This window comes from Bacillus nakamurai (assembly GCF_001584325.1).
Lineage (GTDB): Bacteria > Bacillota > Bacilli > Bacillales > Bacillaceae > Bacillus > Bacillus nakamurai.
In genome coordinates, this window is the sequence record NZ_LSAZ01000015.1 from 57,672 (window position 1) to 113,658 (window position 55,987).

63 protein-coding genes and 4 pseudogenes (2 of these 67 only partly in view) are annotated in these 55,987 nt (G+C 45.8%); 21 read left to right on the forward strand and 46 right to left on the reverse strand.

Going from position 1 to position 55,987, the window contains the following annotated elements:
- A protein-coding gene (gene budA, locus AXI59_RS08840; protein WP_061522606.1) for an acetolactate decarboxylase crosses the window boundary here: on the reverse strand, nt 1–282 show its 5' portion. It extends 486 nt beyond the left edge of the window; 282 of the gene's 768 nt are visible here — the first part of the coding sequence; it begins with the start codon at nt 280–282; its stop codon lies beyond the left edge, outside the window.
- Nucleotides 283–344: 62 nt separating this feature from the next.
- Entirely contained in the window at nt 345–2,057 is a 1,713-nt protein-coding gene (gene alsS, locus AXI59_RS08845) for an acetolactate synthase AlsS (RefSeq protein WP_061527976.1), read from the reverse strand.
- A gap of 156 nt (nt 2,058–2,213) precedes the next feature.
- Here alsS and alsR point away from each other — a divergent pair, with 156 nt between their 5' ends.
- Nucleotides 2,214–3,122 (forward strand): acetoin biosynthesis transcriptional regulator AlsR, encoded by a 909-nt coding sequence (gene alsR, locus AXI59_RS08850; protein WP_061522604.1) that lies wholly within the window; start codon nt 2,214–2,216, stop codon nt 3,120–3,122.
- A gap of 205 nt (nt 3,123–3,327) precedes the next feature.
- Nucleotides 3,328–4,653: an arsenic transporter gene (locus AXI59_RS08855; protein WP_061527977.1), complete on the forward strand. Its 1,326-nt coding sequence runs from the start codon at nt 3,328–3,330 to the stop codon at nt 4,651–4,653.
- 57 nt (nt 4,654–4,710) lie between these two features.
- Here the strand turns inward: AXI59_RS08855 and AXI59_RS08860 are convergent, their stop codons facing one another.
- From AXI59_RS08860 to AXI59_RS08870, 3 genes are all read right to left on the reverse strand, one after another.
- A complete protein-coding gene (locus tag AXI59_RS08860) occupies nt 4,711–5,385 on the reverse strand; it encodes a hypothetical protein (RefSeq protein ID WP_061522602.1) in 675 nt (224 codons plus the stop codon).
- 36 nt (nt 5,386–5,421) lie between these two features.
- Entirely contained in the window at nt 5,422–6,300 is an 879-nt protein-coding gene (locus AXI59_RS08865; RefSeq protein WP_061527978.1) for a hypothetical protein, read from the reverse strand.
- 119 nt (nt 6,301–6,419) lie between these two features.
- Nucleotides 6,420–7,514, reverse strand: a complete 1,095-nt coding sequence (locus AXI59_RS08870; RefSeq protein ID WP_061522600.1) for a CotH kinase family protein — start codon at nt 7,512–7,514, stop codon at nt 6,420–6,422.
- Between the two features lie 141 nt (nt 7,515–7,655).
- On the opposite strand from AXI59_RS08870, the gene AXI59_RS20365 reads away from it, so the two are divergent.
- Together AXI59_RS20365 and AXI59_RS08880 are read left to right on the forward strand one after the other, a co-directional pair.
- Complete coding sequence (locus AXI59_RS20365) at nt 7,656–8,345, forward strand: CotG/ExsB N-terminal domain-containing protein (protein WP_061527979.1); 690 nt, start codon at nt 7,656–7,658, stop codon at nt 8,343–8,345.
- A gap of 183 nt (nt 8,346–8,528) precedes the next feature.
- Nucleotides 8,529–9,149, forward strand: a complete 621-nt coding sequence (locus AXI59_RS08880) for a flavin reductase family protein (protein WP_061527980.1) — start codon at nt 8,529–8,531, stop codon at nt 9,147–9,149.
- Nucleotides 9,150–9,219: 70 nt separating this feature from the next.
- Here the strand turns inward: AXI59_RS08880 and AXI59_RS20855 are convergent, their stop codons facing one another.
- Together AXI59_RS20855 and AXI59_RS08890 are read right to left on the reverse strand one after the other, a co-directional pair.
- Nucleotides 9,220–9,414, reverse strand: coding sequence for a nitroreductase family protein (locus AXI59_RS20855; protein WP_156476249.1), 195 nt, complete (start codon nt 9,412–9,414; stop codon nt 9,220–9,222).
- 28 nt (nt 9,415–9,442) lie between these two features.
- A pseudogene (locus AXI59_RS08890) lies at nt 9,443–9,889 on the reverse strand (gamma-glutamyltransferase); the annotation flags it as partial.
- 212 nt (nt 9,890–10,101) lie between these two features.
- Between AXI59_RS08890 and AXI59_RS08895 the strand changes: the two are divergent.
- The 3 genes from AXI59_RS08895 to AXI59_RS08905 are packed head-to-tail and all read left to right on the forward strand — an operon-like array spanning nt 10,102 to nt 11,709.
- Nucleotides 10,102–10,578 carry a chromate efflux transcriptional regulator ChrS gene (locus AXI59_RS08895; protein ID WP_061527983.1) on the forward strand — a complete coding sequence of 159 codons (477 nt, stop codon included), beginning with the start codon at nt 10,102–10,104 and terminating at the stop codon, nt 10,576–10,578.
- Between the two features lie 13 nt (nt 10,579–10,591).
- Nucleotides 10,592–11,176, forward strand: coding sequence for a chromate efflux transporter ChrB (locus tag AXI59_RS08900; protein ID WP_061522593.1), 585 nt, complete (start codon nt 10,592–10,594; stop codon nt 11,174–11,176).
- The gene (locus AXI59_RS08905; protein WP_061522592.1) at nt 11,176–11,709 is read left to right on the forward strand and encodes a chromate efflux transporter ChrA; all 534 of its coding nucleotides are present in this window, start codon (nt 11,176–11,178) and stop codon (nt 11,707–11,709) included. The genes AXI59_RS08900 and AXI59_RS08905 overlap by 1 nt, the downstream gene beginning before the upstream one ends.
- Nucleotides 11,710–11,713: 4 nt before the next feature.
- Here the strand turns inward: AXI59_RS08905 and AXI59_RS08910 are convergent, their stop codons facing one another.
- The 5 genes from AXI59_RS08910 to AXI59_RS08930 all read right to left on the reverse strand — a co-directional run bounded on the left by AXI59_RS08910 (nt 11,714) and on the right by AXI59_RS08930 (nt 15,364).
- Nucleotides 11,714–11,923, reverse strand: a complete 210-nt coding sequence (locus tag AXI59_RS08910; RefSeq protein WP_061522591.1) for a hypothetical protein — start codon at nt 11,921–11,923, stop codon at nt 11,714–11,716.
- A gap of 200 nt (nt 11,924–12,123) precedes the next feature.
- Entirely contained in the window at nt 12,124–12,774 is a 651-nt protein-coding gene (locus AXI59_RS08915) for a hypothetical protein (RefSeq protein WP_061522590.1), read from the reverse strand.
- Nucleotides 12,775–12,781: 7 nt separating this feature from the next.
- Entirely contained in the window at nt 12,782–14,650 is a 1,869-nt protein-coding gene (locus AXI59_RS08920; RefSeq protein WP_061527984.1) for a ribonuclease YeeF family protein, read from the reverse strand.
- A gap of 19 nt (nt 14,651–14,669) precedes the next feature.
- Entirely contained in the window at nt 14,670–14,930 is a 261-nt protein-coding gene (locus tag AXI59_RS08925) for a YwqI/YxiC family protein (RefSeq protein WP_061522588.1), read from the reverse strand.
- The gene (locus AXI59_RS08930; protein ID WP_061527985.1) at nt 14,930–15,364 is read right to left on the reverse strand and encodes a DUF5082 family protein; all 435 of its coding nucleotides are present in this window, start codon (nt 15,362–15,364) and stop codon (nt 14,930–14,932) included. The genes AXI59_RS08925 and AXI59_RS08930 overlap by 1 nt, the downstream gene beginning before the upstream one ends.
- Nucleotides 15,365–15,651: 287 nt before the next feature.
- Here AXI59_RS08930 and AXI59_RS08935 point away from each other — a divergent pair, with 287 nt between their 5' ends.
- Entirely contained in the window at nt 15,652–15,903 is a 252-nt protein-coding gene (locus AXI59_RS08935; protein WP_061522586.1) for a hypothetical protein, read from the forward strand.
- Here the strand turns inward: AXI59_RS08935 and AXI59_RS08940 are convergent.
- From AXI59_RS08940 to AXI59_RS19750, 6 genes and pseudogenes are all read right to left on the reverse strand, one after another.
- Nucleotides 15,900–16,579 (reverse strand): annotated as a pseudogene (locus AXI59_RS08940) (YwqG family protein). The gene AXI59_RS08935 and the pseudogene AXI59_RS08940 sit on opposite strands and share 4 nt — an antisense overlap.
- A gap of 97 nt (nt 16,580–16,676) precedes the next feature.
- Complete coding sequence (locus tag AXI59_RS08945) at nt 16,677–17,990, reverse strand: UDP-glucose dehydrogenase family protein (protein WP_061528027.1); 1,314 nt, start codon at nt 17,988–17,990, stop codon at nt 16,677–16,679.
- Between the two features lie 227 nt (nt 17,991–18,217).
- Complete coding sequence (locus AXI59_RS08950; RefSeq protein WP_061522584.1) at nt 18,218–18,982, reverse strand: tyrosine-protein phosphatase; 765 nt, start codon at nt 18,980–18,982, stop codon at nt 18,218–18,220.
- 69 nt (nt 18,983–19,051) lie between these two features.
- Complete coding sequence (locus tag AXI59_RS08955; RefSeq protein ID WP_061527986.1) at nt 19,052–19,741, reverse strand: CpsD/CapB family tyrosine-protein kinase; 690 nt, start codon at nt 19,739–19,741, stop codon at nt 19,052–19,054.
- Nucleotides 19,728–20,474 carry a protein-tyrosine kinase activator TkmA gene (gene tkmA / locus AXI59_RS08960; RefSeq protein ID WP_061527987.1) on the reverse strand — a complete coding sequence of 249 codons (747 nt, stop codon included), beginning with the start codon at nt 20,472–20,474 and terminating at the stop codon, nt 19,728–19,730. The genes AXI59_RS08955 and tkmA overlap by 14 nt, the downstream gene beginning before the upstream one ends.
- Before the next feature lie 239 nt (nt 20,475–20,713).
- The gene (locus AXI59_RS19750; RefSeq protein WP_156476250.1) at nt 20,714–20,857 is read right to left on the reverse strand and encodes a YwzD family small protein; all 144 of its coding nucleotides are present in this window, start codon (nt 20,855–20,857) and stop codon (nt 20,714–20,716) included.
- 204 nt (nt 20,858–21,061) lie between these two features.
- Here AXI59_RS19750 and AXI59_RS08970 point away from each other — a divergent pair, with 204 nt between their 5' ends.
- Both AXI59_RS08970 and AXI59_RS08975 read left to right on the forward strand, forming a co-directional pair.
- Entirely contained in the window at nt 21,062–22,672 is a 1,611-nt protein-coding gene (locus AXI59_RS08970; protein ID WP_061527989.1) for an SWIM zinc finger family protein, read from the forward strand.
- Entirely contained in the window at nt 22,659–25,433 is a 2,775-nt protein-coding gene (locus AXI59_RS08975; protein WP_061522580.1) for a DEAD/DEAH box helicase, read from the forward strand. The genes AXI59_RS08970 and AXI59_RS08975 overlap by 14 nt, the downstream gene beginning before the upstream one ends.
- A 113-nt stretch (nt 25,434–25,546) precedes the next feature.
- Here the strand turns inward: AXI59_RS08975 and AXI59_RS08980 are convergent, their stop codons facing one another.
- The 4 genes from AXI59_RS08980 to AXI59_RS08995 form a co-directional block, all read right to left on the reverse strand.
- Nucleotides 25,547–26,404, reverse strand: a complete 858-nt coding sequence (locus AXI59_RS08980; RefSeq protein WP_061527990.1) for a Cof-type HAD-IIB family hydrolase — start codon at nt 26,402–26,404, stop codon at nt 25,547–25,549.
- Nucleotides 26,401–27,183, reverse strand: a complete 783-nt coding sequence (locus tag AXI59_RS08985) for a DeoR/GlpR family DNA-binding transcription regulator (protein ID WP_061527991.1) — start codon at nt 27,181–27,183, stop codon at nt 26,401–26,403. The genes AXI59_RS08980 and AXI59_RS08985 overlap by 4 nt, the downstream gene beginning before the upstream one ends.
- Before the next feature lie 205 nt (nt 27,184–27,388).
- Nucleotides 27,389–27,730, reverse strand: a complete 342-nt coding sequence (gene ssbB / locus AXI59_RS08990; RefSeq protein ID WP_061522577.1) for a single-stranded DNA-binding protein SsbB — start codon at nt 27,728–27,730, stop codon at nt 27,389–27,391.
- Between the two features lie 96 nt (nt 27,731–27,826).
- The gene (locus AXI59_RS08995) at nt 27,827–28,180 is read right to left on the reverse strand and encodes a hypothetical protein (protein ID WP_061522576.1); all 354 of its coding nucleotides are present in this window, start codon (nt 28,178–28,180) and stop codon (nt 27,827–27,829) included.
- A gap of 173 nt (nt 28,181–28,353) precedes the next feature.
- Here AXI59_RS08995 and AXI59_RS09000 point away from each other — a divergent pair, with 173 nt between their 5' ends.
- Nucleotides 28,354–28,764, forward strand: coding sequence for a YwpF-like family protein (locus AXI59_RS09000; RefSeq protein ID WP_061522575.1), 411 nt, complete (start codon nt 28,354–28,356; stop codon nt 28,762–28,764).
- Between the two features lie 45 nt (nt 28,765–28,809).
- Here AXI59_RS09000 and mscL read toward each other — a convergent pair whose 3' ends face one another.
- Nucleotides 28,810–29,211: a large conductance mechanosensitive channel protein MscL gene (mscL, locus tag AXI59_RS09005; protein WP_061527992.1), complete on the reverse strand. Its 402-nt coding sequence runs from the start codon at nt 29,209–29,211 to the stop codon at nt 28,810–28,812.
- 68 nt (nt 29,212–29,279) lie between these two features.
- A complete protein-coding gene (gene fabZ, locus AXI59_RS09010) occupies nt 29,280–29,705 on the reverse strand; it encodes a 3-hydroxyacyl-ACP dehydratase FabZ (protein ID WP_061527993.1) in 426 nt (141 codons plus the stop codon).
- Nucleotides 29,706–29,900: 195 nt separating this feature from the next.
- Here fabZ and AXI59_RS09015 point away from each other — a divergent pair, with 195 nt between their 5' ends.
- Nucleotides 29,901–30,965 carry a response regulator aspartate phosphatase gene (locus AXI59_RS09015; protein WP_061527994.1) on the forward strand — a complete coding sequence of 355 codons (1,065 nt, stop codon included), beginning with the start codon at nt 29,901–29,903 and terminating at the stop codon, nt 30,963–30,965.
- An 18-nt stretch (nt 30,966–30,983) separates the two neighbouring features.
- On the opposite strand, the gene AXI59_RS09020 is transcribed toward AXI59_RS09015, so the two are convergent.
- The 4 genes from AXI59_RS09020 to spoIIID form a co-directional block, all read right to left on the reverse strand.
- Complete coding sequence (locus tag AXI59_RS09020; protein WP_061528028.1) at nt 30,984–31,808, reverse strand: flagellar hook-basal body protein; 825 nt, start codon at nt 31,806–31,808, stop codon at nt 30,984–30,986.
- 24 nt (nt 31,809–31,832) lie between these two features.
- A complete protein-coding gene (locus AXI59_RS09025) occupies nt 31,833–32,630 on the reverse strand; it encodes a flagellar hook-basal body protein (protein WP_061527995.1) in 798 nt (265 codons plus the stop codon).
- Nucleotides 32,631–32,788: 158 nt separating this feature from the next.
- Entirely contained in the window at nt 32,789–33,790 is a 1,002-nt protein-coding gene (gene mbl, locus AXI59_RS09030) for a cell shape-determining protein Mbl (RefSeq protein WP_061527996.1), read from the reverse strand.
- Between the two features lie 179 nt (nt 33,791–33,969).
- Nucleotides 33,970–34,251: a sporulation transcriptional regulator SpoIIID gene (gene spoIIID, locus AXI59_RS09035; RefSeq protein ID WP_003151236.1), complete on the reverse strand. Its 282-nt coding sequence runs from the start codon at nt 34,249–34,251 to the stop codon at nt 33,970–33,972.
- Nucleotides 34,252–34,601: 350 nt separating this feature from the next.
- On the opposite strand from spoIIID, the gene AXI59_RS09040 reads away from it, so the two are divergent.
- Nucleotides 34,602–35,018 (forward strand): MarR family winged helix-turn-helix transcriptional regulator, encoded by a 417-nt coding sequence (locus AXI59_RS09040; protein ID WP_061522569.1) that lies wholly within the window; start codon nt 34,602–34,604, stop codon nt 35,016–35,018.
- 20 nt (nt 35,019–35,038) lie between these two features.
- Nucleotides 35,039–36,235 (forward strand): MFS transporter, encoded by a 1,197-nt coding sequence (locus tag AXI59_RS09045; RefSeq protein WP_061528029.1) that lies wholly within the window; start codon nt 35,039–35,041, stop codon nt 36,233–36,235.
- 36 nt (nt 36,236–36,271) lie between these two features.
- Here the strand turns inward: AXI59_RS09045 and AXI59_RS20860 are convergent, their stop codons facing one another.
- The 4 genes and pseudogenes from AXI59_RS20860 to AXI59_RS09065 form a co-directional block, all read right to left on the reverse strand.
- Complete coding sequence (locus tag AXI59_RS20860; protein WP_420806842.1) at nt 36,272–36,616, reverse strand: cytosine permease; 345 nt, start codon at nt 36,614–36,616, stop codon at nt 36,272–36,274.
- Nucleotides 36,504–36,903, reverse strand: a pseudogene (locus AXI59_RS20865) (cytosine permease); the annotation flags it as partial. The pseudogene AXI59_RS20865 and the gene AXI59_RS20860, both read right to left, overlap by 113 nt.
- Before the next feature lie 171 nt (nt 36,904–37,074).
- Nucleotides 37,075–38,439 carry an MFS transporter gene (locus tag AXI59_RS09060; RefSeq protein ID WP_061522568.1) on the reverse strand — a complete coding sequence of 455 codons (1,365 nt, stop codon included), beginning with the start codon at nt 38,437–38,439 and terminating at the stop codon, nt 37,075–37,077.
- Complete coding sequence (locus tag AXI59_RS09065) at nt 38,436–39,002, reverse strand: isochorismatase family protein (RefSeq protein WP_061527999.1); 567 nt, start codon at nt 39,000–39,002, stop codon at nt 38,436–38,438. Before AXI59_RS09065 ends, AXI59_RS09060 begins: the two co-directional genes overlap by 4 nt.
- 256 nt (nt 39,003–39,258) lie before the next feature.
- Between AXI59_RS09065 and AXI59_RS09070 the strand changes: the two genes are divergently transcribed.
- Together AXI59_RS09070 and AXI59_RS09075 are read left to right on the forward strand one after the other, a co-directional pair.
- Nucleotides 39,259–40,470: an ammonium transporter gene (locus AXI59_RS09070; RefSeq protein ID WP_061528000.1), complete on the forward strand. Its 1,212-nt coding sequence runs from the start codon at nt 39,259–39,261 to the stop codon at nt 40,468–40,470.
- A gap of 17 nt (nt 40,471–40,487) precedes the next feature.
- The gene (locus tag AXI59_RS09075; protein WP_061528001.1) at nt 40,488–40,838 is read left to right on the forward strand and encodes a P-II family nitrogen regulator; all 351 of its coding nucleotides are present in this window, start codon (nt 40,488–40,490) and stop codon (nt 40,836–40,838) included.
- A gap of 53 nt (nt 40,839–40,891) precedes the next feature.
- Here the strand turns inward: AXI59_RS09075 and ftsW are convergent, their stop codons facing one another.
- Nucleotides 40,892–42,046, reverse strand: a complete 1,155-nt coding sequence (ftsW, locus tag AXI59_RS09080; protein WP_061522564.1) for a putative lipid II flippase FtsW — start codon at nt 42,044–42,046, stop codon at nt 40,892–40,894.
- A 164-nt stretch (nt 42,047–42,210) separates the two neighbouring features.
- Between ftsW and AXI59_RS09085 the strand changes: the two genes are divergently transcribed.
- Entirely contained in the window at nt 42,211–42,786 is a 576-nt protein-coding gene (locus tag AXI59_RS09085) for an undecaprenyl-diphosphatase (RefSeq protein ID WP_061522563.1), read from the forward strand.
- 24 nt (nt 42,787–42,810) lie between these two features.
- Here the strand turns inward: AXI59_RS09085 and AXI59_RS09090 are convergent, their stop codons facing one another.
- Together AXI59_RS09090 and AXI59_RS09095 are read right to left on the reverse strand one after the other, a co-directional pair.
- Entirely contained in the window at nt 42,811–43,242 is a 432-nt protein-coding gene (locus tag AXI59_RS09090; RefSeq protein ID WP_061528002.1) for a VanZ family protein, read from the reverse strand.
- Nucleotides 43,243–43,352: 110 nt separating this feature from the next.
- Nucleotides 43,353–44,210 carry a stage II sporulation protein SpoIIQ gene (locus tag AXI59_RS09095; RefSeq protein ID WP_061522561.1) on the reverse strand — a complete coding sequence of 286 codons (858 nt, stop codon included), beginning with the start codon at nt 44,208–44,210 and terminating at the stop codon, nt 43,353–43,355.
- Nucleotides 44,211–44,349: 139 nt separating this feature from the next.
- Between AXI59_RS09095 and AXI59_RS09100 the strand changes: the two genes are divergently transcribed.
- Together AXI59_RS09100 and AXI59_RS09105 are read left to right on the forward strand one after the other, a co-directional pair.
- Nucleotides 44,350–44,841, forward strand: coding sequence for a GNAT family N-acetyltransferase (locus AXI59_RS09100; protein ID WP_156476252.1), 492 nt, complete (start codon nt 44,350–44,352; stop codon nt 44,839–44,841).
- Nucleotides 44,838–45,290 carry a DUF5362 family protein gene (locus AXI59_RS09105; protein WP_061522559.1) on the forward strand — a complete coding sequence of 151 codons (453 nt, stop codon included), beginning with the start codon at nt 44,838–44,840 and terminating at the stop codon, nt 45,288–45,290. Before AXI59_RS09100 ends, AXI59_RS09105 begins: the two co-directional genes overlap by 4 nt.
- 30 nt (nt 45,291–45,320) lie before the next feature.
- Here the strand turns inward: AXI59_RS09105 and AXI59_RS09110 are convergent, their stop codons facing one another.
- The gene (locus AXI59_RS09110) at nt 45,321–45,758 is read right to left on the reverse strand and encodes a DUF5392 family protein (RefSeq protein ID WP_061528003.1); all 438 of its coding nucleotides are present in this window, start codon (nt 45,756–45,758) and stop codon (nt 45,321–45,323) included.
- A 218-nt stretch (nt 45,759–45,976) separates the two neighbouring features.
- On the opposite strand from AXI59_RS09110, the gene cls reads away from it, so the two are divergent.
- Nucleotides 45,977–47,425, forward strand: coding sequence for a cardiolipin synthase (gene cls / locus AXI59_RS09115; RefSeq protein WP_061528004.1), 1,449 nt, complete (start codon nt 45,977–45,979; stop codon nt 47,423–47,425).
- A gap of 9 nt (nt 47,426–47,434) precedes the next feature.
- On the opposite strand, the pseudogene AXI59_RS09120 reads toward cls, so the two are convergent.
- Nucleotides 47,435–48,199, reverse strand: a pseudogene (locus tag AXI59_RS09120) (MerR family transcriptional regulator).
- A gap of 139 nt (nt 48,200–48,338) precedes the next feature.
- Here AXI59_RS09120 and AXI59_RS09125 point away from each other — a divergent pair.
- Nucleotides 48,339–48,725 carry a DUF5362 family protein gene (locus AXI59_RS09125; protein ID WP_061528006.1) on the forward strand — a complete coding sequence of 129 codons (387 nt, stop codon included), beginning with the start codon at nt 48,339–48,341 and terminating at the stop codon, nt 48,723–48,725.
- A 37-nt stretch (nt 48,726–48,762) separates the two neighbouring features.
- Here AXI59_RS09125 and AXI59_RS09130 read toward each other — a convergent pair whose 3' ends face one another.
- From AXI59_RS09130 to moaA, 9 genes are all read right to left on the reverse strand, one after another.
- Nucleotides 48,763–49,404, reverse strand: coding sequence for an NAD(P)-dependent oxidoreductase (locus tag AXI59_RS09130; RefSeq protein ID WP_061528007.1), 642 nt, complete (start codon nt 49,402–49,404; stop codon nt 48,763–48,765).
- Nucleotides 49,405–49,468: 64 nt separating this feature from the next.
- Nucleotides 49,469–49,873 (reverse strand): Rrf2 family transcriptional regulator, encoded by a 405-nt coding sequence (locus AXI59_RS09135; RefSeq protein WP_061522553.1) that lies wholly within the window; start codon nt 49,871–49,873, stop codon nt 49,469–49,471.
- Nucleotides 49,874–50,012: 139 nt separating this feature from the next.
- Complete coding sequence (ureC, locus tag AXI59_RS09140) at nt 50,013–51,722, reverse strand: urease subunit alpha (protein ID WP_061522552.1); 1,710 nt, start codon at nt 51,720–51,722, stop codon at nt 50,013–50,015.
- A complete protein-coding gene (gene ureB, locus AXI59_RS09145; RefSeq protein WP_061522551.1) occupies nt 51,719–52,093 on the reverse strand; it encodes an urease subunit beta in 375 nt (124 codons plus the stop codon). The genes ureC and ureB overlap by 4 nt, the downstream gene beginning before the upstream one ends.
- Complete coding sequence (gene ureA, locus AXI59_RS09150; RefSeq protein WP_061528008.1) at nt 52,090–52,407, reverse strand: urease subunit gamma; 318 nt, start codon at nt 52,405–52,407, stop codon at nt 52,090–52,092. The genes ureB and ureA overlap by 4 nt, the downstream gene beginning before the upstream one ends.
- A gap of 366 nt (nt 52,408–52,773) precedes the next feature.
- Nucleotides 52,774–52,962 (reverse strand): CsbD family protein, encoded by a 189-nt coding sequence (locus AXI59_RS09155; RefSeq protein ID WP_061522549.1) that lies wholly within the window; start codon nt 52,960–52,962, stop codon nt 52,774–52,776.
- Between the two features lie 70 nt (nt 52,963–53,032).
- Nucleotides 53,033–53,512 (reverse strand): hypothetical protein, encoded by a 480-nt coding sequence (locus tag AXI59_RS09160; RefSeq protein WP_061522548.1) that lies wholly within the window; start codon nt 53,510–53,512, stop codon nt 53,033–53,035.
- Nucleotides 53,513–53,639: 127 nt separating this feature from the next.
- The gene (locus AXI59_RS09165) at nt 53,640–54,770 is read right to left on the reverse strand and encodes a response regulator aspartate phosphatase (RefSeq protein WP_061528009.1); all 1,131 of its coding nucleotides are present in this window, start codon (nt 54,768–54,770) and stop codon (nt 53,640–53,642) included.
- A 192-nt stretch (nt 54,771–54,962) separates the two neighbouring features.
- A protein-coding gene (gene moaA / locus AXI59_RS09170) for a GTP 3',8-cyclase MoaA (RefSeq protein WP_061528010.1) crosses the window boundary here: on the reverse strand, nt 54,963–55,987 show its 3' portion. The gene runs 1 nt beyond the window's last position; 1,025 of the gene's 1,026 nt are visible here — the last part of the coding sequence; the start codon is cut by the window's right edge — 2 of its three bases fall inside, at nt 55,986–55,987; its stop codon occupies nt 54,963–54,965.

The following is a 55,987-nucleotide window of genomic DNA, read 5'->3' on the forward strand; positions in this document are numbered from 1 at the left end:
CGTAAATGAACAGAAAGGTGACAGGTCTCCGCTTTGCACGGGAGTTGCCGTTCCGTCGCCGCGAAGGCGGTAAAATTGTCCGTCAAATCCGATTAATTCGCCGTCCAGTTTGTTAAAAGTGCCGATTCCGAAATCACCGAATTTCGGAATGTCAGCCATATCAAAATCCCCGTCATATACTCCGTCCAACAGAGATGTCATCGTTGAAACTTGATAAATCTGATCCTCAGGCGAGCCTTTTCCTCCTCGGCTCAGCACTTGGATGTCACTTGCATTTTTCATATTCCCTTCACTCCTTTTAAATTAGGTCTGTTCATCAAAAACAGGTCGTGGTGCGCAGAGTGCTAGAGAGCTTTTACTTTCATTTTTTCTTCAAATTGCTTCGGAAGCATGTCGCTTGATAAATGGATGTTGTCGCTGTAATCGACCGGAATGTCGATGATAACAGGCCCCTCTGTATTTAAGCCTTTTTGCAGCACGTCTGCAAGCTGTTCCGGTGATTCGACACGCAATCCGGTAGCGCCGAAGCTTTCTGCATACTTTACGATGTCAATGTTTCCGAAATCTACGCATGATGTACGGTTATATTTTTTCATTTGCTGGAACGCAACCATGTCATATGTGCTGTCATTCCAGACAAGGTGAACGATCGGTGATTTCAGGCGGACCGCCGTTTCCAATTCCATTGCCGAGAACAGGAATCCGCCGTCTCCTGATACGGAAACCACTTTTTCGCCAGGGTTCACTAATGTTGCGGCAATTGCCCAAGGAAGCGCTACGCCCAATGTCTGCATTCCGTTGCTGATCAGAAGCTTCAGCGGCTCATAAGCACGGAAGTAGCGTGACATCCAGATGGCGTGAGAGCCGATATCACATGTAACCGTCACATTGTCATCGATTGCGCTGCGTAATTCCTGCACGATTTGCAATGGATGCACCCTGTCGGAATTATGTTCGGCGGGAGCCTTTTCACTTTCAAGAAGCATCTGTTTTAATTCGTCAAGCACTTCTTGTTTATGGCTGCACATATCAAATTTCACCGCATCATGTTCAATTTGTCTGACAGTGGCGGCGATATCACCTAACAATTCAAGTTCAGGCTGGTATGCATGGTCGATATCAGCTTGAATCTCGTCAAGGTGGATAATGGTACGGTCGCCTTTTACATTCCAGAACTTCGGATCGTACTCAATCGGATCATAACCGATCGTTAATACGACGTCCGCCTGCTCAAGCAGAAGATCGCCCGGCTGGTTGCGGAACAATCCGATCCGGCCGAAGTATTGGTCCTCCAGCTCTCTGGACAATGTGCCGGCCCCTTGATATGTTTCCACGAACGGCAGTTTCGTTTTAGCAAGCAATTCACGGATCGCTTTGACCGCTTCCGGTCTGCCGCCTTTCATACCGACTAACAGAACGGGAAGTTTCGCCGTCTGGATTTTTGCAATAGCGGCGCTGATTAATTCTTCCGGTGCCGGCCCTTGTTTTGGGGACGGCACGCTGCGCACGTTTTTAACACTTGTGATTTCATTCACAACATCTTGCGGAAAGCTCACAAAAGCCGCGCCTGCCTGACCTGCTGACGCTGCCCTGAAGGCGTTTGTTACCGCTTCTGGTATATTCCCTGTTTCCTGTACTTCTACACTGTATTTTGTAATCGGCTGAAATAACGCCGCGTTGTCCAATGATTGGTGTGTCCGTTTTAACCGGTCGGCCCGAATGACGTTTCCTGCCAGTGCCACTACCGGATCACCTTCTGTATTAGCCGTTAACAAGCCGGTTGCTAAATTGGATGCCCCCGGACCTGAAGTCACCAGGCATACACCCGGTTTTCCCGTTAGTCTTCCGACAGCCGCTGCCATAAACGCAGCGTTTTGTTCATGACGGCACAAAACCAGCTCAGGTCCTTTATCTTTTAACGCATCAAATACCGCATCGATTTTTGCACCCGGAATGCCAAAAACATGTGTGACACCTTGCTCCACTAAGCAATCAACAACAAGCTCCGCCCCGCGATTTTTACCAGAGGTTTTTAGTTCATTTGCTGCTTTTGCCAACACCCTCACTCCTTATTATGCATATTAAATATAAAATTTTAAGTAATTTGTGATATTATTCACTATACACTCTTTGGAAATTGACCTCCAATATCAATTCGCCGTATGATTAATATGTTTCACGAATAATTAACCAAAGGAAAGGAATGGTTAAGGATGGAGCTGCGCCACCTTCAATACTTTATTGCCGTTGCCGAAGAACTTCATTTCGGCAAAGCCGCGCTTCGGCTGAATATGACACAGCCGCCCCTAAGCCAGCAGATCAAACAGCTCGAAAAAGAAGTGGGCGTGACCTTATTGAAGCGGACGAAACGGGTTGTGGAGCTTTCTGCAGCCGGAGAAAGTTTTTTAAAACACAGCAGAAACGCCATCGAACAAATAGACAAAGCGATTGAAATGGCTCAGCGGACAGCCCGGGGAGAGCTCGGCCGCCTCGTCGTCGGCTTTGTCGGCTCGGCCACGTATGAATTTCTGCCGCCGATCATTCGGGAGTTTCGTGAATTATTCCCCTCCGTTAAGGTAGACCTGCGTGAAATATCTTCTTTCAGACAGCAAGAAGAGCTCTTAAAGGGGAATATTGATATCGGCATCCTTCATCCGCCTTTGCAGCACTCGGCATTACATATGGAAAAAGTGCAAAGCAGCCCATGCATTCTCGCTTTGCCGAAACAGCATCCGCTTGCCGCTAAGAAAACAATAGAGATTCAAGATTTAGAAAATGAACCGATTATCACCTTGGCCAAAGAAACATGGCCGACTTTATACCTTGAATTTGTAAATTTCTGTGAACAAGCAGGTTTTAAACCGAAAATCATTCAAGAAGCGACGGAATACCAAATGGTGATTGGGTTGGTAAGCGCGGGCATCGGCATTACCTTTGTGCCCTCTTCAGCCAAAAAGCTGTTCAACCTTGAAGTCGCCTACCGGAACATCAATCAAATTCAGCTTACCGCCGAATGGGTTATCGCCTATCGCAAGGATAATCAAAATCCGATTTTGAAGCATTTTCTCGATATTGTGAATAAACGCCAGGCTTTATTACAAGCGAACGTGACAAACACATAAAAAAGAGGCACGCCGAAGAGCAGCCTCTTTTTTTTTGTGGCTTTTATGGATTTTTATGAAATTAATAGAAACGCTCAGTACACCTTACAGCCGGTACTCGTATACATACAGTACAACTGATCAGCAGGGATAAAAATACTGGTGCGGCATTTACCCCGTTCAAAAGGAGGCAGGACACATTTCACATGCAAACATCATTTTCACCCTGATTTCATTTTTATTGACCATCATTCTTATATTTTGGAGGCCAAAAGGATTAAACGAAGCCGTGCCTGCAACACTGGGCGCCATTCTTGTTTTACTATGCGGAACCGTTTCCTTTCATGACTTGTGGGACATTGGGTCAAAAGTCACCGAAGCATCTATTACGATTATTTCCACGATGGTCATGGCTATTGCGTTAGAAAGCTTCGGTTTTTTTAATTGGGTGGCAGCTAAGCTGCTTCATCGCACAAAAGGATCAGGCATCCGGCTTTTTTGGTTAACGAATCTGCTTTGTTTTTCTATGACTCTTTTCCTGAATAACGACGGCAGTGTGTTAATCACCACCCCCATTTTGCTGTTGGTTTTAAAATATCTCGGACTGAAAAAACATCAAAAAACACCTTATTTGATAAGCGGCGTCTTAATTGCGACAGCAGCAAGCACGCCTATCGGTGTAAGTAATATCGTTAATTTAATTTCCCTTAAAATGATTGGAATGGATCTTTATTTGTATACCAATATGATGTTTGTCCCCGGTATATTGGGGCTTATATTTATGGCGTTTCTGCTGTTTGCTTTCTTTTACAAACGCCTGCCGAAACAGCTTCCAGAAATTCCGGCTTATTTTGATTCGCTGGAGCATAAAAGATACCATCCTCTTCAGCCCCGCCCTGAGCTGACAGAAGACAGGCGGACGAAAGTCATGTTTTGTGTCTTGCTGTTTGTTTTTTTAGTCAGAATCGGTTTGTTTGCAGCTTCGTATACCGGCATATCTGTTTCACTGGTGGCAGTTATCAGCTCTGTCATCCTGCTCAGCTGGAGATGGTGTTATTTAAGAATAGGCCCGAAAGATTTATTGTTAAAAGCGCCTTGGCATATTTTTGTTTTTGCCTTTACTATGTATATTGTCATCTACGGCCTTCATAATATCGGACTGACTGCATTGCTGGTTCAATATCTTGAGCCTTATGTATCGCAAAGCATCGCCCACGCTGCCTTTATTATGGGTCCGGCTACTTCTGTCCTCTCTAATCTATTTAACAACCATCCCGCCTTAATGATCAGCACCTTGACGTTAACAGAAATGACGATTGACCCATTGACCGCAAAAATCATTTATCTGACAAATATAATCGGAAGTGACATCGGCTCTTTGCTTTTGCCGATCGGAACATTGGCTACACTCATTTGGATGCACATTTTAAAACAGCACGGCGAAAAAGTCTCTTGGAAGGAATACGTGAAAACAACCATCATTGTTATTCCGCTCACCGTCATATTTACCTTGACTATTTTATATGTTTGGATCAGTTGGATTTATCTATAGAAATGGAACAGGCTCAATAAAAAAACTGCCTTCTGTATAAAGAGGCAGTTTTATCATTTATGGAAGATGCATGGTTTTCAAATGATTCAATTTCCAAAAAACCGTATGTCCGCTCGCATTGGTCAGTTCAAGGATATTATTTGAAACATCCTTCAACAGCCCCACTTTGTTCGGTATATCCCCTAAATCCAATATAATCAGCTGACCGATATATTTTTTTAATTGCTCCTCAAAATTTCGGACAAGCGGCACATTAGAAGGGACAACCGGCAGCTCTGAGCTTTTTAATGTGTACGGCGTTTGCTCAGTGGAGTAAGGAGTCAGCCATTTTAAATGATGCATTGAGATAAAAAGAGTCTTGTAAACCGGAGAGAAGAAAACGATATAGTCATTTAAAACACTGGTCACATAACCATGGATGGAACGGTCTCCGGTAACGAATACTTCTGTAAATTTGCCTTTTATATTGAGAAGCGTATTCCGGTAAGAAAATGAATTTTCCTGCGTTTCGGGATGCGGATTTTCTTTGTTTGTGTACGCACCTTCATTCAAATCGCCCGGAAGCGACTGATTCATCCGCTGGAGATGCAATAGCGGTATATATAGAAAATGCCGGCCGTCATAAATCACAATGATATCCTGCCCGATATCTAAAAGAGTCCCTGTGAAATTCGTATTTCCCGAAATCTCGATGTCTACTTGTTTATCCAGAAATCTGCTCAATCCAGCCATTTGTTTCCCCCCTCCGCCTTATTTGTCATTCATCGCTCATTTACGGCCGCGCTTCCACCGATAATCTACCGTTCTTAACACCTTTCCGTAATTGTATGAATCTTCTTTGCTTCTTTTTGAGGATTGATGTGATCTTGAAGATCTTGAAGATCTTGATGAGGTTCCAGTTCTTTTAGAAGACGTATGAGACACTTCTTCTGATTTCTCCTCGGCGGAATCCTTCTCATTTTGTTCCTCGTCTTGTTTAGCCGCACCTTTAGAACCCGCGCTTATGCTTTTGATATGAAAAGGATGGATCCGCAGAACTTCTTTATCTTTCACAAGGGTATAGTGGCCTTCCGAATTATCGACAAGTATACCTTCTACAGCTTCAGGGCCCCCGCGGTTGATGGAGACCCATTTGTGGGTCATGCTTTTAAATATACCGTGAAAGTCATCAGCCATTTCATAGTCCGCCGGCTCATCAGCTTCGTCATCTTCCGTATTTTCTGCGCTTACACTTTTAATATGGTCCGTGTTAAAGTACACAATTCCGTCATCCTCGGTTTCCAGCACAAGGAAATCGTCTCCGGCTTCGTGAAGCCTTCCCTTTTTTGATTCCGGACCTCCCTGGTTCAATTGAACAGTCCGGCTGATCATCTGGCGGATTAATTCATGAAAATCATCAGCCTCTTCACATTCAATTGCCTCAGCCGGAGATAAAGTATTATTCGTATCTTCAGTAACGCTTTTGACATGCTTCCATTGATAGTAAATGATTTTATTATCAACCTGAAGAGCGATATAATCCGATTTGATATCTGCTAATCTGCCGGTCTTAGACTCAGGGCCTCCGCGATAGACCGTAATGACCTTTCCTTCCATCGAGTTTAGAAAATTGTAATCAGAACGCTGCCGATTCGTATTGCGTCTCATCTATTGTCCTCCTAGTTATTTATACATATTGGCAAACCATAATGCATATATACGTATCCCGATTATTTTAGGAACTGGTTCACCAGCCTATTTGTATAAAATCCTTCTTTCTTCCCAATTCAGACATTCCACTGCCTTAATTCATTCGTAATAAAAGCTGACCGTTCTTTAATATATTCGCAGATCACATTGGGTTCCCGATCAAAGCGGTCAATCTCATCTTTTTTATAAGGGTCGTTCAGAACAAACGGCCTGATTTTCTCATAAAGCGACATGACTTTCGGTTTCATATGTTCGATTGTAAATTGCGTTTTGAGCGTCTCACCCAAAAGCCTTTGATACGCTTTGCGAAAATACGGTTCATCCAGAAGTCTTGCTGTCAAGGTATTAAACCCTTGGATTCTGACATAATCGGCATCCATCCGCTCTCCGTGAATGTCTCTTCCCCACGTGGCATCGTAGTCCCATGGGATGACTTCAAACAGGCCTGTTTCATGATTCCTGTACAAAGCGTAATTATGAACAAACCCGTCGTAGTTAGACGTAAATACGACGCCGGCAAGCCACCGCAAATATTTATCCACATGCAAGTGCTTCACAATTTCCGCCTTGAACTCTGACTTTGGCACGGTATTAATTTTGTAGATCATATCCTGTAGGCGGAAATCGTCTTCTTCCGTTCCCGTTTTCTTTTCATATCCCAGTTCAAGCGATGTTTTCGTATCCCGCTCAAGGTCGCTGACGAGTGAGAAGTTGGCGTCATCATCAACTGCGTAAAAGATAGCGCCTTTGGCCATGTTCCTTTTCGCCAGAAAGTATTCATCCACTGACTCAAGCTCAAGATAAATCCCTTCATTTTTACCATTGATTTGAATGGAAACGAAATTCGCCTTCGGTGACAGTGTCCCAAGCTCTGCGAAAAAATCCAGAGACAGTTTGTTCCGCATCATGGACGGGTCTTTGTACTCGGCATTTAAATGGATTTCTTTAGCCCCGCGAAACGTTTTTGGCTGATAAAAAGCGATGTGATACGATTTTTTCTTAAAATCCCTTATATGCGAGCCGCGATACGCCAGATCAATATCCAGCCGTTTTTGCTTGACTCTCAGCACAGCAGGCACCGGATCATCATCCCAGATGTCTTTTTTCAGCTCCCGCAAGTCTTTCGGGTGAACAAACAGCTGGTACAGAGGCAATGTTGATTGGTCTTTCACCTGTAAACCCCCTTGCACAATTTTAGGCTATTCCATTTTTACAAAACTCAGCAGAACACTTATACACTTTTCTCAGCACAGCGTACTATGTGTTAGTAAGGAGCGCATCCTTAAACCAAATTTCAAAGAGGAGGTTTCAAAATGGGCCACTATTCCCATTCTGATATCAAAGAAGCGGTAAGATCCGCAAAAAACGAGGGGTTAAAAAGTTATTTGTACCAAGAGCCGCGCAGCAGAAAAAGCAGTAAGAAAAAATTGCGCCGTTCTCACAAAAGATCTCGCAGCCACAAAAAGTCTTTCTGTTCTCACAAAAGATCTCGCAGCCATAAAAAATCTTTCTGTTCTCGCAAAAGATCTCGCAGCCATAAAAAATCTTTCTGTTCTCGCAAAAGATCACGCAGCCATAAAAAATCTTTCTGTTCTCACAAAAGATCTCGCAGCCATAAAAAATCTTTCTGTTCTCACAAAAGATCACGCAGCCATAAAAAATCTTTCTGTTCTCACAAAAGATCTCGCAGCCATAAAAAATCTTTCTGTTCTCACAAAAGATCTCGCAGCCGTAAAAGATCATGCCGTTCTCGCAAAAGATCACGCAGCCATAAAAGATCATGCCGTTCCAGAAAACGCACTCACAAAAGATCTTACCGTTCTCACAAAAGATCTCGCAGCCGCAAAAGATCATGCCGTTCTCGCAAAAAATCATGCAGCCATAAAAAATCCTACCGCTCTCAAAAGAAGAAAAAACGCAGCTGCAAAAAAGACGATTACTGCAGCAAAACAGAATATTGGAAAGACGGAAATGTATGGGTTGTAAAAAAATCCTACAAATAATCCGTGAAAAACCGAATATTATTTGTGTAAAGGCTGCCGGCTAACGGAAGCCTTTTTTTCCTCCGCTTTTTCCTATATAGTTATATGTCATGAGGTAAGATATGCAACCCGGTTTCTTTTGTTGTTTTTCCGGAATTTCTTTCGTATTAATCAATTCATACTCTCAGAAAGGCGGCCCATGTCATGCATACATTACGAGCGGAGGAACTTAACGCAAAGGACATTTACAAATTGCTTTCAGGCACCGTGGTTCCGCGGCCGATCGCATTTGTCACTATGCTTTCATCCATTAACGGTGCTGTAAACGCAGCGCCATTCAGTTTTTATAACGTTGTCAGTGCAGACCCGCCGCTTCTTGCCATCTCTGTCAGCAGAGCGGACGGACGGCAGAAGGATACGGCCAGAAACGCGCTGACGCATAAGGAATTTGTCGTGCATGTCAGTGATGAGTCGATCATTGAAGACATTAACAAAACGGCGGCACGGCTGGGCCCGGACGCCAGTGAGCTTGATCTGACAGCCCTTTCCGCTGCAGATAGCGCCTGTGTCACCGTACCCGGCATTAAAGAAGCAAAAGTCAGATTTGAATGCAGACTGGAACACCATCTTCCGTTCCAAAATGACCGCGGGGAAACCACGGCTGACCTCATCATCGGCAGAGTCGTTTGTTTTCTTTTAGACGATAAAGTATACGATGCGGAAAATGGCTACATACGGACTGAAGAATTACAGCCCGCGGCAAGGCTTGCGGGAAATGAGTACGCCAAACTCGGTGAGAAATATACGCTTTTTCGTCCAACCTGAAATAAGCGCCATTATAATAGAAGAAACTAGTCAAAAAGACCTCTCTCATAAGGGGGCCTTTTTATCTTATTTATACATCTTTACACCAGGAATGCTTTTTCACCCGCTTTCTGCACAGGGCGCGCAAACGGCATTTGAGCTTACAGCTGTCGGGAATGTTCCACTCTTTGTTCACCTCATCATCAACAAACGGATTGTCATACTGCAAAGCTGCGCCCATGCCTTCGTTTTCTAAAGCGGTCCAGTGATCTAGACGCTTTTTCATGCTGTCCTGATCTTCATAAAACAAGACAGGTGCCGGCGCATTGATCGGCGGACACGGGAAATCCGTTCGCCGCATAATCAAGCGCCGGCTTCAGCACCTCGGCCAAGGTCAGACGCCCGTATGCTGTCAGTACGGCATCCCAGCTGTCTGCCATCCCCGGAACGGTAATCGCACTTTCTATCCCCCTCAGCGGAATGGCCCCCCTGTCTTTATATGTTTCTCTCGTCACGTGCTTCCCTGAGCGTCCGCTGCCGTTATATGCTTTGATACTGCCTGTTTCTTGATGATATATAAGCCAAAATGAATCTCCGCCAAGCCCCGTCATATGCGGGTAAACAACCGCGAGGCAGGCGCTGACCGCAACCGCCGCGTCGAACGCGTTTCCGCCCCTTTCCAGAATACCTGCTCCCGCTTGGGAAGCAAGATAATGCGGACTGACGACCATTTGTTTCGTCCCAATGATTGAAGTATCCATGACACGGCCCCTTTAAATGAAATTTTCTCCAATATAAAAACCTCTTCTGCCAGCATCAGCTTCCCTGAAAGATAAGTTCACACACTATTTTCTTTTCGTAAAATATACTCATAAACCTTTTTCATAACGAAAATAAATTAAAATTAATATCTTCAAAACGAAAGTATTCATGATAAAATAATGTCTATCCAAATGAAGGAAGGTGAAGCCGTTTGGAACATGAATACAGCATTCCTAATCTTGTTCTTGATGAAACGGATAAAAACATTCTCTCTATTTTGCACGAGGAAGGCAGGATTTCTTATACAGACCTTGGAAAGCGGATTAATCTATCGCGGGTAGCGGTTCAAAACCGTATTCAGCACTTAATGGAGGCCGGTGTGATTGAAAAATTCACCGCTGTCATCAACCCGGCGAAAATCGGCCATCATGTGTCTGTATTTTTCAACGTGGAGGTGGAGCCTCAGCATTTAGAGGAAACGGCATTAAAGCTGGAGCAGGAGCCTGCGGTCACAAGCCTTTATCATATGACCGGACCGAGCAAGCTGCATATGCACGGCATTTTCGCAAATGATCAAGAGATGGAAGAGTTTTTGACAAAGCGTCTCTATGCGCAAAAAGGCGTCGTCAGTGTCGATTGTCAAATGCTGATTAAACGGTATAAAAGCAGAATGGGCATGAAACTGTAAGGGGGAAACATCAATGAAACATCCCTATTGGGACATAACGGCGGCGATGGTGCGCACTGGCATATTGGGATTCGGGGGCGGCCCGTCGGTTATACCTTTGATCCGTCATGAAGCCGTGAACAAATATAAGTGGATAGATGATGATGAATTCGGGGAAATTTTAGCGATCGCAAACGCGCTGCCTGGTCCGATCGCCACAAAAATGGCCGCATATCTCGGCTACAAGCAGAAAGGAGCGCTGGGCGCCGCGCTTTCTGTCTCCGCCCATATTCTGCCGACCTGCTTTGCCATGGTCGCTTTGTTTACAGCCGTTAATGTGATAAGCCGCTCCTCTATTGTCGCAGGAATGATCGGAGCCGTAACGCCGGTCATTGCCGTCATGCTCGGCATCATGGCCTATGAATTCGGACAGAAGGCCGTCAAAGGGTTAGGCTGGGTGACGGGCATTTTGTTTTTTGTGATTGCGTTTATCGGCCTGCAGACATTTTCCATTAATCCGGGCATTGTGATTCTTATTTTCCTCGCATACGGCGCTTTTCATTTTAAACTGAAAGCACAGCTCACCCGTAAGAAAAAAGATAAAGGGATGACTGCGTAATGTTATTATTTCATATCTTTCTAGCCTTTTTCATTTCGAATTTGTTAGGATACGGCGGCGGTCCGGCCTCTATTCCGCTGATGTTTGACCCTATTTATAAATACGGCTGGATGTCCGGCGGCGAGCTTTCCAACATGCTGGCCCTCGCCAATGCTCTCCCCGGCCCGATCGCCACAAAGATCGCGGCCTATGTCGGCTATAGCGTGGGGAGCTGGCCGGGCTTTATTCTCGCACTAGCCGCGACTGTTTTGCCGTCTGCTATCGCGCTTATCGTGCTGCTGCGGATCATCCGCCGCTTCCGCCAATCTCCGGTTATGAAAGGCATGACTCTGGCCGTTCAGCCTGTGATCGCGGTCATGATGCTTGTTCTCACATACAAAATCGGCGCTGACGGCATACATGCCATCGGCTTGGTTCAATCCTTGGTTATTGCTGCCATTTCGCTAGTTGCGCTTACTAAATTAAAATGGCATCCGGCGTTTTTGATCGCAGCGGCTTTCGTATACGGAGGGCTGGTTATTCCGCATATATAATGATTTATTTCGGCCCGGCGTTTTGGTTTATGATGAAGTGTGAACTGCCGTTTTCAGCTTCATGCTTGATCTGTAAAACATGGCCTGCCATTCTCACATATTGGGTTTCATTTTTTTCTGTTTTAACATACGTCCAGCCGCCGTCATCAGCGGACGGCTGGAAAAGAAACAAAAGAATGATTCCCCTCCCCAATAACACGATTACTTCTTTCATTCATTCGTTCCTAACAGCCGGCGGGCAGCTGATATGGATTGCTTATCCTTAAGAACATCTCCGGGCCGATTGCCTTTTTTGAGGACATATAAAGATAAGTGGATGTCTGTACCATTAGCCGGTTTTATTGAGCTCACGCGTTCAGCTTTTGTGGGAGGGAAATGAAAAAAAGCAGGTATCGCTGCCTGCTTTTTATTGTTTCAGTATTCATTATTAAGTTCTTTCATAAAAATCCGATCCAGCTGCTTCACTAGTTCATTCGGCTCTTCGCACATTACATCTTCTAAGGGATGTTCCCAATCTTCGTTTTTAATGAGCTCAATTCCATAGCTTCCTGTCGGGTCTCCTTCTGGATACCACCCAACATCCAGCAGCAAGTTTTTCGTTTTATGAGAAATTTGCAGAAGATCCTGATTAAAATCAAATAACCATGCCTCATCTTCAGCTCCCAAGGTTTTAGGGTTCGTATCTTTTAATGTATTGTAGTCAATAGTCCAGCCTTCGGGTATCTTAAGCCTTAATAAATTGGGCGGGTCTTGAATGAAAGGCTTTAGGTTATCTAAAATACCGCTGCCAACATTCCAAATGACCGACTCTAATTTGACCACCAAGCTCTCAATATCCAAAGTTGAATCTTCTGCCCATGTCTCCTTTTTTTGTGAATCAGTCACTTTTACATGATATTGGCTATTTTGATATAATACTTCAACAGCGGCATTACGTTTTTCATTGTTCAGTGACAGTAATACAGTTTCTTTACTATTTTTTTGGGAATTTAAATGATTTAATTCTACAGTCCATCCGTCTAAGAACTTTAAGGGCTGCAGATTAAGGTAATGATCACTTTTCAAGTTGTATTCACTTCCTACTTTGGATATATTCTTCTCTTGACATCATTTTATTCAGATAATTTTTGATACGGTCATCATTCATTGGGTGACCATGATACTTACCACCGCTTGTTAGTTCTGCTCTTACCCAATTTGCAGGCTTACCTAAATCATAGCCAACTGGCTGTTCAAAACGATGAAAAAAGTAAATTGTTCCTTTCTTTTCATCAACTATTCTGCCTTTTTCCAAAACAGTTTTCTCCAAAACTCTATTATCAACTGTAGCCAAGTATTGTGCTTGTTTCTTCCCTGTCTCACTAAATAATTTCGCCTGTTCATCGGTCTTAGCCTTTATATGTTTTTTCCCATGATCGAAGTATTCCGCGTTTTTAATCATTTTTCTAAATTCTTTCGAGCTATAATAATTATTATGAGCTACGTAATCATGCAACTTGGAAAAATTAGGGGTTTTGCCACCCACCATCTTCACAATCCCGAGATCTTTCACAGCGGTCTTTTCCACATCTGCGCGGACTCTTGGAAGGCCGATTGGGAATCCGTTCGCCGTTACTGGCTGTTCTGCGTATACCCGGACATTTGTCGGGACTTTGAATTGTTTGACCTGTTCAAGGATGTTGTTTGCTTTTTGGATCTTTGGAGGGGTTGAGAGCGGAATGCCTTTGCGGGCGTGTCTGGCTAACGCACCGGCACCGACGAGGTTCAGTGCTGCTTCCAGCGCCCCTTGCTTCCGTTTTTCTTCTGACACTTGATTTCCGAACATATCCCGGCCTGTGACGGCTTCTGTGAATCCGTTTGAGGCGGCCAGGCCGTAGGCGCCCATTTCCGTCATTTTGAGGATATCCATGGATTTGCCTATTTTGTAGGCGTCCAAGGCGTGTTCTGCTGCGATGACGGTTTTTCCGGTTTTGTAGATGGCTTTCCCGCCTTTGAAGGCTCGGCCCGCCCAGCCGACGACCGGGATGAAGCCCGCTGCCGCCATGGCGCCTGCGGTGATCCGTTCTGCGGCGGATAACGTTTCCCCCGTTACCGGGTCGATCCCTTCAGCTGCTCTTTTATAATCATAGTAGCCGCTGATTTCGCCCGTAAAGGTGCAGATGCCGTCCCATGTTTTTTCGTACCACGGCTTATTGGCTTCCGCTTCTTGCTTTTCTTTTAACCGCCGGGCTTCGGCTTGCTGCGCTTTTGCTTCAATATAGGCTGCACCTTGTTTTTCAACTTCAATGGCGCCTTTATAAATCTCATTGCTATGGAAGGCTTTTTTGTCGAAATACATAGGGGACGCGCTTTTCCCGTTGCTCGTCGCCTGCATCAAAACAGAATACTTATTCAGCACGGCATGATCTAAGGCTTCTATATTTTGATATTCCGCTGTCAGGGAATGGTCAAGCTCCTCAATAGCTTTTACGGTATCCAGCCTGACGTTTTGGGCCTTTGACATGTCATCGGTGAAATCATCGAGTGAATACGGTTCTAAGGCAATGATATCGCGGATGCCTGATAAAATGGAATCGGCTTCGGCTTTTTGCGCCGACATCATTTCTGAGGCTTTTGCCTCTCCGTTGGCAGCCTCATGCTCCAGAAATGAAGTCTCTGCATAAGAATCATTGAGCTTACGGTCTTTAATCTCTCCAGAGATCCCTTTTAAAAAGGCAATTTGAGAGGATACGAGGGTCAGCCAGCTTTCGGCGATTTCCGCTTGTCCCTGAAAGAAATCTTTAATATTGTCCGCGCCTTTTCCTTTAAAATCATCGCCCAGATCGGCTATGCCTTGAAACGCTTGTTTCAGCGTATTCAGCTGCTCTTCAAGCGCTTCATATTGTTCTTTTCTCTTTGCCGATTCGTCAATTAAAGAGTGTGCTTCAAACACTTTGCTCATTTGACTGCCCTTTCTATAGCTATTTTACGGCTATCGCCTCGTCTTGTTCTTTCAATGAATCCACGTTGTCTTTTACGTCCGCAATGTTTTTATGAACGGCTTGTTTATATTCGCCGATCATCGAATGCAGCTTTGCCTCGCGCGAATGAAACTTCGAGGTATAGTCGAGCTTGTTTTTTCCGTTCGGCCCGGGACCTGCGATGGAAACGGCCTCCAAAGCGCGGCTGACCGCTTCAAGCTGCTTGATGACCGCGCTGTATTTCAGCTTTATTTCTGCCATTAAAACCAACTCCAGCTTCTTTTAATTGATTGTATTTTTTCTCCTACTGCGTCAATGGCTTCTTCTCCGAGTGTCAGCATGTGCTCTGCCTCTCTCGCGATGCTTCTGGCGGCAAGGAGGCCTCCTTTTTCAATTTCAAGCTGTGTCATCTTTAAGCCGATTCGGTACACATAACCGTCGTACTTGTCTCCGACGATTCTGTATGCTTGTGTGTGGGCCTGATCGCGCCGGTCATCAAATTCTTCGGCGAATTTACCGGTCCAATGATGATCCAGATGGGGCCTGAGGATGTCTTTGATTTCAGACATGCCCTCCTCCTGCAGTGATTCTATATGTTTCTTCGCTTCTTCTAATTTATCAATTTGGTGTTCGATCTCGCCCAGTTTATGGCTGATTGTGCTGTTAATATGGCTTAATGTGCTTGAATGGCTCATTTTTTTCACCTCGTCTTACTCAAAAAGTCGTACGAAAAGCACAGACTTTTCCATACTATATTTCCATATATTATATTTTAAAATAGACAGAAGATGGCTTAAATAGGTTAAACGACTTATTTTCTCCAGGCGGCATGTTCGGATATAATGCCAAAAGACATACAAATCATTTATTCCGGCAAGCGGTTTTTAATCATAACCGGCCTGTGACAAACGGCCTGAAAAAAGAGACAGAATTTTACTGTCTCCTATCATGATAGATATGTTTTGAAACGAGGTGCAAAACCATGAAGTTTATCAGCCCTATGATGTGGTTTTTCGTTGTGTATCCTTTTCTGTCCGTTTTTATTTTCGGAATCATCGGTACGCTGATTTTTAAAAAACGTGCTTTGTGGCTCATGCCGTCCGCCGTCTTGTTATCATTGCTTGTGTTTATGCTGTATTTTGAGACTTTCGGGCTTGATTTTGTCATTTGGCTTGTTTTGTTTCCTTTACTGACACTGCTGTCTGGAGCCATGACCTACTGGGTGAAGCATTAAGTGCAGTCCCAGTTGTATAAAACGTTTGAGAAGTCTTTTTTCTTCAAATCATCTGGTGTGATAAAGAAATTCGCGATTCCCGTGTCCCCCCACATAGAGCCGATGTCATCGTCTGAATCAATTTGCAAAAGCAGGATCGTATGGTCTTGATAGTCATACCGGGGATCTTCTTGTGTAAAGGAAGCATATCCGCCGATTTTATGGCCGAAGCCGTTTGCCGTATATTCGTCATACACTTCGTCATCAAACTGCTCGAAGTATTCAAAGGCTTCCATCCCGGCATATTGCTCGAATTGGAAGTCAGACGGCAGCACCCATTCAACGGACAATTCCGGAGTGATCGCAGCCTCAGATTGAATCGGAAAATCATCTTCCTCAACCTGAACAAACGAAAAATCATCAACGAGTTCAGCATTATCTTCCGTCACATGTTCAAAGTATTTGATACAAAAGCCCGTTTGCGCGCATTGGTCGTCAAAGTTCAGACCGCAGACGTCATCACTGACTGATATGTAAAACTGAAGAATACCGGAAGCCGGGAAATCAGGAAGCTCAGGCATTTCTGCAAAATTGAGTTGGGCAAGCAATTTCATCGGTTTGCCGCTCTCGTCTGCCGGATATGGTTCATGTTTAACGGCCTCGCTGATTTCTCCAGCGTCTGGCGGCTTGCTTCCATTTGCTCAGGTAATTGAAATGATATTCCCATTATGTATCACCCTCCGTTTACGCTTATCAAAAGACCGGCGCGGGCGGCCGGTCTTTCGAATGTACAATTATGTGGCAGGAATGACGGCTCTTCTTCCAATTGAGACATATTCCACACCCGCTTGCTCTGCTTCTTTTAAGGAGTGGCAGTTTCTTCCGTCGAAAATAATCGGTTCGGCCATCAGCGTTTGATAGGCCGCTAACGGAAAATGTTTAATATCTTCCCAGTCCGTCAAAATCATAACCGCATCCGCCCCTCTGACCGCGTCTTCAATGGATTCGTGATATTCGACCGCATCAGGAAGAAATTGGGAAGCTCGCCCTGAAGCAATCGGATCATACGCTTTCATACGGGCATCAAGGGCGGCCAGGCGATTTGCAATGACGATAGACGGCGCATCACGCATGTCATCCGTGTTCGGTTTAAAAGACAGCCCTAATAAGGCAATGGTCTTCCCCGTTACGCCGCCGAGCCTGTTCAGCACTTTATCGACCAGCATAGACTGCTGGTAATTGTTCACTTTAATGACCGACTTCAACAGCTCAAAATCATGCGCCACATGTCCGGCAATTTGCACGAGGGCGTTTGTGTCTTTCGGAAAGCATGACCCGCCGTAGCCGATCCCGGCTTTTAAAAATTGGTTTCCGATCCGTTTATCCAGCCCCATACCGTGAGCGACTGACTCAACATCAGCTCCGACCTTTTCACATATATGAGAAATTTCATTGATGAAACTGATTTTTGCCGCTAAAAAGGCGTTTGACGCGTATTTGATCATTTCGGCGCTTCTGATATCTGTATGATAAATCGGGATATCAAACGGCGCGAAAACCCGTTCGAGTGTTTCTCTCGTTTGAAGGTCTTCAGTCCCGATCACAATACGGTCGCCGTGAAAGGTATCGTGAATCGCAGAACCTTCACGCAGAAATTCTGGATTTGAGGCAATGGAGATGTTCACATCCGCTTTGAGGCGTGAATGAATGATTTCGCCGATTTTGTCATTCGTTCCTACGGGCACTGTGCTTTTTGTCACCACGATTGCATTTTTCTCTATATGTTCAGCAATCTGTTCGGCGACATTTTCTATATAAGTGAGGTTGGCGTGTCCGTCTTCCTTCTGCGGCGTGCCGACCGCTATAAAAATGACCTCGGCTTCCGCAAGCCCTTTTTCATAACTGGTTTCAAAGGCCAGCCGCCTTTGTCTGATATTTTTTATCATCATATCTTCAAGGCCCGGTTCAAAGATAGGCGATATTCCCTTTCTCATTTGCTCAACTTTACGTTCGTCAATATCTATGCATGTCACGTAATGGCCGATTTCTGAAAGAGACACTCCTGTCACAAGACCGACGTAGCCTGTTCCGATCACTGTTATCTTCATCGTGTTCCCCCAACCGTTAAGAAATTGCTGCTCGGCAGCTTTACCGTTATTATCATATGAACCCGGCTTCTGTTGAATGCCGGACAGCCATATGAAGTAAGAACAGCTTCGGCCGCTGATAATAGCATAAGCATAAAGAGATGATCTTGCAAAACAGCCGCTCCCGCTTTGGAAACAGACGCCGTCATGCATATATGCCGGGGAAACCAGCCGATATTTGTTTTTTATTAAAAAAGGCCCCAGCGCTTACGCCGTGCTGCGGGCAGCGGAGGTTCTTTATAGATGGCTTTGTTCTGCAGCAGAAGCGCCGCATTTTCCGCAAACATGTAAATCGGCTCGGTTCCCGCCTCTTTTTCCAGAACGCCGAGCGCTTCCTGATAACAAAAATTCCTCGTCCCGAGATTATGAGCATCCGATGCCATAAAATGAATCAAATTGGACTCGATAAGCTGAAGCGAAAAGGATTTCGCCTTTCTCCCGAATGCTCCGGCAACGCAGCCCGCCGTCACTTGGGCGGCCGCGCCTTTTTTCACAAGACTGTACAATACGGACGGATTTTCACGGATTTCTTTGTTTCGTTCCGGGTGGGCGATGACAGGAACATAACCGTTCAGCTGCAGCTCATAAAAAAGCCTTTCGGCATAGGCCGGGACGTGATCTGCCGGAAACTCCGCCAAAACATATTTCGTCTCATGCAAAGGAACCAGTGCGCCTCTTTGAAGATCACGAAGCATTTCTCCGCCTATTCTGATTTCCTGGCCGGGAAGAACAGTCAGCGCAATACCTTCATTATTCAAACGTTTGTTTAACCTTCTGACCGCTTCTCTGACCGTATTCCGGTCAGTGTCATACCTGCCTTTGGTGTGGTGCGGTGTCGCGATGATCGTATTGATCCCTTGTCTGACGGCCTCTCTTGCCATCTCCAAGCTTTCTGAATCATCTGCCGCGCCATCGTCTATTGAAGGAAGGATGTGACAATGGATATCAATCAAACTTCAATCCCTCCAATCTTTCAGACCGGTTTTGCTGTTAAAAATAACGGACCGCCCCCATTATCGGCATCAATGACCATAATAGGCGCAGTCCGAGTGTTTCGTTTGTTTCTTTCCGTTCATGACTGCCCCGATAAGCTTGCTTCGGCATGAAACAAGGGCTTCTTTTGCCTTTGCTGCTTTTTCTTTGTCGGTTTTTCCGCTTGAAATCACCATGATAGAACCGTCTGTATAGCTGCCTAAAATTTTCGTATCGGCTGCGGCCAGCACGGGCGGCGTGTCTACAATCACTTTATCGTAAATGGCTCGGGCTTCAGCGAGCACAGCTTTCATTGTCTTTGTTGATAAAAGCTCCGCCGGGTTTGGCGGAATCGGGCCGCTCGTTAATATATCGAGATTGGCTTCGCCGGACGGCAGAACGGCTTCCTTAAACGGCATTTGTTTTAACAATAGCGACGTTAAGCCGATTCCGTTGTCCAGTTTAAAAGTGAAGTGCACAGTCGGTTTCCGTAAATCCGCATCAACTAAGAGCACTTTTTTTCCCTGCTGTGCAAATACGACGGCGAGATTAGCGGCCGTTGTTGATTTTCCTTCTTCCGGCCCTGCCGATGTGATGATGAGCGATTTCACTTCTGTGTCGATTGAAGAAAACTCGATATTCGTGCGAATGGTTCGATATTGCTCTGAATTGATCGACTTTGGCTCTGACATCGTGATCACGCTGCGTTTGTTAAGCTTATTTTTTCTACGCATCAACATGTCCACTCCCCGCGTGTTTTGATTCAGTCCCTTTCAGGCTCTTGGCCGGGTTTTCTTTGGTGCTGATTGAAGTAACCGTTCCCAAAATGGGGATGTCCAGCAGTGATTCCAGCTGCTCCTCCGATTTGATCGAATTGTCCAAATAGTCCAGTAAAAAGGCAAGGCCGACCCCTCCCAGCAGTCCAATGGCAAACGCAATCATGATATTCACGTTGCGTTTAGGCTCCACAGGTGACGGGCTGTCCGACACTTCCGCTTTTGAAAGAATGCTGACATTGTCCACATTCATGATGGATGTGATCTTGTGCTGAAAGACTGAAGCAACCGTATTTGCCATATCGGCGGCCCGTTTGGCGTCCGTATCCCGCACCGCGATTGTCACGACTTGGGAATCCTGCTCGCTGGATACCGTGATTTTAGAATCCAGCTCTTTTGAAGTCATCGAAAGATTCATCTTTTTGATAACCTCATCAAGAATGACCGGGCTTTTAATGATGACATTATACGTGTTGATTAATTGGAGGTTTGTTTGAACGTCATTAAATTGGACTTCTTTCTGATTGTTTTTTGATTGGTTGACCAATATTTGGGTTGAGTTTTCATAGACTGGCGTAAGAGCGAAGAAACTGATGAATCCGCCTGCGGCAACAGCCGCTGCGGTTATGATAAGTATAAACAGCAGACGCTTTCGCAGTACTGAGACGATTTCCTTTAAGCTTTTAGATTCTCCCATATAACCTCCATATCAGCTTGATACATTGAGATGTATTCCTATTCCCTCCAATTAACTTTTTTCCAATTACGATTATACAGCTTTGAACCGCCATTTCTAACCTTTTCAAATGACAATATTCGACAAATAAAGACAATTGGTTCTATTCGGACTATTTTTATAAGCGCTTTAGACACCGATATCATAAGACCTTGAATTCTTCCAATAAAAAAATCCCGAAGCTTAAGCTCACGGGACCTTTATGTTGCATATCCATTTTTAATATGAGAAATCAGATTCTCAAGCATTTCTTTTGTGGTCATCTCAGATGACTGCTCACCGATGTCGTGCGCATGCATTAAAATCTTCAGAAACTCCTCTTGATTTAACTTCGTGTTCTTCATCATTCGTTTCCTTTCGGCTTCCATTAAATTGAAAACAAGATTATTATATGCTGTCGGATGCTGTTTTGCAATCTCTAATACATCATTCGACACATCCGGGTTTTTATGTCCTTTTTCAGGAAAAACTTTTTCCCGGCCCTGTGTTGCGATATAATAGAGGAATTGGAATCTTTTTATTTTGTGACTCGGTTAGGAGCGATAATCATGCTTCAGGATATGATTTCTAAAGAAGATGTGCTGGCTGCGGCTGAACAGCTGAAGGAACTTCTCCCTTACAACGAAGAAAATGTTCAGCTGATTAAAAAGGCACTCATTTTATATCGGCAGGATTCCGTCTATCGTTTACAGGCAGCAGCCCCGACAGAGGTTTCTGCTTATGTGCAGGACGTTGTGCCTGTGCGGGTCACGCTGAACTTGTTTCTTATCGTGAAAAGCGGCTGTTCATGCCCGTCTGACACGATCTGCCGCCACGTGCTGGCCGCTTTTTTATATGTATATGCATTGTTTGAACGGGTCGGTTCTTTTACGGAGCATTGGCTGGAGAGAGAAAAGCTTGAGGAAAGCAAGGAGCTTGTCCGCCGGCAGTTTCAGGAAAAGGTGCTGCCTAATGAAGAGACGCTGTCAAGCTGGCTGGCTTTTTTCGATTCCGAATACTCGCTGTGGGAGGCGCGGACGCCGGCCGGAAGCCAAACGATGCAAGGGCTTTATTACGGCTACCTGTCAGCGCTCAAAAAACACGCCCCGAAAAAACCCGAGCTGAAAAGCTTATATCAAATACATTCGGCGCTTGCCGTCTGGCTTCACATGTTCAGGCTGATGGAGTCAGGCAAATTGGATGCCGAGAAAGATTTCTACAGCATGAATCCGTACGTGGAGCAGCTGATGGATACGATTTACACTTCCATTGACAGGCTGAAAACGTACGCCCTGTCTTTTTCGCTTGATCCCTTTTTGGATCGGACACCCCCGGTATTGCGCAAGCTGCTGTTTAAGGAAGATTACTTTCAATATGAACGCCTCCGGGTATTCGGTGAAATTTGGAGCGCACTTCTTAACCGGCCGAAATGGGTGGCGCGCGAACAGGAAATCCTCGCCAAAGAAGCCGGACGCCGCTTTTCACCTGAAGTGCGATTCGGACGGCTTCATTTGGCGTTTTTACAAAAAGACGATGAAACGGTGTTTGCAGAAATCACCCGCTTCCCTCCTGACGCGCTGCCATATACGTTTCAATGGCTGAGTGAGCTTGGCGCGAAAAAAGACTGGAAGCGGCTGAAAACATGGTACGGACATATCGAACCCCTTGCGGTGAGTTATACGAGGCTTGATAAACCGTTTAAAGAAATGCGCGATTGTATTGGCGAGCTGTTTGTCATGCTGTCAGACTATGCCAAGCATTCTCATGATGATTCGCTGTTTGAACGATTTGCTTCAGGCTGCCTTCCTTACTCGTTTACAGAATACAGCCAGTACTTGTACGAAAAACGGCGGTATGCGGAGTGGGTTGAGATTCACAGCCTCGTCGGCTTTTCCGTATGGGAAATTGAAAAGGACATTCTTAAGGAGATTGCCGCAAACGATCCGGAAGCTCTCATCCCCTCCTATCACAGAGCGGCCGCCTTTTTTATCGACCAAAAAAACCGTAATGCTTACAAAGAGGCTGCCCGCCATTTGAAAAAACTGCGGACTTTATATAAAAAGGCAAAAAAACAGCAGGTATGGGAGCGGTATATCAACCAGCTGAGCGGCAGCTACAAACGGCTCCGCGCCCTTCAAGAAGAATTGCAGAAAGGAAAGTTGATTGATGGCGAGTCTTAAGGAAATTTTCATTCATGTTGAACAAATGGAAGATTGGACATTTACGCTGTCAAGTTATGATGAAAATGAACAGCCGCTTACTCTCAGCCAAATGAAGACCCATTTATTCCAGTGGCATGAGTCTACATTTTACGGAACGTTTCTTGAAGACGTCAGCTTTATCGGCACCCCCGCTGTTTTGCTCAGTCCGTGGATGACGGTCGAGCTGCTCGGCAAAAACTCGTTCAACTCATTCAGCACCGTACAGCTGACAAAAGAAACGGAGCCATTGATCGAAGCGGCTTCCACCATATATGAATTTATCGCGGACGGCGATTTTCTGCCGGATTTTGAAGCATGGAAAAATGGAGTTTTGCGCTGGAAGGATCGCGAGCTGCTTTTGGAAGGTTTTACGGCAGATTGGTTTTCCGCCGCCGTTCAGGACTACATTCAGTATCAAGATGACCTCCGGGAAAAATGGCAGCATATCGAAACCCGGTCGCCGGCGGTTCATACGTTCAGAGGGTCCTTTTTGGATGAGGATGATTTTCTGGAGGGGATCGGCTGGCATGACGACCTGACCCCGTTTACCGTCGGGCTTCGGTTAAACGAGCCTGATTTTGACGGTGACAACTGGAAAATCGAAATATTTTTACGTGATAAAAAAAGCGGCAGCATCACCTTTTTCGACGGATTGCATGGGCTGAAAAAATCGTGGCAGGCGTACAGCGGCAAAATCGCGCGCGAACAGGACCGTTTTCACAGAACGGTCCCCTGGCTTTCGTTTGATTCAGGAACGACCCTTATTTCTGAGGAAGAAGCGTGGATTTTCTTATCAGAAGCGAGTGAGACGCTTGTCGACATGGGTGTGGAGATTCTCCTTCCATCGTGGTGGCAGATTGTCAGAGACAGTAATATGATGCTAAAAGCGAAAGTGTCTTCCGCGCCGCGGGGCGAGTCTTTCGTCGGCATGAACGCGCTGCTTGATTTCAACTGGCGGTTCGCCACAAACGGCATTGAACTGACAGAAGATGAGTTTAATGAGCTTGTCGCAAGCAACAGACGGCTTGTCAACATACGCGGACAGTGGGTGAAAATTGATCCGCAATTCATTAAACAAATGAAAAAGCTGATGGAAAAAGCGGAATCAGAAGGCCTTCATATGTCCGATGTATTGGCGCGTGAGCTGATGGATCAGAATGAAGATGGCGGCGAGGACACGGAATTCATTGACTCGTCAGCGTTTGCCGGCATTCAAATTGAATTGTCAAAGCAGCTCAGAAGCTTGATTCGTAAATTGTCGGACGCGGCGGACCTGCCTGAACATGAAGTCAGCCCGGCATTTCAAGGTGAACTCCGCCCTTATCAGACATACGGCATGAACTGGCTCCTGTTTTTACGGGAAAACGGCTTTGGCGCCTGCCTCGCCGATGACATGGGTCTCGGAAAGACGATTCAAATGATCGCCTATTTTCTCCATGTAAAGGAGAGCGGACGGCAAAAAACGCCGGCCTTGATCATTGCGCCGACGTCGGTGCTCGGCAACTGGCAGCGCGAGCTTCAGACCTTTGCGCCGCAGCTGAAAGCCGCACTGCATTACGGGCCGCGCCGCCCGAGAGGGGACACGTTTGCCGCAGCTTATGAAGACGCGGATGTCGTGCTCACGTCTTACGGTTTGTCGCATGCCGATCATGAGGAGCTTTCCTCCGTGACATGGAGCACAATCTGCCTTGATGAAGCGCAAAATATTAAAAACGCGCACACGAAACAGTCACGCGCGATCAGAAAGCTGAGAGGCGTCCATCATATCGCACTAAGCGGAACCCCGATGGAAAACCGCCTGACAGAGCTTTGGTCGATTTTTGATTTTATGAACAAAGGATATCTCGGCAGCCTGACCGGCTTTCATAAACGCTATGTCCTCCCGATTGAAAAAGACCGGGACGAAAAAAGAATCGGGCAGCTGCAGCAGTTAATCCGCCCGTTTTTATTGCGGCGGACAAAACGTGATGAAGAAGTGGCGCTTAATCTCCCTGACAAGCTAGAAGAAAAAGAATTCATTCCGCTGTCTGCCGAACAGGCGTCGCTTTATGAACAGCTTGTCAAAGATACGTTTGAACATATGGCTTCTTTAACCGGCATGCAGCGGAAGGCACTGATTTTAAGCATGCTCGGCCGGCTGAAGCAAATATGCGACCATCCTGCCCTCTATTTAAAGGAAGAACAGACGGAACTGTTAGCGGGCAGATCAGTAAAACTGGAAAAGCTGCTTGAATTGATGGCAGCTATCCGGGAACAGGGCGAAAGCTGCCTCATTTTCACCCAGTACATCCAGATGGGCAACATGATGAAACGCCTTCTGGAAAAAAGATTCGGGGAACCGGTTCAGTTTTTGAACGGGAGCCTCTCCAAGCAGGAACGTGATTCTCTCGTTGAACGCTTTCAAAAGAAGGAATACCCGACACTGATCCTGTCACTGAAAGCAGGCGGCACCGGCCTGAATCTCACGGCCGCCAATCACGTCATTCATTATGACAGATGGTGGAATCCAGCGGTTGAAAATCAAGCAACTGACCGCGCCTACAGAATCGGTCAGGAGCGGTTTGTCCACGTTCATAAATTAATAACGACGGGGACAATTGAAGAGAAAATCGATTTGATGCTCGAAACGAAACAAACATTGAATGACCAGATTATCCAAAGTGAAAATTGGATTACCGAGCTTTCATCCGAGGAGCTTGAAGAGTTATTCACACTCAGCGCCTCGGCGCAGTCACACTGATTACAAAAAAGGCCGGCCCTCCTAAAGAGAGCCGGCCTTTTATACGTCCTTACTGTTACGCCGCATTTGCCATGAATGCGTCACGCCAGTCATGAACAGTATGGTCAAATCTGTTACAGTAAATTCTTTATCATATGCGCGATGCCGTTTTGGTCATTTGTCAATGTGACGGCGTCAGCGATTTCCTTAATATCTCCCCGTGCGTTCCCCATCGCCACGCCTTTTCCGGCCGCTTGAAGCATTGAATAATCATTTAAGCTGTCACCGGCTGCTGCTGTTTCTGCCATCGGAATGCCGAGCCTTTTTGCCAGCCGCTTGAGCGCCTGTCCTTTAGAAGCGTTTCGGGCGGACAGCTCAAAATTATGGTCTGCTGAACTGACCAGGGTCAGGTCCTCCTGATCCCGGAATCGGTCCCATCCTGCTTTCAGCTTCTTTTCGTCAAATGAAAAACCAAGTATATTGTAGAAGTCCAGATGTTCTTTTGTGTCAAACAGCTCCCGGTACGATTGAATGTAAGCAAAACCGGACTGGCTGTATTGCACCTCTGCCGCCTGCTGCAAAACGGAAAGATCTTGCTCAGGATTGGCGCTTTTCACACGGTCAATCTCGATGTCAAGCAGCTGACGCCCTGTTTCAGGCGTATAGATGGCCTGATTCGTAAATACCTCATAATAATATTCCCCGTTTTCGAGCCAGGACAAAATATCGCGGGCTCTTGACGGATGAATCGTTTCACAGTGGTACAGGCTGCCGTCAGGGGCATGGATGGCCGCCCCGTTTACGCTGATAACCCACGTTTTCATTCCGAGCGGTTCAAAGATGGATAATACGTCAAAATGGGCGCGTCCGGTTGAAACGACAATTTCGATTCCCGCCTGCTGTGCTTCTTTTAAAGCCTGCTCGTTTTCAGTGCTTACTTGGTGCCTGCTGTTCAGCAGTGTGCCGTCCAAATCAATGGCAATCAGTTTCACATGTCCTCATCCTCTTCTTCAGAATCAGTTACAAGCAATTCTACGCCGTGCCGGTCGAGCAAATCACAAAAATCCTGATCAGGCAGCCGATCCGTAATCAGCAGGTCAATCTCGCTTAATGATGCATATTGATAAAAACTTGTGCGGCCAAGCTTGGAATGATCGCTTAAAGCGATGACCTGTTTCGCCTGCCGAATCATTTTCCGCTTGACCATGCCATCCTCTTCATGCGGAATGGTAAGTCCGTTCTCTGAAATGCCGACAACGCCAATCAGCACTTTATCGGCATGATAATCCCCCAATTTTTCTATGACGGAAGCGCCGTATAAAAACCGGTGTTCCTTTTGCAGCTTCCCGCCGAGCAAATGAATATCTATTCCCTCTTTTGCAGAGAGGATTTCCGCTTGATTGATCGAATTTGTAATAACAAGACAATCGGTGACATTTAAATGCTCGGCGCATGCCTGAACGGTTGTCGACGTATCCAGTATGATCCGGTCGCCTTTATGGATTAACGATGCGGCCAGCTTGCCGATTTTGTTTTTTTCTTCAGAAACGGTTTTCAGCCGCCCTGAATAGCCTTGTATTTCCTGATGCTTGGCCGGAAGAATGGCGCCGCCCCGTGTCCTGATAATAGCATGCCGCTCTTCCAGCTTCACCAGATCCCGCCTTGCCGTGTCTCTTGAAATGCGGAGCAGCGAACAAATTTGTTCCGCCGTAATTCGCTGATGCTGTTTCAAATAATCCATAATGGCAATCAGTCTTTCCTCTTGGTACACATCCTCATTCCTTTTCCTTCACTTATCTGTAAGTAATTATAAGTTTTTTGATAAAAAGAATCAATCATATTAAGTGATAATAAGCAAAATTGCTTCTTTATAACCATTTTTTAGCAACTTTTAAAAAACCAGTCTTTCGACTGGCGAATGGGAGGGGGTATTGCGGGGCCCGCCGTTAAGGCGGGAAGAAGAGAGGAAAAGCACGTTATTCAGCGAGCGGCTCCCTTGGTTTTTGATCCATAAAACGAACGGTATCAGCCATTACCTCAGTCACGTAAACTTTTACGCCGTCTGTTTTTTCATAACTTCTCGTCTGGATTCTGCCGCTTACGCCGACTATTGACCCTTTTTGGCAATAAAGCGCGGTGTTTTCAGCTGTCTTTCTCCAGAGGGTGCAGTTGACGAAGTCTGCTTCGGTTTCTCCTGACGCGCTTTTAAAACTGCGGCTTACCGCCAATGTAATATGGGCGACAGCCGTGCCGGCCGATGTAAAACGCAGCTCAGGATCTTTAGTCAGCCGGCCGACCAGCATTACATGATTAAACAAGCCGTATCCTCCTCTCCTTTCGAGGCTGGCTCTATTGTAGAACATGTCTTTCCAAAAGAAAAAAGCGGAAAATGGGGTTTTCTGCTTGGGCCGTTCTTATGTTTTCGTTTTCCTTTCTGACAAAAAAAATTTTTGCTTTTTTCCGCCTATGTAATATGTATTTTTCAGAAATCGAGAGAATAATTTCGTTCTGAACCAGTCCTTCTCAAACATGCGGACAAACCTTCCGCCATCCCATGCGAACCAGTGAAAACTCAGCTTTTTTTCAGGCAGTGAAAGCTGAATTTTATACTGTTCCATGCGGTCCTTTGTTTCATATAAAAATACGACATTTCCCTTCCTGTTAAGATGCACCTCACAATCTTCCTTTTTGCATATTAAGTAAGGCTGATTGCGTTCCCGGCGCGAGTACCCTTCTATATAGATTTCCTTCAGGCGCAATTGATTCATAAGCATCTCTCCATGACAATATTCTGTTACATTATAATGAAAAAATAGAAATGATTAAATGTGCATCAGCTACAAAAGAAGAAGAGGCATGTATTGCAGGATTTTTCCGGCAAAAATGATATGTGTTATAATAAATGAACGAAATCCATGGACAACAGGGGTGAAAATAAAAGATGAAAACCTTTAAACTGGTTGATCTGAATGTGGAACGATTAGATAAAGATGGTCAGCCGATTGAGCAGTTTCCCCTTATAGACGGACTGATTATTAATAAAGAAGACGGTGAAAATCACTGGTTAATCGAAGCTCTTGTCCCGGCCGAGCACCTTTCGTTTTTTCAAAAGCTGATGCAAAGCAAAAAAGAAGCGAAAGTGTTTGTCACCATTACGAAAAAGAGCAACCGTCCCGCTCAGCTGACGGGAAGCATAAAAAACATCGTCGAACTGGAAAAAAGCATTTCAGTCTTAATTTACGGTCAAATGGTCTCGAGAAATCATCCGGGATCGGAAAGCATTTTGGAGTCGCTCGTGAAAGAGGGCTACACAGGCAGCCGCTTAATTGAAGCGTTTAAACAAAAATTGTAGAGACAGCAAAAGGCCGGACGTCGATCATCCAGCCTTTTTTTGCGCCTATCCTCTTTCGTTGTCATGTGCCTGCTGTTTAAGCAAATCTCTGATTTCGGTTAGCAGCTCTGTCTGCTGATCTGCTTCTTCGGCTTCCTTCGCTTCTTCTTCAGCTTCTTTTTTACGTCTCAGCTTGCCTAATGTCCGAATCACGATAAAAATAGAAAATGAAATAATGAAGAAGTTGACGATCGTTTGAATGAAGCTTCCGTATTTGATTTGGGCTTCGCCAAATGTCACCGCAAGCCCTGAAAAATCAAGGCCGCCAAGCAGCAAGCCGACAAGCGGCATAATGATATCCTCAACGAGCGATGTGACAATCTTGCCGAAAGCGCCGCCGATGACGACACCGATTGCCAGATCCATGATATTTCCGCGCATCGCAAAGCTTTTAAATTCTGACCACATGCTATTTACCCCTTTCTGCACACAAAATGGGCTTTTCAAAAGCCCATTTGTTTGTTTTTCAGTCCTGCTTATTCACCAAGCGCAAAGGTTAATTCAGCTTCGCAAACCACTTCGCCGTCAACTTTAGCAACGCCTTTTCCGCGTCCGATCGTACCGCGGGCGCGAATGATGTCAACCTCAAGCTCAAGCTTGTCACCCGGCTTTACCTGCTTTTTGAAACGGCAGTTATCAATTCCCGCAAAAAATGCCAGTCTGCCCCGGTTTTCTTCTTTTATCAGCATCGTCACCGCTCCGACCTGAGCCAAAGCTTCAACGATTAATACGCCCGGCATGACCGGATATTCAGGGAAATGGCCGTTAAAAAAATCTTCATTTGCCGTGACGTTTTTATATCCCGCCGCCCGTTTGCCTTCTTCCACTTCTGTAATTCTGTCTACGAGCAGAAATGGGTAGCGATGGGGAATTATTTCTTTAATTTGCTGAGTATCAAGCATTCTCTTGACATCTCCTTCATTGACAATAGTATGTATAGAAGGTATACGTGTAAACCAATCTGTACATTTGGAAGTATATTATGAATCAATTTCTTTTTCAACTGAGGCTGAACCTGTAACCTGCTGGCAATGAGCCTCGTCCATTAATGTGTTATGATAAATAAAGATTTTTACCATATGCAAAGAGGTTGGAAGATGATAGCTAAGTTTACTGACAAACGATTGCTGACGATGCTGAATGAATGGTATACAGCCATGGGTAGGCGCCAATTTGATCTTGCCTGTTCCCATCAGGAAAAAATCAATCAGCATCTCCCCAAAATGAAAAAGAATACAAAGCTCTGGATCAGGTACCGGCTGTTTTTCTCGCGGTTTCAGCTGCTGTTTGAGAAAAAAGACGGACTCGAAGCGCTTTTCAGTGAGCTGAAGGCGCACAAAGATGTGATGGATCATGAATTGACTTATTATTTCTATTTTTTCAAAGGGTTATTCGACATGGTGAATGCCGCTCCGAATCGTGCGGTTTGCCGCTTTAAGGAAGCTGAACAGCACCTGCCGGCCATTAACGATCGGATTGAAGCCGCTGAATTTTATTATAAAACCGCCGGCGCTTATTATATGATGAAGTCACCTCCGCTTTCTATTCAATATGTCACGAAAGCCTTGCAGATCTACCAAAATCAATTCGGCTACATCAAAAAAATCCTCAGCTGCCAGCTGCTGCTCGCCGTAAATTACATTGACGAGGCGCGCTATGAAGAGGCAGAACAGCTCTTCAATGATTCCATAAAAAAAACGGTCCAGATCAATGACAATAACCTGCTGTGCCATGCCTATTATAATTATGGTTTCTTGAAAACCGCCGAAAAAAAAGATAAAGAGGCGCTCCGCTGCTACAAAAAGGTGTTGAAAAATCAGCGCTTCGAAGAGGAATCACCCGTTTCCTATCTTCATTGTGTATACGAAGCGGTCAGATCATTTTTTAAAACCGGTTCATTTGATGAAGGGCACGCCGTGCTGCAAAAAGGGTTAGATATTTCTGAAAAGGTGCAAAGCAAGATCATGAAGCTGAAGCTGATCACGCTTGAAACGCTTTACACATCTAAGCAAGATCCTTACGATAAATTGCAAAAGCTCGTGCTTGAGCTGGAAAAAATTGAAGCTTGGGTGGATTTAGAGGTACTTTTGGAGGATATTACCGAATACTACAAAAAGAAGGGCGATTTTGAGAAAGCCGCATTTTTTATCATGCGCGGCTGATCAAACCGCCCCTTCTTCTTATCTGACTGAGTTTATTAATCCAAGCATTTGATCTCCCATTGTAATCGTCCGGCTGTTTAGCTGATAGGATCGCTGGGATACAATTAAGTCGGTCATTTCTTTCGACATATCGACATTTGAATTTTCAAGGGCTCCCTGCTCAATGCTGATCGCCTGCCGGTTCGCTCCGGTAAGCTCTTCAAGCGCTGAGGCTTGATTGCCGTTCAGAGAAAACAGATTATCTCCTTCCGCATGAAGCTCCTGCGGATTGTTGATGTTGACGACACCGAGATTAAAGGACTGTGACCGGCCGCCCGTTTTCCCGTCAGAAGCCGTCAGCGTTCCGTTTTTATTGATCTTCACCTGGTTCAATGAACTGTCAATTTGGATGGCCTTTCCATTCTCATCAAGGATGGGATTGCCGCCGGCAGTCATAAGCTGAAGAAGACGATCATTTCCGGCAGCCGGCTTTAAATAAAGCGAGCCGTCTCTTGTATATACCCGACGGCCGCCCGCCTCTGCCTGCAGATATTGATAAGGAGATGTGAACGCGATATCAAGGTCACGGTCGGTTTTTTTAATGCTTCCCTGTCCAGAGTCCATCCTGGCCGTCATAGCCGCTCCGACGCCGAGACGCAGGCCCGGCGGTGTTTTCCGTGTTTTTGCCGAATTTTCTTTTTTGTCATCTATCTGGTCAAATTGCTGTCTGACAAGCTCGGAAAAGCGGGAATCCCTCGCTTTATACCCTGTCGTATCACTGTTTGAAAGGTTGCTGCTGACTGTATCCATCTGCTGCTGAAGCTGATTCAGGGCTGTTGAAGCTGTCAGCATTGATCTGAGCATCATAATTGAATGTCCCCCATTTTCTTACACTTTCCCGATTTCATTAGCGGCTTTATCCATGCTTTTATCGTACGCCTGAATGACTTTCTGATTGGCTTCAAAGGATCTGTACGCTTCCGTCATGTCTGTATATGTACTTGTTACATCCACATTGGAAAGCTCTGAAACGCCTTGTTTTAATGAATAGGAAACTTGCGGATTTGCCGCCGCGCTCGGCAGATCAGTGCCGTCGGCCGTGCTGTATAAGTCATTGCCGTCCCTTTTCAGATTGCGCACGTCCTCTTCCATTCTGATGTCAATCCGTCCCGCCGTACGTCCGTTTGTTGTAACCGTCCCGTTTTCTGAAACGGCAAACTTTTCGTTATCGACCGTGATGGGCTGTCCTGCTGTTGATAAAACAAGATTTCCGTTAATCGTAAGCTGATTGTTATCATTTAATGAGAACGTGCTGCTTTTTGAATAACGGACGCCGCCCGCCGTTTGCACGGGGTAAAACAGCTCTGCGTTTTCATTTGTTTCTGCATTCTTCGGAACCTGGTTCTCCACAAGCGCGATATCCGTCGGCTGATCGGTCGTTTTCAGGCTGCCCTGTGTAAACAGCGGTTTCAGCTCCTGCATGTATACTCCCGTGTTGACAGAACCGACCTTCGTTTTTTTGTCTCCTTCAATTCTGCTCAGCAGCATCTCGGGAAAAGCGCGGATAGAGCCTTGGTCTTCCTTGTAGCCTGACGTATTTGCGTTGGCGATGTTGTTCGACAGCATTTCCGTTCTTCTTTGCTGTGTAATCATTGCGGACGCTGCGGTATATAATCCTTTTAACAAGTTTTCCACCTCTAAAATAGCATTTTTTCCAGTTGTTTCATCGGAACATTTGTTCTATAATGAAGATCAGCATTTTACTATATTATCGGTTTTTCCTATCCGTTCGTGAAGGGTTTTAAGAAAAAAACCCCATTCTTTTTCAGAATGAGGTTTTATGATCAGCTCAGTTTGCGTTTTGGAAGCTTATCCATGTTATCAAGCATTACACCGGTTCCGATCGCAACACAGTCCATCGGGTTTTCAGCGACAAGCACCGGAACCCTCAGTTCTTCAGCGAGCAGCTGGTCAAGGCCGTTTAACAGCGCTCCGCCGCCGGTAATAATGACGCCGCGGTCGATAATGTCAGCGGACAGCTCAGGCGGTGTTCTTTCAAGGACTTGCTTGGCCGCCTGCACAATGACAGCGACTGATTCACGAAGGGCTTCCTCGACTTCTTTACTGTTGACCGTAATCGTTCTCGGCAGACCGGATACCATATCACGGCCGCGAATGGTGATTTCTTCATGACGTGCGTCTGGGAAAACCGTTGCGACCTTCACCTTAATATCTTCAGCGGTACGTTCGCCGATCAGCAGCTTGTACTCGCGTTTGATATAATTTAAGATTTCCATGTCAAACTTGTCCCCAGCCATTTTAATAGAAGAGGAGGTGACAATATCGCCCATTGAAATAACTGCGATATCAGTCGTACCGCCTCCTATGTCTACAACCATGTTACCGCTTGGCTGAAATATTTCCATACCCGCGCCGATAGCGGCAACTTTCGGTTCTTCTTCAAGGTACACATGCTTTCCGCCGCTTTTTTCAGCTGCTTCTTTAATCGCTTTTTGCTCAACGGACGTAATATTCGTCGGGCAGCAGATCAGCATGCGCGGTTTTGAGAAAAGGCCCTTTACATTCAGTTTGTTAATGAAGTGCTTCAGCATGGCTTCTGTTACTTCAAAATCTGCGATTACTCCGTCTTTCATCGGGCGAATCGCAACAATATTCCCAGGGGTACGTCCAACCATTCGTCTGGCTTCTTCGCCGACAGCCAGCACTTTTCCGCTGTTTTTATCAAGCGCCACAACGGATGGCTCATTCAGAACAATTCCTTTACCTTTTACATGGATCAGTACATTTGCAGTACCGAGGTCAATTCCAATATCCCTTGCAAACATCTATTTATATCCTCCTTGACATCTGTTTCACAGTAAATATCCACATTGTGCCCTAATTATATATATTATCATAATTTATCAAAAAAAAGCTCCTGTTCCTTATAAGTTCTTTACAAAATTTTGCGGATATTCATGAAAAAATGCCGGGAAGATAAAAACGGGACGGAAGACGTCAGACGTTACGGCTGCTGAACGGGTTCTCCTTCGAGAATTTCATCCTTTTTGTACTTTAATTTGGTCGCCTCTCCCCCTCTTAAATGCCGAATGGATTTATGATAATCGAGTATTTCTTTCACTTCATTTGCCAGGTCTGGATTGATTTCAGGCAAACGCTCTGTTAAATCCTTGTGTACGGTACTTTTGGAAACACCAAACTCCTTCGCAATGACACGAACAGTTTTTTTCGTCTCCACGATATACTTTCCAATCTTGATTGTTCGCTCTTTGATGTAATCGTGCACACCACTCGACCTCCCCAGTTGGATGTGAGAAGTGTGAAATGAGATCCGTATTCTGTAAAGATTCACTGATGATGTCGCTTCTTCGTTGTCGGATTATATAAGTAGGTTTTTGAAATATGCCCACGATCCCTCACCTCAAACACTCTCTTTGATAGGTTTGTAACAGTGTATTAGCATTCAATTGGGAATATGCTAAAAACTCAATGAGGACAAGGGGTGAAACACAATTTTCTGTTTATTCAAGGGACGAAATCCATTTCTTACGATGGTCTTTACATCCCCGTTCTCCTCCTGTAGAATGAAACAATGAAATTAGTTACTTAGGTAAATTTTTTAGAAGGAGAACGGAAATGACCCACGTCAACAGACGCCTCATTCATCAAATCAATCAATGCGCCCGCCTGATTACCAAAAAAGCCAATGAACGGCTGGAGCCATTCGGCTTGTACTCTTCTCAATGGTCGATTCTATATTGCTTAAAAACGATCGGACCGATGACCCAAAAGGAGATCTGGTCCTATTTAAACGTGGAGGCGCCGACCGTTACAAGAACGATCAAACGCCTTGAAGAAAACGGCTGGATTCAGCGGGAACAAGGAGAAGACAAGCGGGAGAAGCTCGTCGTCCTGACTAAGGAAGCTGAATTAAAATACGATGGCATCAATAAAGAGATGCTGAAGTTTGAGAAAGACATGCTTGCGGATTTCCAAGACGGGGATAAGGAAGCTTTTTCTGAGTTTCTGAATGTGTTTTTAAATAAATGTTAAGAAAGGGAAGTGCTGTACTTTTGAATAAATCTGACTCGATTTGGACCAAAGATTTTATTATGGTCGTACTCGTGAATTTATTTGTATTTGTGTTCTTTTATACGTTTTTGGCCGTGCTGCCTATTTATATGATTCAGGAGCTGGGCGGCAGCGAATCACAAGGAGGGCTTTTGATCAGCCTTTTCCTATTATCCGCTATTATTACCCGGCCTTTTTCCGGGGCGATTATCGAACGGTTCGGGAAAAAGAGAATGACGATTGTGTCGCTGGCTGTGTTTGCCTTATCTTCTTTTCTGTATTTGCCGATCCACAACTTTTATCTGCTTCTCGGACTGCGCTTTTTCCAAGGCATCTGGTTCAGCATTTTAACGACGGTAACAGGGGCGATTGCCGCCGACATCATTCCCGTCAAGCGGCGCGGAGAGGGGCTCGGATATTTTGCAATGTCTATGAACCTCGCCATGGCGATCGGTCCGTTTCTCGGTTTAAGCCTTGTTAAGGTGATTTCGTTCCCCGTGTTCTTTACGATTTTTGCCGTTTTTGTTTCTTTAGGCTTGCTGATCGCTTTAATGATTAAGGTTCCGGGCAAAAATGACAGCGGAACGACTGTGTTCCGTTTCTCATTCTCCGACATGTTTGAAAAAGGCGCGTTGAAAATTGCGATTGTCGGGTTATCGATTTCTTTTTGTTATTCAAGCGTGACGTCTTATTTGTCCGTTTATGCAAAAACGATCCACCTATTGGATGTCAGCGGTTATTTCTTCGTTTGTTTCGCGGTGACGATGATGGCGGCCCGTCCTTTCACAGGGAAGCTGTTTGACAAGGTCGGACCGGGAATCGTCATCTATCCGTCGATTATCGTTTTCTCCGCAGGCCTGTGCCTGCTGTCTATGACAAACAGCGCCTTTATGCTTCTCTTATCAGGAGCTGTGATCGGTCTTGGATACGGATCGATTGTGCCGTGTATGCAGACGCTGGCGATTCAAAATTCGCCCGGCCACCGTTCAGGCTTTGCAACGGCGACTTTCTTCACCTTCTTTGACAGCGGAATTGCCGGCGGGTCTTATGTGTTCGGCCTCTTCGTCGCTTCCGCAGGATTCCATACGATTTATCTGGCAGCGGGGCTGATCGTTCTGATTGCTTTGCTGCTGTATGGCTGGAGCCAGAAAAAAAGAGCGCCGCTCGAAGCGGACGGAAACGTCTCAATTGCAGACTGACATGACAAGAAGCCGGGTGCTGCGCCCGGCTTCTTTTTATTCAGCGGCTCTGTCCCTCACCATTTCTTTCAATGCCTGCGTATAAGGCGGATGGACATACATGAGTGCCGTGCAGCTCAGAGATGACGCCAGCACACCCGCAAACCACGAAATGTCGTAAAGGCTGCTGAACGCGGGCACATACATTCTGATTAAGGAAATAAACGCGCCGAGCAAAGTTGCGGCAAACGCCCGGTAGTTGTAGCCTTTGTAATAAGTGTACCGTCCGGTTTCTGAATAGAGGTCCTCTAGCGGTGCTTCCTGCAAAGGTTTGAATGCCGAGCCACATAATGGCCGTAAATGCCCTGAGAAGCGCCGGAATGTTTGCACCGTATATTCCATACTCTGATAATCACCGGGAACGGAAGCCCGTATTTCGTGCCCGCATGCCCGTTTAAGGCAAGAGCGCCGAACAAAATGAGCGAAGCTGTCACAATAATGGCGAGAACCTGCCATAGTGAAAGGCCGATTGCAATCAGCCCGCCCACCGTCGCATAGGTCGGGATGTTATGAATGCAGCCCATCCAAATGGACGCAAAATTCACTGCTTTCCACGTCCGTTTTTCGTCATCTAATGGCAGCAAATCTTCATTGCTCAGCCGACTGTAAACCTGCTTTGGCTTCTTCATCTTCCCCCTCCTTCATGTACGAATTCCTCACGTCTCACGTGACCTAATATAACTTAAAATTCAGCGAATGGCATTGGACGTTGTCTACAATCTTTGTTTTTGAATTTGAACACATTACATATAAAAAAAGAGACAGACCATGTCCGCCTCTTTCGTAAAAATTTAAAGGTTTTATGATGCCTTTTTCAGCAATACCGAAAACCGGAATGCCATGAATAGGCTTAAGACTCCGACGATAATGAGGATTGTGCCGAGCATATGAAAATGACCTGCGGTAATTTCTTTTCCAAAAAGGATGCCCAATATGACAGATGACAAAATCGAACCTAAATAACGGCAGGTTTGAAACAAACCGGACGTTGTCCCGACCATATCAGAAGGGCTTGTTTTCAGCATAGCCGCTTGAAACGTCACGTTTCCGAAGCCGTACCCGACCCCTAATACAGACAGAATCAGCCCCTTTCCTATCATGGGCGCTTGAAGAAAAAAGAAAGTTAACAGAACAGCTCCCGCAGCTGTCAGACACGTTCCGGCGACAATCGGCTGAAGGAGCCCCTTCTTATCAATCCACTTCCCCGTCAGAGGCGATACCACAATACTCATGCCTGACATAAACAGCATAATTAAACCGCTTGTCTGAACCGACAAATGCATTTCATCCTGAAAATAACTCGGAAGTCCGAAAAAGATACAGTAAAAAAAGATATTCAGCAAAATAAACTGAATGTACACCGACGAGAGCTTTCGATGCGTTTTAAACAGCCTGACATCGATAAACGGCTTTTCCGTCTTTAACTCACGCCAGATAAACAGCCCGATAAACAAGATCCCGAATACACCCTCTATATAATGAGGTTTGGTACTGAAGGACAGCAAAAAAGACAGGAGAAGTATAATCGCGCCGGCAAACAGCAGAATGCCCGCCGTATCCAGCTCGCGGAGAATCGCTTTCATTCCGCCGGTCTTGCGTTTTTCATCTTTCGGGAACATATACATGCCGAGAAAAAAGCTGAGAATGATAAACGGCAGATTGACGAAAAAGATCGCCGGCCACCCTCCCCACACGATCAGAAAGCCGCCGAGGGTCGGGCCAAGCGCCGTCATGGCAGACGCAAAGATGGACAGAACCGCTAATGCCGATGCCTGCCGCTCCCGAATGTTTGAACGGATCAACCCGACGCCCGACGGATAAATCGCACTGCTCCCAATGGATTGAAACAGCCTCATGATCAGCAGGGTCATAAAGGTCGGCGCAAACGGCGCGCCGACTGCTGACACAGCGACAAGGAGTAATCCGAACAGAAACAGCTTTTTCCTGCCGAGCATATCCCCGAGTTTTCCGGTTACAGGCTGTGCCACCGCGCTCGCCAGGTAAAATGAAGAAATCAGCCAGGACACCGTTGTGAACGACAAGTGAAATTGATGCTGAATACTGTGCAGCGCAAGAGAAATCATGGACGAATTCAACGGGTTCAGCATCGTGCCGGAAGCCACTGCCGTCAGAAAGAGGACGCGGCTTTTTTTAGAGATCGTCATTTTGTTTGCGCGATAAATTCTTCCGTCGTCCGGTTTCTGCCGATTTTCGGGAAGATAAACTTGAGCGCCGCCTCATGCTGCTCTTCACTGAATGAAGCCATCGCGTCAGTGACGAATATTTGATGATACCCAAGCTGAAAAGCTTCTCGCGCCGTGCTTTCCACTCCAATGTTTGTCGCAATTCCGCATAATACAATCGTGTCAATTCCGCGTCTTCTAAGCTGCAAATCTAAATCCGTTCCGAAAAACGCGCCCCATTGCCGTTTTGTGACCGTATAATCATTCTCTTTCACTCCGATTTCAGGCACAAACTCCGCCCAATCCGCCGCTGGCGCCGTAAGGCTCTTCACCGGTTCATCCGTCAGCGGCTTCAGTGCGTCCGCTCCGTCATGAAACGCCACATTCACAAAACTGATGAATCCGCCTTTCTCCCGGAATACATCAATTAATTTTTTCGTATTCGGCACAACTGCGCCGCTCTTATCGATCGGCACGATGCCTTTTTGTAAATCAATAATGACTAAAGCTGTTTTTTCAAATTGAAGATTCAGTGATGTTGTCATAAAAATTCCTCCTGATGCGGTTAGTGTTTCTCACGCCGTTTATTTTACTCTTTCTCAGAAAGGATTTCTTTCGCCGCGGCTTCTGGCGGGTATTATACGGATATAAAGTCACGCTTTTTACCATTGGGCGGCCGGCATAACATATCACAAAAAATCATGTTAGAAAAACTGACATGAAAATGTTTTATCATTCTTTTTTCTCTATAATAATGAATTAATAATTGTTTTCATTCTGAATGAGACGGAGGAATAAGACATGCAAATGGGCGATACAGTATTTATGTTCTTTTGTGCTTTACTCGTTTGGCTGATGACCCCCGGGTTGGCATTATTTTATGGCGGAATGGTAAAAAGCAAAAATGTGCTCAGCACCGCGATGCACAGTTTTTCTTCTCTTGCCATCGTATCCGTCGTTTGGGTTTTGTACGGATATTCGCTTGCCTTCGCTCCCGGCAATACGCTGCTTGGCGGGGCTGAATGGGCGGGGCTGAATGGAGTCGGCTTTGAACCCGGGGCTTACAGCGACACGATCCCGCACTCTTTGTTCATGATGTTCCAAATGACGTTTGCAGTGCTTACGACAGCGATTATTTCAGGTGCATTTGCTGAGCGCATGAGATTCGGTGCTTTTCTTGTATTCTCCTTTTTATGGGCCTCACTTGTGTATACACCTGTTGCGCACTGGGTCTGGGGCGGCGGCTGGATCGGCGAAATGGGCGCGCTTGATTTTGCGGGCGGAAACGTCGTTCACATTTCTTCCGGAGTGGCGGGGCTTGTGCTGGCGATTGTGATCGGAAGACGCAAGGACGGTATGGCGGCTTCTCCCCACAACTTAATTTACACCTTCTTAGGCGGGGCTCTCATCTGGTTCGGCTGGTTCGGATTCAACGTCGGCAGTGCTTTGACACTTGACAGCGTGGCTATGTTTGCCTTCATTAATACAAACACCGCCGCTGCGGCCGGAATTATCGGCTGGATTTTCATCGAATGGATTCTGAACAAAAAACCGACAATGCTGGGCGCAGTATCAGGAGCTATCGCGGGGCTTGTCGCGATTACACCGGGTACGGGATTCGTCACACCGTTTGCCTCTATCGTGATCGGTTTTATCGGCGGGCTCGTCTGCTTCTGGGGCGTCTTTTGGCTCAAGAAAACATTCGGTTATGACGATGCGCTGGACGCTTTCGGTCTGCACGGCATCGGCGGAACATGGGGCGGCATTGCGACCGGTTTGTTTGCCACCACATCCGTCAATGACGCGGGGGTAAACGGGCTGTTTTACGGTGATCCGAGCTTGCTTTGGAAACAAATTGCAGCGATTGCGGCGACTTATGTATTTGTATTTATTGTCACTTTCGTTATCATTAAAATTGTAGGTCTTTTCATTCCCCTCCGTGCCAGTGAAGAAGAAGAGTCACTTGGACTTGATTTAACCATGCACGGGGAAAAAGCATATCAAGACTTATAAAGTGAGGAGTGACTTAGATGAGCGGTCAAATGTTTAAAGTAGAAATCGTTACGCGTCCGGCAAAGTTTGAGACACTGAAGCAGGAACTGGGTAAAATCGGAGTCACATCGCTGACTTTCTCCAACGTACACGGCTGCGGCCTTCAAAAAGCGCACACTGAGCTGTACCGCGGGGTCAAAATCGAAAGCAATGTATATGAGCGTCTGAAAGTGGAAATCGTCGTCAGCAAGGTACCCGTCGATCAAGTGATAGAAACAGCGAAAAAAGTACTCAAAACGGGACAACCCGGTGACGGCAAAATATTCGTTTACGAAATTGGAAACACGATTAATATCCGCACCGGAGAAGAAGGCCCCCAAGCTTTATAACGATACACAACGCCCGAAGATGGAATATCCCGGGCGTCTTTTTACGGGCTTTATCAGAACGAAGAAACCTTTTTTTCATGAGAAACCGGGCGCTTGTGCCGTACGGTTTGTTTTTTTGCATATGTACTGATATTGACCAGTATTCCGCACAAAAACAGCGTCATAATTAATGAGGAACCGCCGTAGCTGATAAACGGCAGCGGTACGCCCGTTACCGGGAGAAGCCCGCTCATCGCTCCCAGGTTCAATACAACTTGAAACATTAATTGAAACGTGATGCCGATGGCAAGAAGCTTACCGAACGGATCCGCCGCCCGGACGGCCGTTTTCACGCCAAGAAGCATAAACGCAAAGTATAAACCGAGGACGATCAGCACACCGAATATGCCCAGCTCCTCAGAAATAACGGCCATAATAAAGTCAGTATGCGCCTCAGGCAGAAAATTCATTTTCTCCACGCTGTTCCCAAGCCCTCTTCCGAAAAACCCTCCGCCGGAAATGGCGAAATAGGATTGGATCAATTGGTAGCCGTCTCCATTCGGATCAGCGAACGGATTTGTAAAGGAAACGAGACGCTTCACACGGTACGAAGCCGAAAATGCGAGATACACGACGCCCGACACCGCCGTGGCGCCGAGCACGAGCAGATGGCGTTTTTTCAGTCCGGCACACAATAAAATAGCCCCGCAAGCCGCCAATATTAAAGAAGCCGTCCCTAAATCAGGCTCTGCCAATGTCAGCAGAAAAGCTGTCCCTAAAATCAGTAAAGGCGGCAAAACCCCTTTAACAAATTGATGGATATACGGCTGCTTTTTCGTATAAATCGCAGCGAAATAGAGAATCATGGCGATCTTAGCCAATTCAGAAGGCTGAACGACAAGCGAGCCCGCGCCTAACCACCTGCGTGAAAAATTCCGCTCCAGTCCGATCCCCGGTATTAATACGAGCAGCAATAGAAGCAGCGACCCGACCACAAACAGAGGCACGAGCCGCGCATATTTCTTATAAGGCAGGCAGGCGGCGAAAACAAATAAACATAATCCGATCAGTAATGAGGTTCTTTGTTTATGGTAAAAATAGGTTGGGTCCCCGTATCGCTGAGACCCGATGACATCACTGGCGCTGTACACCATAACCAAGCCGAATCCGCAAAGCAGCAGTATCATGAACACCAGCAGCAGATCGGCGTTTTTCAAACGTTTCAGCAACGGACAAAACTCCTTCGGCTATTCTTTTCCCGCATACTTGACGCATAGTAATACAGACTCGTTTCATTATGTTTACTTTTTTATGATTATTTTTAATACCAATTGTGTCTCATAGAAAAAAGCATTACACTGTTTATATAAAATAATGATAAAAGGTGATATCTGTGAATTATGAACTATTTAAAGCAATCCATGGTTTGTCCCATCATAGTGCCATTCTCGACTCGATTATGGTATTTATTACGGAATATTCGATTTACGCCTACGCCCTCTTCCTGCTGGCCATGTGGCTGTTCGGAAGCACAAAAGGCCGGCAAAACGCCTTATATGCAGGCTTTACGGGCGTTGCGGCACTTATTGTCAACTATATTATTTCAAAAATCTATTACGAGCCGCGCCCCTTCGTCGAGCATACGGTTCATACACTGATTCCCCATGCCGCAGACGCTTCATTTCCGAGTGACCATACGACAGGCGCATTGGCCATCTCAATTGCGATTTTGTTCCGAAACAAAAAGCTCGGCTGGCCGCTTGTCATTTTCGGCCTTTTGACCGGCTTCTCAAGAATTTGGGTCGGCCACCATTATCCGATTGATGTGCTCGGAAGCATCATTGTGGCAATCATTGTCGGGTTCCTGCTGTACAGATTTTCAAATGTGCTTCGCCCTCTTGTCGATCTTATCGTGCGAATCTACGAAAGTATCGTTCATAAAAGCAAATCAACAAACCATAACGTATAAACGAAAGCCGGTGTCTGCCATAGACTACCGGCTTTCATATTTATCAGAGGCAGAATGCTTTCTTCTTTTTGCAGCCGCATACAGGAAATAGAACGCGGCAATGCCGATGCTGTCGATCAGCACATCGCGCAAGGCTCCATTTCTGCCGAAATACAGCTGGACGATTTCTGTCAGAAAGGCAAAGGCCAGCGCACCGAGCACCGCCCTCTTCACATGCCTCCGCTGTCTGAAAAACAAATAGGCCAGCACAAAAAATGAAAAAGCGTGCCCGAGCTTTTGAACCGCGGCTTCGGGTATGGCGAGCTCGGCCAGATCAACGGAAAAGAAGCCGGCTGCATCCGGGTGCGGTGTAAAGCGGAATGCCACCGTCTGCGACACTGCCATATCGTGAAAGCTTTCAGTTAATGTTGAGATTAAAAGAAAGATCAGCCACCCCGCCAGCAAACATTTATTCATTCAGCATCTCCTTTTCCTGTCAATTGGTTTCTATTCGTATAAAGGCACTTATAAGTGATGAAAAGCGCCTATCTGAGCTGATAGGCGCTTTCGCATGAAGATTGGCTCGATTATTTCGATGACCCGTCTTCTTTTAGATCTGTTTTGTCTTTTGAGCCATCCTGTTTCTCACCGGATTTTTCTTCAGTTTCTTTTTTAGGCGTAACGTCTTTTTTCTCAGAAGACTGCTGAATGGAACCTTCTGTTTCTTCTGTAACAGCGTTTTTCTCTTCAGCCGCGGCTTTTTCAATTGATGTGACCGGTTTGTCCATAAAATTCAGCGGGTTCATAGCCAAGCCGTCTTTACGGATTTCAAAGTGCACGTGATTGCCGCTTTCTTCACTGTAAAGGTTTTTGCCTGATTTTCCAATGACTTGATTTTGCTTGACCTTGTCGCCTTGTTCGACACCGACTTCAGAAAGAGATTGATATACGGTGGACAGGCCGTCTGAATGTTCAATTTCAACCACATATCCAAGCACCGGATCTTTAGCAGCTTTGACAACCGTACCGCTCAGAGAAGCGGAAACATCAAATGCTTTCCCGTCTTTCTCAGCTAAGTCAATTCCTTTACTTAGGCTGTACGTGTTATTATAGTTAACGAGTGCTGCTTCTTTTTCTTCTTTTGCGGCATCAGTTTCATAAAACTTTTTCACAACAGAAACATTTTCAGAATGAGCAGCCGGCATTGCGACATTTTCCATTGGCTTGCCTACTTCGACGGCATCGTCTTTGCCGCTGTCATACGCGGAGTTTCCGCCGTTGTTCGTCAGATTGTCCTTTACATCGTTTGAAACGGATTGATACCAAAGGACAGCTGTTAAAATGACGGCCGCACTGACTAAGTAAATTGCAGGGAATATCCAGCGTTTGCGAAAGAACCGCTGAAGTTTTTTGACTTGAGAAGTTTTCTTTTCTTCCTCTCTCATTGTTTCATCACCTCAGCAACATTCTGAACACTTTTCTGAAAATATATACACATCTTAAAAAAACTTTTTGGAAATAGTATGTGCAGATATTTTTTTATTATGTAAAAGAATTTGAAGGGAGAGCTTGAATAAAATGAATTTGACCCTGCGCAGGGCCGTAATGGAAGATTTAGATGCGGTTGTGGCCATATACAACTCGACGATTGCCTCACGAATGGTAACAGCTGATACCGAAGAAGTAACGGCTGAAGACCGGATGGATTGGTTTTTGCAGCACACAGACCAGCGCCCCCTGTTAGTCGCTGAAGATGAGAACGGCAGCATGGCAGCATGGATCAGCTTTGAAACATTTTACGGCCGTCCCGCCTACGAGAAAACCGCTGAAATCAGCATCTATCTCCATGAGAATTGCCGGGGCAAAGGCGCCGGAAGCTTTCTTCTGCAAGAAGCGCTCCGCATCGCTCCTGAAATCGGCATTCGGAATGTCATGGCATTTATTTTCGGGCATAATGTACCGAGCATCAAGCTGTTTGAAAAATTCGGCTTTACCCAATGGGGCGTACTCCCGGGCATTGCCGAAATGGACGGAAAGCGATATGATTTGAACATTTTAGGGAGAGTGCTGTCATGATCAGTATCGATAAAGAGAAAGAAGAAGGCAAGCAGCAGAACAAAAAGGCCCGTTCCCTTGCCGACATTGCGAAATGGGGAAAGATTACCGGTGTGCTGCTTATTATTGCAGGCTCCCTTTCCGCTTTAACAGCTTTAATCACCGTACTCGGCGCCATCCCCGGTGTGCTGCTCATCATTTCCGGCGTGATGCTGCTGCGCTCGGCGAAAGCGGCTGCCAGTCTTCAGAACGGCCTCGAGGAGGATGCTGAAGAAAACATGCTTGACAATTACGCTTCATTTATCAAAATGCAGTTTTTTTACGCAGCGGCGAGCATTGCCGCGGGGATTATCGGTTTTATTTTAATGATCATTGTCTTCGTCATTATCGGTATTTCCGCTTATTACAGCACCGATGCCAATGATTCGCCGGATTCTTATTATTACGAGAACAACCCGTTGTTTGAATAAAAAAAGAGCTGATCCCGCATCAGCTCTTTTTTAATACAGCATTTCCTTTTTCCGGTCTTCTTCCGTTAAAAACTCAATAAAGCTCTTCATTGCAGACGGCTCCTCGGCGATTAATCGGGTATACGCGTTTTTCCGCTCTTCAGACAAAATGTCGCTCTTCTTTATCCTGTTCAGCATGTAGAGCCGGATCGTTTTCTGTATCTGTTTATGCTGATAGCCGGCTTCTTTAAAAAACGCCAGCCCCAATGCCGCCAAGAATGCAAAAATGCCTGCCGATATGAAAGCTCCTCTGCCCGCAGGGGCCAGAAACAGCACCGACGCCAAATGAAATAGAGAAAAGGCGGCGAGCGGGAATGCGAGGAAACGGTAAATGATGCTTTTTTTCATCAGAGGCGCTATGACGGTTTGCATCTTTTGAATTTCTTTTTTGATAAAACCCGGCAACTGTTCTGCGTGCTCAAGCTTCATACCCTCTCCCCCTTGCTGTCATATGTCTTCTTTTTCATATATGCTTATTTTAACGCAGCTGGAACTTCCTTTGAAAGAAAACTGCACTGATCTTTGTCTTCGCCTCTTTATTCTTTCAAAATGCCAATGTTATAATTTGAAATGGGAATCAGATTGCTGCACTTGTCGGAATACTAATGGGCACAGTCTTGATAAATATGATATAGCGGGGTTGCAAAGTGAGCATTTCATTTATTCTTTTCGGATTTTTTTTCGTTTTAAATATACTTTTGGGCGTGATCATGATCTTTAAAGAAAGACGCGATGCCAGTGCTTCATGGGCTTGGCTGCTTGTACTTTTTTTTATTCCCATATTAGGCTTTATTTTATACCTGTTATTCGGCCATAATCTCAGACGCAAGCACCTGTTTCAGTGGGAGGACCGCAAAAAGATCGGGATTGAAAAGCTGCTCAAATTCCAGCTCAAAGATCTGAAGTCGAGGCAGTTTCAATTTAACAACCGGGCGACTGTGGATAATCAGGATCTCATCTATATGCTTGTCATGAACAACCACGCCGTATTTACAGAGGACAATTCAGTAGAGATTTTAACCGACGGGCGCGATAAGTTTAAACGCCTAATGAAGGACATTTCCAACGCCAAAGATCACATTCACCTCCAATATTATATTTACAAAGGTGATGAATTAGGAAAAAAAGTGCGCGATGCCTTAGTGAAGAAAGCAAAGGAAGGCGTAAAGGTCAGAGTTTTATATGATGAACTCGGTTCAAGATCACTCAGAAAAAAGTTTTTCAAACCGCTGCAGGACGCGGGCGGCCATGTGGAAGTCTTCTTTCCTTCCAGGCTCCGGCCGATTAATTTACGGCTTAATTACCGCAATCACCGCAAGCTTGTCATTATCGACGGTGAAACAGGTTATGTCGGCGGCTTTAACGTCGGAGATGAATATCTCGGACTGAACCCGAAATTCGGCTATTGGCGTGATACGCATCTCAGGATACAAGGCACGGCAGTTCATGCGACCCAGACACGGTTTATCCTCGACTGGAACCAGGCCTCCCATCACCATACGCTCACATACGTACCGAATCATTTTCCGGAAAGCGAGCCGAAAGGCAACGTGGGAATGCAGATTGTCACAAGCGGGCCGGATTCAGAGTGGGAACAGATTAAAAACGGCTATATTAAGATGATTTCAACAGCCAAACGGTCGATTCTGATTCAAACGCCTTACTTTATACCCGATTCAAGTCTTTTGGACGCTCTCAGAATCGCTTGCCTGTCCGGCATCGACGTGAAGATTATGATTCCGAATAAGCCGGATCACGCGTTCGTTTACTGGGCGACCTTGTCTTATATCGGAGATCTGTTAAAAGCCGGGGCTTCGGTCTATATTTACGATAACGGCTTTATTCACGCGAAGACGATTGTCGTCGATGATGAAACGGCTTCGGTCGGGACGGCCAATATCGACGTCAGAAGCTTCAGGCTGAACTTTGAGGTCAATGCCTTTATTTACGATGTCACCATCGCGAAAAAGCTCATCTCCTCATTTAAAGAGGATTTGCTCGTCTCAAGAAAATACACATATGAAGAGTATCAGGAGCGCTCGTTATGGATCCGCATCAAAGAATCGATTTCAAGGCTTTTGTCTCCGATTTTGTAATTCCCGGGGTTACGCCCGGGAATTTTCATTTTCGCAATATACGATAATCGCTTCTCGCAAAAAGGCTGCGAGCCCTTTTCCGTATCGGTCAATGTTCTCCGTAAATCGCTGATCGGCCGTATATAAATCGCCTAATCCCCTGAAGATGTCAGGCTTGCATTCATAAAAATAGGTGCTGATGTGGTTTCTGAAATCGTCGATTGCCTCTTGTACTTCGGCGTCGCCCGGCCCTTTTTCCATATTCTTTGCGATGCGTTCATAAATGGCGCCCCATTCTGACATCACGGTGCTCCAATCTTCTTTTGTATAGGCGGCCGTTTTTTTCTCCGTTTGGTCTGTCATATCTTTTCCGTACAGCGCTCTCGCTTCGTCTGCATATTTCGTTTGGTGCTCTTTAATTTCTTTCATGCTGAGTCCTGCAAATAACTCCCGTTCCTTCATTTCCGCTCCTCCTTCTATGGAAGCGATGGTTTTATCCACCGTTTCAATCATTCGGTCAATTCTCTGCCTTTTATTCAGCAGAATGTCTTTTTGGCTTTCGAGCGTGGCCTTCCAAAGCCGGATGATCCAGCATATTTTTAATATCCTCAGCCGGAAGCCGATTTCTTTAAAAAATAATATGTGCTGCAGCCGCTCAAGACACGCATCACTATACAGGCGGTATCCCGCTTCAGACACTTCTTTCGGCGCAAGCAGCCCGATAAGATCATAGTGGTGGAGCGCCCTCACGCTGACTCCCGACATATCGGCCACTTGTTTGACTTGATACAGCATGTCATCACCTCCATAATGGAATCGTAAACGATAACGTTACGTCAGAGTCAATCATAAAAACACATTTTTATATTCAAAAGACTGCCCGAATAGTGTATAAATGAAAAGTAAGTATTTTTTTGTAAAGGAGTGCCGTGTTTTGAAACCAGAATCTGTTAACCGTTCGCTTGTCACCATCTCTAAATGGGGGAAAGCAGCAGGCATTTTATTTATTATAATGGGCGCTTTTGCGGCACTTTCAGGAGCATTTTTCTTCCTAATCGGAGCAATTCCCGGTGTTTTGCAGATTATTGCCGGAATTTTTCTTATGCGGTCAGCAAAAGAAGCGGGGCAAATGGCAGAACAATTCAATGAGCTGTCAGAGGAAAATATGCTGGATTATTACGCAAAGTTCGTGAAGATGCAGGGGATTTACCTCATTGTCAGCATCGGTATTTCAGTTATCGCCGTTATTCTTGTCATCATTTTCATGATGCTCGGCATCGCTGACGGCTTGTTTAATGATTTTGACACAAATACATATTAAAAGAAAATCCCGGAGCTCTGCGCCCGGGATTTTTTCTTTATTCCGCTTCTCCGACTACAGTAAAGCGTTCGTTTTGATAAGACGGTTTTTCAAGTTCATCCAATACGGCGATGGCATAGTCCGCATAGCTGATATAGCTGTCTCCTTTAGAGTTGACAGTGAATGTGTCTTTGCCTTTCTTGTACGATCCCGTACGTTTTCCGTTCGGATCAAACATAGCCGCAGGGCTAAGAAATGTCCAAGAGAAGGAGTCTGTGTTTTCCAGATCCTCTAAATTTTTTGCCTGATTGACTGCGGTCGCCAAGTATTGTTTTGGAAATTCCGGCGTTTCGGCCAGACGAGTGGTTTTGGCTTCATCAACGAAGAGGCTGCCGGCTCCGCCGACGACAAACAATCTTGTATCTCTCGCTTCCTTGAAAATATTGATTAATGCTCTTCCCGCTTCCACATGAAGATGCTCCTGCCCCGCCGGAGCCCCGAACGCATTGACTACGGCATCGAATTGTTTTACATCTTCGGCGTTCAAATCGAATACGTCTTTTTCCAGAACAGTGACGTCCTGGCCATTCATTTTTGAAGCGTCTCTGACAATCGCTGTCACATCATGTCCGCGATCTTTCGCTTCCTTCAAAATAACACTTCCCGCTTTTCCGCTTGCACCGATAATTCCAATTTTCATTTCTTTTTCCTCCTTATTTGTAACCATTTTTGTTACATCTTTAGCGGCATGAAGCCATCTCTTTTTAACAAAAGAGATGATTCATTACATCATAAAGGGACTTGCTTGCCAATTCATTTTCCATTGCCCGCTGTACGCTTCCGAACGTCTCATCAAGCGCCTGCTGAATGTTTTTGCCGACCGGACAGTCCGGATTCGGATTGTCGTGAACCGCAAAAAGCTCTTCCTTTTTCTGCACCGCCCTGTATACCTCTAAGAGGGAAATCTCGGACGGATCTTTTTTCAGGCTGGCTCCGGGAACACCCGCCCGGGATGTAAGAATACCTGCTTTTTTCAGCTGGCTGATTGTTCTCCGCACAACGACGGGATTGGTGTTTACGCTGCCTGCAATCATATCCGACGAAGCCCGTTCATCCGTCGAAATCAGCGATAGGATGTGAATGGCCACAGCAAGACGGCTGTTAATCATGTTTTTCACCACCATTGTAACCATAATAGTTACATTTCGTTTTTTTGTCAACTACTAATATACACTAAAATTCGTCAAAGGATGATATCCAGTTGGCAATAGAGGTGTAAAAAGGCCGGCTGAGCCGGCCTTGGGGGGATTAAAACAAGAAATATCTTTGTCCGAGCGGAACATAGCTGACAGGCTGACATGACAGCTCTTCTCCGTCAGCGAATACCTGATATGTTTTCGGATCAACTTCTATGTTCGGCATCGCGGCGTTCAGCTTCATATCGAACTTGCTCAGCTTGCGGATATGCTGCACCGGAGAAATCGTTTTTTCCAGCCCCAGTTTGCCCGGTACGCCGTTTTCAATGCTTGCCTTGGACATAAAAGTAATGGATGTATTGCGGTTCGCTTTTCCGTAAGATGCGTACATCTGACGCATAAATACAGGTTCAGGCGTCGGAATCGAAGCGTTCGGATCTCCCATCTGGGCGCGGGCAATCATACCGCCTTTGAGTACAAGCTCAGGCTTGACGCCGAAGAAAACCGGGTCCCACAACACAAGATCGGCAAGCTTGCCTGTTTCCACTGAGCCGACTTCATGGCTCAAGCCGTGGGTGATAGCCGGATTGATCGTGTATTTCGCGACATAGCGTTTGGCCCGCACATTGTCATTGCCGTTTTCCCCGGCAAGGGCGCCGCGCTGCCTTTTCATTTTATCGGCAACCTGCCATGTCCGGATAATCACTTCCCCGACCCGGCCCATCGCCTGGGAATCAGATGATGTCATGCTGATCGCACCGATATCGTGAAGGATATCCTCTGCCGCAATTGTGGCCGCCCTGATGCGTGAATGGCTGAATGCCACGTCCTCAGGCACATTGGAATCTAAATGATGACAGACCATCATCATATCAAGGTGCTCGTCCATCGTGTTGACGGTATACGGAATCGTCGGCGTAGTAGAGGACGGCAAAATATTGGCGTAGGACGCGAGCTTCATAATATCCGGTGCATGGCCTCCGCCGGCCCCTTCTATGTGATATGTATGGATAACCCGGTCGCCGATTGCTTCAAGCGTATTTTCTAAGAAACCCGCTTCGTTGATCGTGTCTGTGTGGATGGCAACCTGAATATCCGCATCGTCCGCAACTGCCATACAGGTTTTAATGGCGCTTGGCGTAGTTCCCCAATCTTCATGGAGCTTCAGGCCGATGGCGCCCGCTTCCACCTGCTCAATGAGAGGCGCTTTGTCAGAAGCATTTCCTTTTCCTAAAAACCCGACATTGATCGGGAATTGCTCGGCTGCCTCAAGCATCCTTGACATATACCATGCACCTGATGTGCAGGTTGTCGCTTTACTGCCGGTCGCAGGTCCGGTTCCCCCGCCGAGAAGCGTTGTCACTCCTGAAGAAAGGGCGACTTCCATCTGCTGAGGGCAAATAAAATGGATATGGGTATCCACGCCGCCGGCCGTTACAATTTTTCCTTCGCCGGAAATGACCTCTGTGCCGGCACCGATGACCATATGCGGGTCAACGCCATCCATGATATCGGGGTTGCCGCTTTTTCCGACGCCGACTATACGGCCGTCCTTCACGCCGATATCCGCTTTCACGATGCCGGTGTAGTCCAGAATGACAACGTTTGTGATGACCAGGTCAAGCGCTCCGTCTTTTGCCGTCATGGACCCGTTTTGCCCCATGCCGTCCCGAATCGTCTTTCCTCCGCCGAAGATCATTTCCTCTCCGTAGACGGTAAAATCTTTCTCGACTTCAATCCATAAATCGGTGTCTCCGAGTCTGACTTTATCTCCTGTTGTCGGCCCGAACAGCTCTGCGTATTGCTCACGTGTCATCTTCATCGGATCGCCCCCTCCATCCAGCCGGCTTTCATAAGGTTTGATAAGGTTTTTTCTTTTCCCCGTTCATCCATATAGGTGTCGGCCATGCCGTTTAACCCTTTGATCGTTTTTCTTCCTCCGATTTCAACGAGCGTAACGATTTTCTCCTCACCCGGTTCAAAACGGACAGACGTGCCTGAAGGAATATCCAGACGCATGCCGATCGCTGTATCCCGTTTGAAGGATAGGGCGCCGTTGGCTTCGGCAAAATGAAAATGCGAACCGACTTGAACCGACCGCGTTCCCTTATTGGTAACAGTCACTTCCTTTGTTCTTCTGCCTTCGTTAATAGCAATTGTCCCATTTGCGACTTGGATAGCTCCCGGCTTCATGACTTCACCCCCGCTGTGATCGGCTGATGAACGGTTACAAGTTTGACTCCGTCAGGAAACGTCGCTTCCACCTGGATACTGTCCAGCATTTCCGGCACGCCTTCCATGACGTCCTGATCCGTTAATACATGGCGGCCGGACTCCATCAGCTCGGCGACGCTTTTTCCATCCCGCGCACCTTCCATCAGATAACAGGTCAAATAAGCGGCCGCTTCAGGGTAATTGAGCAAAACGCCGCGCTCTTTTCGCTGTTTAGCCAGCTCTCCCGCTGCAAAAACGAGCAATTTTTCTTGTTCAACCGGTGTTAATTTCATCTGTACTCCCCCTTAGTGATAGTCAAACACAATCATCATGGTCATACCGAAATGCAGGCGGGTACCACCCCCTTCACCTCATGAAATGTTAAGTGATGAAAGAAATTCGACGGCCGACAGCCGAATTCCTTTTACAGAAAATTGAGATATCTGATTTTTTTCTTTTGAACAAACGTTTAATCAAACAGACAGATAACCTAAAAATGTGAAAGGTAACATTCTATGTGAATATTATAAAGAAACCGCTCAAAAATTTATAGAATATTTAAAAATTTAGTTAATATTAACCAAATATACTGGAATTTTTGTCATTTCTCATAACAAAAAGCCCAAAATGTTTTGGGCTCTTGTTTCGTTTATATTACATTAATCGTTACTGAGTTTTTCCTTCGTTTTACCGACGCCTTTTTGCAGGCTGCCTTTTGCTTTATCTTTTTTTCCTTCCGCTTTTAAATCGGATTTGTCTGTCATATCACCGGCTTTATCCTTGGCTTCGCCTTTCATTTTGTTCATGCCGCCTTTTACTTTGTCTTTTAATCCGTTATCGTTGCTCATGATTTTCAGCTCCTTTTTTAATGTGTACTTGTTTCCTTCCCTTTCAGCAAAATGGTAAACCGTTCAACTGTCAGTTATTGATTTCACAGCGTTCACCAAAGCGCAGCACTTTGTAGACGGCTAATCCGTCTGACAGCTTGTTTTCTGCATATTGCACCGGCAGCAGGGCAAAAAAGACATAATACGTTGAAAAATAGACAAATTGGTAAAAAAACAAGTTTGGTTCGAGGACGTCCTGTATGATAAGAAGATTAATTGAAAAAATAGAAGCGAGATTAAACAGACAGCCGCCCGCATAAACGAGCGCATTCGTCAGCCGGTTATCGATCCGCAATGCACCGAACTGGCAGAAAGAATCTATGAAATAGATACGCCGGACCTGTATCGGTCCCAATTTTATGAGGCGCTTTCCCATTCCGATATCTAACGATGCTTTTCCCCCGAATAACAGGGCCATAAAACTGTGGCCGGCTACATGTATGACGGACACCATCGGCAAAATGATGAGAAAAGACATAAAAAACTTTACCATGTCGTTAAATCCGAACAACGAATCCCTCCTTTCAAAATCGCTTACACTCTCATTTTGCGATTTTTCCGATTTTTTCTATGTTCAAACGTGATAATGTGCCGTTTTCCGCAAAAAAATAACCATCTGAGTTCCAGATGGTTAAGAATTATATATCGTATAAACTTTCTTCTTTTTGAATGTTCTCTCTCATGCGGATCGCTTTTTCATAAAAATACGCCGCTTCTTTATACTGTTCGTGGGCGCTGGTATAAACGGCAGCCTCCAAGGCGAAATCTTCTATATACACATACAGCGATTTGTCATTCATATAGTCAAACACTTCATGAATTAAATCGAGATTGACAGATTCCAAATAAAGCGCTTGTAAAAACTTATATTTTTCTAAGCTGAATCGATCGCCGCGGTCTTTCGCGATCTTCATCCCTCTTTCATAATAAGCGAGAGCGGCTTGATCCTCGTGGAGTCTGAAAAGGGTGTGCGTTAAGCTGAACAGCGCCTTCGGAAGCTGTTCAAGCTGATGCTCTTCAAAGATGGGCAGCGCTTTTCTAAAGTAACGGGCAGCTTCATCCAGCTCTCTCTTCTCAGAATAACAATTTCCCAGATTGTAAAGCGCCGATCCGATCAGGCGGGGCTGTCCTTCCAGCAATGCAAGGCGGAGCGCTTCATCTAAATGTTCAAGCGCTTTGTCATAGTTTTTGCAGTCGATATAGTTTCCCGAAATGACGAAATGGCACTGTATCCTCCGCACTCTGTAAAAATCGTGATCCATATACGTTTCAAGCGCCTGAATCGCATGATTCATGGAGAAATGAGTCTGCTTCATCACATAAAAAACTTCAGACATCTTAAAGTGGAACTCTGCCCTCTCAATATCATCTTCGACAAACGAAAGTAATTTCTCAGCTTTCCGATAAAAAGAAATAGCCGAAACGTAGTTATTCTGATCGAATTCATACATGCCTCTGAATAAATGGAAATAATACTCAGATAATCCCGATATGCTGTCCGTACTTTCAATCGTTTTTTGCAGCTCGCTGTACTGAATATGTGATTGTTCCGTGAAGTCCGGCTTGACGTAATCAAGCATAATGTGATGGCGGTAGCTGATCAGCTGATAATATAACAGCAGCAGCTGGTCTTCCTCCATGTGTTGTATATCCTGGTCAATTTCCTCTTTCAGCTTTATGGCATCAGCCGCTTGAAAAGTTAAAATGTACTTGTACCATTTGTTGATTTTGACTCCAACTTGAGATGACGGAATCTCGTGTGCGGTCATGCCCCTTTCACAACCTTTTCTAATTTCTATTGGTTATATTTTATCATAATGTATGGCTTTGGAATTCATTTATCTTGATCAGCATCCATCAAAATTCCTGCTTCATATATTTCGGATGAAGCTGAGTTTTTTTGAACAAGCGCCTTCAGGTATAAAAAAGCTTGCCCCGCTCTAATCGGGCAAGCTTTTATTTCATCCGCCTATATAAGACATTTCCACTTTCTTTTTCCCGGCCTTTTTAGAAAGCGCGCGATCAATCGAATACTGATCCGTACGGTTTTTCCAGACGGAAGCGATAGCATCCGTCAATTCATCATCAGTTAAGCCGCCGCGCACAAGCTTCCGCACATCATAGCCTCCGGAAGCGAACAAGCATGTAAACAGTTCGCCTCTGGCCGACAGGCGCGCCCTGTTGCAGGAAGCACAAAACGCATCTGAGACTGAGGAAATCACGCCGATTTCGCCAGAACCATCAAGGTAGCGAAATCTGGAGGCGACCTCCCCCTTATAATTCGCTTCTATCGGTTCTGTCGGCATGCATTTATTGATCAGTTCGATGATCTCCGCCTTCGTGATAACGTCTTTTTTATTCCACTGGTTCGTATTGCCGACATCCATAAATTCAATAAACCGGAGAATATGGCCCTTTTCTTTAAAATAACGAGCCATCGGCAATATGTCCTTTTCGTTAACACCCTTTTGGACGACCATGTTGATTTTTACGCCGAGGCCGGCAGCTTTTGCCGCCTCAATACCTTCAAGCACCTTGTTCACAGATATTCCGCGGCCGTTGATGGCTTTAAATCGCTCATCCTCTAAAGAATCAAGGCTGACGGTCACCCGGTGCAGCCCCGCCTGCTTCAGCTTCTCTGCGTAGACGGGAAGCAGCGAGCCGTTTGTAGTCATCGCGATATCCCGAAGCCCCGGGATACGCGCGAGCTTTTTGATCAATTCAGGCATATCTTTCCGCATGAGCGGCTCCCCGCCCGTCAATCTGATTTTTTCAACACCGAAGCGTCCGACAAACAGTTTCGCAAGCCGCTCCAGCTCTTCAAATGAAAGCAATTCTTTCTTTTGTAAAAATGGATAATCCGGTCCGAATAATTCGGCTGGCATACAGTACGTGCATCTGAAGTTGCAGCGGTCAGTGACAGAGATGCGAAGATCCCTGAGCGGTCTGTCCCTTTTGTCTGACACCCGGCGCGTTTCTGTATTCA

Coding starts and splice junctions, on each gene's coding strand:
- alsR (WP_061522604.1), top strand. CDS start 2,214: ATGGAGCTGCGCCACCTTCAATACTTTATTGCCGTTGCCGAAGAACTT.
- AXI59_RS08860 (WP_061522602.1), bottom strand. CDS start 5,385: ATGGCTGGATTGAGCAGATTTCTGGATAAACAAGTAGACATCGAGATT.
- AXI59_RS08865 (WP_061527978.1), bottom strand. CDS start 6,300: ATGAGACGCAATACGAATCGGCAGCGTTCTGATTACAATTTTCTAAAC.
- AXI59_RS20365 (WP_061527979.1), top strand. CDS start 7,656: ATGGGCCACTATTCCCATTCTGATATCAAAGAAGCGGTAAGATCCGCA.
- AXI59_RS08880 (WP_061527980.1), top strand. CDS start 8,529: ATGCATACATTACGAGCGGAGGAACTTAACGCAAAGGACATTTACAAA.
- AXI59_RS20855 (WP_156476249.1), bottom strand. CDS start 9,414: ATGAAAAAGCGTCTAGATCACTGGACCGCTTTAGAAAACGAAGGCATG.
- AXI59_RS08900 (WP_061522593.1), top strand. CDS start 10,592: ATGAAACATCCCTATTGGGACATAACGGCGGCGATGGTGCGCACTGGC.
- AXI59_RS08905 (WP_061522592.1), top strand. CDS start 11,176: ATGTTATTATTTCATATCTTTCTAGCCTTTTTCATTTCGAATTTGTTA.
- AXI59_RS08910 (WP_061522591.1), bottom strand. CDS start 11,923: ATGAAAGAAGTAATCGTGTTATTGGGGAGGGGAATCATTCTTTTGTTT.
- AXI59_RS08920 (WP_061527984.1), bottom strand. CDS start 14,650: ATGAGCAAAGTGTTTGAAGCACACTCTTTAATTGACGAATCGGCAAAG.
- AXI59_RS08925 (WP_061522588.1), bottom strand. CDS start 14,930: ATGGCAGAAATAAAGCTGAAATACAGCGCGGTCATCAAGCAGCTTGAA.
- AXI59_RS08930 (WP_061527985.1), bottom strand. CDS start 15,364: ATGAGCCATTCAAGCACATTAAGCCATATTAACAGCACAATCAGCCAT.
- AXI59_RS08935 (WP_061522586.1), top strand. CDS start 15,652: ATGAAGTTTATCAGCCCTATGATGTGGTTTTTCGTTGTGTATCCTTTT.
- AXI59_RS08945 (WP_061528027.1), bottom strand. CDS start 17,990: ATGAAGATAACAGTGATCGGAACAGGCTACGTCGGTCTTGTGACAGGA.
- AXI59_RS08955 (WP_061527986.1), bottom strand. CDS start 19,741: ATGTTGATGCGTAGAAAAAATAAGCTTAACAAACGCAGCGTGATCACG.
- tkmA (WP_061527987.1), bottom strand. CDS start 20,474: ATGGGAGAATCTAAAAGCTTAAAGGAAATCGTCTCAGTACTGCGAAAG.
- AXI59_RS19750 (WP_156476250.1), bottom strand. CDS start 20,857: ATGAAGAACACGAAGTTAAATCAAGAGGAGTTTCTGAAGATTTTAATG.
- AXI59_RS08970 (WP_061527989.1), top strand. CDS start 21,062: ATGCTTCAGGATATGATTTCTAAAGAAGATGTGCTGGCTGCGGCTGAA.
- AXI59_RS08975 (WP_061522580.1), top strand. CDS start 22,659: ATGGCGAGTCTTAAGGAAATTTTCATTCATGTTGAACAAATGGAAGAT.
- AXI59_RS08995 (WP_061522576.1), bottom strand. CDS start 28,180: ATGAATCAATTGCGCCTGAAGGAAATCTATATAGAAGGGTACTCGCGC.
- AXI59_RS09000 (WP_061522575.1), top strand. CDS start 28,354: ATGAAAACCTTTAAACTGGTTGATCTGAATGTGGAACGATTAGATAAA.
- mscL (WP_061527992.1), bottom strand. CDS start 29,211: ATGTGGTCAGAATTTAAAAGCTTTGCGATGCGCGGAAATATCATGGAT.
- fabZ (WP_061527993.1), bottom strand. CDS start 29,705: ATGCTTGATACTCAGCAAATTAAAGAAATAATTCCCCATCGCTACCCA.
- AXI59_RS09015 (WP_061527994.1), top strand. CDS start 29,901: ATGATAGCTAAGTTTACTGACAAACGATTGCTGACGATGCTGAATGAA.
- AXI59_RS09020 (WP_061528028.1), bottom strand. CDS start 31,808: ATGCTCAGATCAATGCTGACAGCTTCAACAGCCCTGAATCAGCTTCAG.
- mbl (WP_061527996.1), bottom strand. CDS start 33,790: ATGTTTGCAAGGGATATTGGAATTGACCTCGGTACTGCAAATGTACTG.
- AXI59_RS09040 (WP_061522569.1), top strand. CDS start 34,602: ATGACCCACGTCAACAGACGCCTCATTCATCAAATCAATCAATGCGCC.
- AXI59_RS20860 (WP_420806842.1), bottom strand. CDS start 36,616: ATGGAATATACGGTGCAAACATTCCGGCGCTTCTCAGGGCATTTACGG.
- AXI59_RS09060 (WP_061522568.1), bottom strand. CDS start 38,439: ATGACGATCTCTAAAAAAAGCCGCGTCCTCTTTCTGACGGCAGTGGCT.
- AXI59_RS09065 (WP_061527999.1), bottom strand. CDS start 39,002: ATGACAACATCACTGAATCTTCAATTTGAAAAAACAGCTTTAGTCATT.
- AXI59_RS09070 (WP_061528000.1), top strand. CDS start 39,259: ATGCAAATGGGCGATACAGTATTTATGTTCTTTTGTGCTTTACTCGTT.
- AXI59_RS09075 (WP_061528001.1), top strand. CDS start 40,488: ATGAGCGGTCAAATGTTTAAAGTAGAAATCGTTACGCGTCCGGCAAAG.
- AXI59_RS09090 (WP_061528002.1), bottom strand. CDS start 43,242: ATGAATAAATGTTTGCTGGCGGGGTGGCTGATCTTTCTTTTAATCTCA.
- AXI59_RS09095 (WP_061522561.1), bottom strand. CDS start 44,210: ATGAGAGAGGAAGAAAAGAAAACTTCTCAAGTCAAAAAACTTCAGCGG.
- AXI59_RS09105 (WP_061522559.1), top strand. CDS start 44,838: ATGATCAGTATCGATAAAGAGAAAGAAGAAGGCAAGCAGCAGAACAAA.
- AXI59_RS09110 (WP_061528003.1), bottom strand. CDS start 45,758: ATGAAGCTTGAGCACGCAGAACAGTTGCCGGGTTTTATCAAAAAAGAA.
- AXI59_RS09130 (WP_061528007.1), bottom strand. CDS start 49,404: ATGAAAATTGGAATTATCGGTGCAAGCGGAAAAGCGGGAAGTGTTATT.
- AXI59_RS09135 (WP_061522553.1), bottom strand. CDS start 49,873: ATGATTAACAGCCGTCTTGCTGTGGCCATTCACATCCTATCGCTGATT.
- ureC (WP_061522552.1), bottom strand. CDS start 51,722: ATGAAGATGACACGTGAGCAATACGCAGAGCTGTTCGGGCCGACAACA.
- ureB (WP_061522551.1), bottom strand. CDS start 52,093: ATGAAGCCGGGAGCTATCCAAGTCGCAAATGGGACAATTGCTATTAAC.
- ureA (WP_061528008.1), bottom strand. CDS start 52,407: ATGAAATTAACACCGGTTGAACAAGAAAAATTGCTCGTTTTTGCAGCG.
- AXI59_RS09155 (WP_061522549.1), bottom strand. CDS start 52,962: ATGAGCAACGATAACGGATTAAAAGACAAAGTAAAAGGCGGCATGAAC.
- AXI59_RS09165 (WP_061528009.1), bottom strand. CDS start 54,770: ATGACCGCACACGAGATTCCGTCATCTCAAGTTGGAGTCAAAATCAAC.